Raw genomic sequence first — 56,561 nt, 5'->3', positions numbered from 1 at the left:
ACGTACCGGCGAGAGGGAGCGCCGCAGCGACCAGCTTCCCCTGCGCCGCGGCCTTGTCGAGGGACTCCCGCAGCAGATCCTCGCGGGGCTGCCGCCCGATCGACCCGACCGGCGCCGCGAACATGAGCACCTGCTGGTGCTTGTTCGCGGCGGCCCGCCAGCTGTCGGTCACCTGGAGCGGCTGGTGCGCCTGCCACCAGGCCACCGGCTGGCCCCCGTTCGCACCCGGCTGGAGCACCGCGTGCAGCTGGCCCATGGCGAGCAGCACCGACCAGCCGTGCAGCACCGGCGGCACGGACGTCAGCTCGGTCATCGGCAGGAACCTCTGCTCGATGAGCAGCGGAAGGAATTCGTCGGTGGACGAGGCGGAACCGGGGCGGACGATCGGCGTGGTCGGCTCGACGACGAGTGCGGGGTGCAACTCGCCCTCGATCAGGACGAGTCCGCTGGTCACGCCGAGCACGGCCTGTTCGGGCGCGGCCTTGTGCGGCTCGCCGGGGGCGCCGCCGCCGGGAGCGACGCCGCCGATGGACCGGACGGCGCCCCGGAGCTGTTCCTCGGTGACCTGGACGACCTGCGAGGGCAGGCAGCTGGCGTGGGCGAAGGCGAGGACGGCGGTCTCGTCGCCGACGAAGAGAACGGTGCTGGTGCGCTCCTGCGCGGAGTCGCCCTGGGTGCGGCAGGAGGTGCAGTCGTAACTGCCCGGGGTGTTCTCGTCGGCGAGCAGCCGGTCGGCTTCTTCGTCGCCGATCTCGGCGCGTACCTCGTCACTGACGTCGAGCATGCGCGGCACGGTGGCTCCCTCGGGATGCGTGCTGGGTCGGCCGGGTGGCTCCCGGCCGATGAGCCGCGGGTGTCCGGGCTCATGAAGAAGACAACGGACGTCCTGTGGTGGGAGTCACGCCCCGACAGCAACCGGTTCGCACCAACCGCCGCGCACGGTCACCAAGTGTGCGGAATGAGCCACTCACCGTCAACTCGTCGGCCAGTCAAGGAGCTTGTGCGGGTGAAGTGAATCACAGATCACCTCGGTCGTTGGTCGACAAATAGGGAAATCGGCGGATGTAGTGGGTGGCCGAAAATTGCCGCTACCTGCGGTAACTGTGAACTGGCCTGGAAAGACAGGGAGTTGGTTGATTTCGGCAGGTCACCCTCCATACATTCCTCCGCCGTGTGCAACGAGCACCGCTCGGGAACGTCCACCGCCCGGCACCGGCAGCACGAACGCCGGCACCGGTCCACGGCGGACGGGGCGGGCACGAGGAGCCGCGCTCATGCGCGGCGAGACGTGCTCCGCCTGGGGGACCCCGGGTTCGTGGAGAGGGAATTACATGTCCGAGTGTGCCGATACCACCCGCAACGCCGACCGACACGACGGCAGCCGCAAGGGCCGTACGACGGCCGCGCTCGCCGGAGCCGCGCTGCTCGCCCCGCTGGGGCTGCTCGCCGCGACCGGCAACGCCGCGGCGGCGGACAACGGGGTGTGGGACCGCATCGCCCAGTGCGAGAGCGGCGGCAACTGGCACATCAACACCGGCAACGGCTACTACGGCGGGCTCCAGTTCTCCGCCTCGACCTGGCGCGCGTACGGCGGTACCGCCTACGCCGCGACGGCCGACCAGGCCTCCAGGAGCGCACAGATCACCGTTGCCACCAAGGTCCAGCAGGCTCAGGGCTGGGGCGCCTGGCCCGTCTGCTCGGCCCGCGCCGAAGCCTCCGGCGCGGCTCCCGCGGCCGAGCGCACCGGTTCCTCCGGCACGGCCGGCTCGAAGGGCGTGACGACGAAGTCCGCCCCGGCCCGGTCCGCCCCGGCCGGGTCCGCCCCGGCCCGGTCCGCAACGGCGCAGGCCGCGGAGCGGTCCACCGGCCGCGGCGCTGGCTCCGGTGACCGTGACTACGTCGTCCGCGAGGGCGACACGCTGAGCGCGATCGCCGCCCGGCACGGGACCACCTGGCAGCGGATCTACGCCGCCAACAAGAAGGTCATCGGCGGCGACCCGAACCTGATCGTGCCCGGTCAGCGCCTGGCACTCTGAGCGCAGAGCGCCCCGCGGACAGCCGCTGCCCACCCGGGGCAGCGGCTGTCCCGCGTCCTGGGTATGTGGTGAATCGGTGAAATTCCCATGCGGCGTCAGTTGTCCGGGTACCGCGACGGATTGCGCGGGGAATGCTCTCTCCGGCGTACCCCGATCCCCCGCCGGGGGCCTTTCCGCCGGGCAATTCGAAGCGGCCCGGTGACGGGCGTGAATTCCGTTCGATTGCCCCGACGGGCCGCGCGGAAACCCCCGTACGTGTGATGCCCGATGTGGCCCGACTGATGTCACTGCGCAGGAAACGCGGCCTGCGAAGCTGTGACAGAAGTGTGACCCAGGTCTGATGTTCCGCTTACCTTGCTAGCTTGGTGGCATGGCACAGATTCCCACTCCGCCGGCGGAGCCCCAGGACAGTCCGGACGGGTATGTCGGCCTGGACGCCGTAGAGGCCGAGCGGCTGGCTCGGCGACGGGGGTGGTCGACGGTACGGTCGCTGCCGCCGGGCGCGATCATCACCATGGAGTACCGGGCGGGGCGGCTCAACTTCGAGGTGCGCGAGGGCGTGGTGGCCCGCGCCTGGAAGGGTTGAACGCCCCTCACGTACGGCACGGGACAGCGCAAAGGCCCCGCTCCCGCAGGGGGAGACGGGGCCTTTGCCGTGACCGGGAGACGCGGGGCGGGTGTGTGCGTACCGGACCCCGCCGCCGGACCCGCCGTCAGCCGCCCGTGAGCGGGCGGGCCGGCTGGGAAGTGCCGCGTGGGAGACGGTGGTCGGTGTGCGGCGGGCGGCGGCTGCCCGCCGGGGTGACCGGGCTGCGCTCCGCACGCGTCGTGTGCGGCCCCGGGGCCAGATGCACCAGGCCCCGGGAGGCGCGGGTCGAGGCGACCGGCTCGCGCGCCGGGGACGGCTGCTCGGCCGGCTGGGCGCTGCGCGGCTTGAGCACCACCGGGGTGACCGGGACGGCCGGTTCGGCCGCGGGGCGGCTGAGGCGGGCCCGCCAGCGGTCGCGCAGGTCGAAGAGCCAGCCCTCGGTCCTGGCGATCAGTGGCTCGAACCAGGGCATGGCGAGCAGGATCAGCAGGCCCGCGGCCCAGCCCAGCAGTACGTCGCTCAGCCAGTGTGTACCGAGGTAGACCGTGGTCATGCCGACACCGAGCGAGGTGACGGCGGACCCGGCCGACAGCCAGCGGCGGGCCCGCGGGGTGGAGGCCAGATACGCCAGGATTCCCCAGGTCACCACCGCGTTGGCGGTGTGTCCGCTGGGAAATATATCGCCGCCCCGCATCATCTCGTTCGAGCCGATCACGGTCGCGTAGTGCGGACCGAGGCGCCCCATGCCGTACTTGGCGGCGCCGACCGTGATGTTCAGCAGCAGCAGCGAGGCGGCGAGGGTCAGCAGCGGGCGCAGGGTGTGCTGCCGCCAGGAGCGCCAGCCGAGCCAGGCCGCGACCATCACGGCGGTGGGGCCGCGCTGGCCGAGCACCACGTAGTAGTCGAGGAAGGCGTGGATCTGCGGCCACTGCTGGTACGGCCGGAAGAACATGACCTGCCAGTCGAGCCGGACCAGCCAGGACGTGATCACCACGGCCCACACGATCGCGAGGTAGAAAGCCAGGGTCGCGGTGAACAGAACGACCCGGTGCCGGCTCATCCTCGGCACATCGATGTGGGCCGGCCGTTCCGGCTCACGGTCGAGTCTGGCGAACACCCGGTCCAGACGCCGCGTGAGGTTTCGTTCGGTACGCACCCAATCGACGTTACAGCGAGTGAGCTGTGGTCCCCGTCGAAACTGCGGCTTTGTGATGACGATGTGATGTGGCAAACCTCTCAAGGACGGCTCGAATTCCGGATATTCCGCAATCCGGTGACGCGACTGCCTTCAATTCCTTTGATCATGCCGGGTGTTGTTTATATGGCGCTTATGAATGCGTTAACCCGGCCCTGGTACGGAATTCTCCGCGGCGTCACCGTCCGTAGAAGTGGATCATGGTGGACCGGAGCCGTTCAGCCAAAACGCTCCGTAGACCGCCGAGCCGACCGCCAGTACGGCCGTGACCAGCACGGATCGCGGGATGCGCGGTCGGGCGAGGGCGCGGGCGAGCGGCAGCAGCAGCGGGAAGGCCGGCAGCAGCAGCCGGGGCTTGGAGCCGAAGTAGCTCGACGCGCACAGCGCCAGCGCGAGAACGACACCCGTGTACACCAGCAGCTCGACGGGCTGGCGTTGCCGGACGCCGGTGACGTAGAGCCACAGCAGCAGGACGACCCCGAGGATCAGGCCGGCACCGGCGAGCGCGGACGGAAATGACGTGAACTTGTCGACCACGAAACGCGCGAAGGCATAGCCGCCGTCGAACCCGTTGCGCCAGCCGGCCTGGACGTCCAGATAGCCGAGCGGACCCTTGCCGGTGCGGTGTCCGACCCAGAGGACGTAACCGGCGGCCCCGAGCGGAGCGAGCAGCATGCCGAGGACGCGGCGCCGGGCGGGGGCCTGCGCGCCACGCGCACCGCGCTCGCGTACGAACGACAGCACGCCCGCGACCCACACCGCCGCGACCACGGCCGCCCCCACCGGCCGGGTCAGCCCGGCCAGGGCCGCGAGCGCACCGGCGCAGACCCAGCGCCCGGTCAGCAGCGCGTACAGCGACCAGGCCGCCAGTGCCGTGAACAACGACTCGCTGTACGCCATCGACTGCACGATCCCCACGGGCAGCACGGCCCACAGCAGCACCGCACAGATCCCGACCCGGCGGCCGTGGACCCGCTCCGCGACCGCGAAGATCCCGCAGGCCGCCGCGAGCGAGGCGAGCAGGCTGACGACGAATCCGGCGTCCGCGTACGACAGCGGTGTGAGCGCGTGCGCCAGCCGCTCCAGCCACGGCAGCAGCGGGAAGAACGCCAGATCGGAGTGCACGTCGCCGTTCGGCAGCCGCACCTCGTAGCCGTAGCCCAGCTCGGCGACCCGGGTGTACCAGAGGGCGTCCCAGCGTGCCGTCAGCAAGGTGTACGCGCTCTTGCCGCGCGCCGCGCTCCACACCGCCAGCACCACCAGCCCCAGGGCCCGCACCGCGGCATAGCCCAGCAGGGCCGGGGCCGCCCGGCGCAGCAGAGGGGCGCGGGGCGGGGCCGCGCACGCTTCAAGATCGGTCACGGGCTCGATTATCGACCGGACACGGAACCGGACCTTTCCCCGGGGCGTGGTCAAGAGAGAGCGAAGTGGCGTACGCCACACGGGTTCGGCCGGGCGTGTGAGAGGTCCGCCACGCGCCCCCGTGGCGGACTCGCGTACGCTGACGAGTCACCCGCGTGGGTTCGAGCGGGCCGGGGACACCGCTCCTCTCCGGCCGTACGACAGGGAAGTCCCCACCCCGTCGACCCGCCGCACGCGAGGGGCCATCTGGGAGGTACGCGCATGTCCGGGACGACCACGGCCGCCACACGGCCGCGCCGTCGGGCGGCCGGAGTCGCTGCCAACCGCTGGGTCGTCCTCGTCGTCCTCTGCGTCAGCCTGCTGCTCGTCGCCCTCGACGCGACCGTGCTGCATGTGGCGGTCCCCGCCGTCACCGAGGACCTCAGGCCCGGCGCCATGGAACTGCTCTGGATCGTCGACGTCTATCCGCTGGTCTGCGCCTCGCTGCTGATCCTCTTCGGCACCCTCGGGGACCGGGTCGGCCGCAGACGTGTCCTGCTGCTCGGCTACGGCCTCTTCGGCGTCGCCTCCGGCGTGGCCGCCTTCGCGCCGAGTGCCGAGATCCTCATCCTGGCCCGCGCACTGCTCGGCGTCGGCGGCGCGATGATCATGCCCGCCACGCTGTCGATCCTGCGTCAGGTCTTCCCGGACCGGCGTGAGCGCGCGCTCGCCATCGGCATCTGGAGCGCGGTCGCCGCCGTCGGCGCGGCGGTCGGACCGCTGCTCGGCGGCTTTCTGCTGGAGCACTTCTGGTGGGGCGCGGTCTTCCTGGTCAACATCCCGCTGATGCTGGTCAGTCTGCCGGTCGGCCGGATCCTGCTGCCCGAGTCCCGGGGGAACCGGGGCGGCCCCTGGGACGTGGTCGGCGCCCTGATGGCGGCCGGCGGCCTGTTCGGTGTCGTCCTCGGTGTGAAGCGGCTGGGCGGTGGTGAGGCGTCGGCGAGCCCCTTCACCGTGCTGCCGCTGCTGGTCGGCGCGGCCCTCCTCTTCTTCTTCGTACGGCGCCAGCGGCGGTTGCCGCATCCGCTGGTGGACCTTCGGATGTTCCGCCGGCCCGCGTTCAGCACGTCGGTGGGCTGCATCGTGCTCGCGATGCTCGCGCTGGTCGGTCTGGAGCTGATCGCCGCGCAGTATCTGCAACTGGTGCTCGGGCTGTCGCCCCTGCAGACCGGCCTCAGACTGCTGCCGCTGACCATCGCGGCGATGGCGGCGGGCCTGGCGGGCGCGCGGATGCTGCGCCGCTTCGGGCCGCGCCGGATGGTGTGCACCGGCTTCCTGCTGACCGCCGTCGCGGTCCTGACCCTCACCGCGATGGGTGCCACCGACAACGCGCCGCTGCTGCTCTGCGGTTTCGTCCTGCTCGGCTTCGGCCTGGAGACCACGCTCTTCGGGGCGTACGAGTCGATGCTCAGCGAGTGCCCGGCGGACCAGGCCGGCGGTGCGGCGGCGATCGGCGAGACGTCGTACCAACTCGGGGCCGGGATCGGGATCGCGCTGCTCGGCAGCGTGATGAACGCGGCCTACGCGCCGGGCCTGCGCTCGGTGCCGGGCGTGCCGCAGCACACGTCGCATTCGGCCGGGCGTTCGCTCGCGGAGGCCTACGACATCGCGGGCCGGCTCGGCGGCGGCGCCGGGGCCGCGCTGCGCCGGGCCGCGCGCGACTCCTTCGTGCACGGGCTGCATCTGACGCTGCTGGTGAGTGCCGGGCTGTTGCTGCTGGGCGCGGTGATGGCACTGCGGCTGCCCCGCATCATGCACTGCCCGGAGCCCGCGGCGGCGGTGGAGCTGCCCGCACCGAGGGAAGTGGCGGAGTCCCGCATCTCGGCCTGACGTCCTGCCCGACCTACTGGACGTGTGGGACGGTGCGCCGTAACGTCGGCCGCAAAATGTGACTAGCGCTGCTAGTTTTCTTGTGCCGGAGGGTGTCTCATGTCCGCGTCACCGAAGTTGCCCGCCTTCGATCCCGCCGACCCGCTCGGGATCGACGACCTGCTGGAACCGGAGGACCTGGCCGTCCGGGACACGGTCCGCAGCTGGGCCGCCGACCGTGTGCTGCCGTACGTCGCCGACTGGTACGAGAAGGGCGAGCTGCCCGGTATCCGCGAACTCGCGCGTGAACTCGGCTCCATCGGCGCCCTCGGCATGTCCCTGACCGGATATGGCTGCGCGGGCGCGACGGCCGTGCAGTACGGCCTGGCCTGCCTGGAGCTGGAGGCGGCGGACTCGGGCATCCGGTCCCTGGTCTCCGTGCAGGGCTCGCTCGCCATGTACGCGATCCACCGGTTCGGCAGCGAGGAGCAGAAGCAGCAGTGGCTGCCGCGCATGGCGGCCGGGGAGGTGATCGGCTGCTTCGGGCTCACCGAGCCCGACATCGGATCCGACCCCGCCGCCATGCGCACCCACGCCAAGCGCGACGGCGGGGGAGACTGGGTGTTCAACGGGCGCAAGATGTGGATCACCAACGGCTCAGTCGCCGGCGTGGCCGTCGTCTGGGCGCAGACCGAGGACGGCATCCGCGGCTTCGTCGTCCCGACCGACAGCCCCGGCTTCTCCGCGCCCGAGATCAAGCACAAGTGGTCGCTGCGTGCCTCGGTCACCAGCGAACTGGTCCTGGACGACGTACGGTTGCCCGCAGACGCCGTACTCCCGGAGGTCACCGGACTGCGCGGTCCGCTCAGCTGTCTGTCCCACGCCCGCTACGGCATCGTCTGGGGCGCGATGGGCGCGGCCCGCAGCAGCTTCGAGGCGGCCCTCGACTACGCGAAGTCCCGGGAGCAGTTCGGGCGGCCCATCGGCGGCTTCCAGCTCACCCAGGCCAAGCTCGCCGACATGGCGGTCGAACTGCACAAGGGGATCCTGCTCGCCCACCATCTGGGGCGGCGGATGGACGCCGGCCGCCTGCGCCCCGAGCAGGTCAGCTTCGGCAAGCTCAACAACGTCCGCGAGGCCATCGAGATCTGCCGTACGGCGCGGACGATCCTCGGTGCCAACGGGATCTCCCTCGAATACCCCGTGATGCGGCACGCGACCAACCTGGAGTCGGTGCTCACCTACGAGGGCACCGTCGAGATGCACCAGCTCGTGCTGGGCAAGGCGCTCACCGGGCTCGACGCCTTCCGGTGAGCCCCTTCGTGAGGCAGGGCCGGTGAGCGGCCCTGCCTCAGCTCTGGTTGAAGAATCCGTCCTCGCGGCGCGCGGCCGGCTCACCGCTGACGATCTCGGTGTTGGCCGGCGTCAGCAGGAAGACCCGGGTCGCCACCCGCTCGATCGTGCCCCGCAGACCGAAGGTCAGCCCCGCCGCGAAGTCCACCACGCGCTTGGCGTCGGCGGGCTCCATCGCCGTGAGGTTCATGATCACCGGGACGCCCTCCCGGAACAGCTCGCCGATGGCGCGGGCGTCCCGGAAGCTGTCCGGGGTGACCGTGCCGATCCGGCGGCCACTCTCCTCGGCCGTGTCCGTGGCCACCTTCACCCGGGGGTCCGTGACCCAGGCGTCCCCGGACTCCGTGCCCTCGGAGTACTCGTCGTCGTAATAACGCTCGTCATCGTTGTCGTCGACGAGGCCGAGCCACGCACTCGCCTTGCGTACCGATCCCATGGACGCCTCCTCTCACAGCGGTGTTTCTGCTTTCCGCATCCCTATGGTCATCCATGATGCGGACGGCGCGCCAAGTGGATAGACGCCGCGCGGGGGGTTTGTGACGGTACTGGTGCACAGGCGATCCGTCGAGAGCCCTTGTGTCTCAAGGGTCACGACTCGTATGGCTGCTGACTGAGAGTGAAATATGATCGTCGGCGGCGGATGGGTGATCGGCGCCGCGTACGGGTGAACCCCCAAACCGGATGGATGCGCAGGTGGGCAGGGACCGCACGGTCTTGACGAGGGGTCAGATCGTGACAGAACAGGAACATGACGCCACGTCGGGTGCTAGCTCTTCAGTTCCGGCGGGCTGATCCGGGACTCCACGATGGCCGAGCCCGTCGTACCCCACTTGTCGAGGATCCTGCCGTAGGTCCCGTCGGACAGAAGCCTGTTCACCGCCGCCTGGAAGGCAGGCGCCAGTTTCGTGCCCTTCTTGAAGGCGAAGCCCACGTCCAGGCGGTGGAACTTGCCCAGGAACTTCACGCCCGGCTGGTGGGCCACCGCGTAGCGCAGGCCGTTGATCGTGGACATCACGACGTCGCTGCGGCCCTGCTGCACCGAGGACCACATCGCGCTCTGGTCGGCGTACGTCTGCACCTGGTACGCCTTCCTGCCCGCGTCGGCGCACACGTGCTTGTTCTCCTCCAGCGTGGCCTCGAAGGTCGTGCCGGCGGTGGTCGCGACGTTCAGGCCGCACAACTGCTTCAGATCGGTGATCCCGGACAGCTTGCTGTCCTTGCGGGCGGCGAAGCCCTGGCCGTCGTTGATGTACGTGACGAAGTCGACGGTCCTGCGGCGTTCGTCCGTGACGCCGAAGTTGCTTGCGCCGAAGTCGTACTTGCCGCTGTCCAGGGCCGGCAGGATCGCCTCGAAGCTTGCCTGTTCCACCTTCAGCCTGATGCCGAGCACCTTGGCGACGGCCTTGGTGAAGTCGACGTCCTGGCCGGTCAGTGTCCTGCCGTCGGAGAGATAGGTGGTGCCGGGCGGGGTGCCGCCGACGCTGATCGCGACGGTGAGGCTCGTGGTGCCGGCGGGCAGCAGCCGCGCGGCCGCCTCGTCCTTCCTCTCGGCCGAGACGACATCCGTGGTGGGCACCTCGTCGGACCCGGCCGCGACCCCGGACGCGTCCGTCCCGCCCGGGCCGGTCGAGCCGGAGCCGCAGGCGGTGAGGAACAGGGTGGCCGACGTGATCATGGCAAAGGGAAGCATAAGACGCGAACGCATCGGACAGCGGTCTCCTGTGAGCGGCGAGGCACGAAAGCGCGAGGGGAGGGGTGCGCGTGTGAAGGCGTACGGAAAGGGGTGGAGCAAAGAGAGGGAGAACGCGAATACGCCTGCTCCAGAAGCAGGCGTGCGCAGGGGGTCAGCTCAACAGGAACAGGACCACACGCGACCGAAGTCGATGTGGGAGCGGGTGACCAGCCACTGCTGTGGATGCATGGGGCAAGTGGAACAGGCATCCGGTTCCGCGTCAACTGACTTGAGACGTACGGCTCACAGTATGGACAGCCTTGACAGTGCGGGGAAATGCCCACGTACTCTCGGGGGACGGCCCTGCTGAGGGGCTCGGCCGTGTCCGCGCCGCGCCGCGCGCCCCGTGTGAAGGCACCACTTTCCGACGATTCCACGCGTCACGGAGCCTTCGCATGTCATCCGACACCCTCGCCAAAGCCCCCACCGCGCCCGGGACACCCCGGCCCGCGGACGTCCCGCGGATCGTCCCGCGGCGCCGGTACGGGCAGTGGGCCGCCGCAGTTGCCGTCCTCGTCCTGCTCGCCCTCGCGGTCACCTCCGTCGTCCGCAACCAGGCGTTCCAATGGGGCGTCGTAGCCGACTACTTCACCACGGACTCCATCCTGCGCGGACTGTGGCTCACGCTGTGGCTGACCGCCGTGGTCATGGTCCTCGGCTTCGCCCTCGGCACCCTGCTCGCCGCCTTCCGCCTGTCCGCCAACCCCGTGCTGCGGGCGGTGAGCTGGGGCTACGTCTGGCTGTTCCGCTCGATCCCGATCCTGGTGCAGCTGCTGCTGTGGTTCAACATCGGTGCGCTGTATCCGCAGGTGTTCGGCGTGAGGACCGTCAACCTGCTCACCCCGGTCGCCGTCGCGATCGTCGGGCTCACCCTGCACGAGGCCGCCTTCGCCGCCGAGGTCGTACGGGCCGGCATCCTCTCCGTGGAACGCGGGCAGATCGAGGCCGCCCAGGCGCTCGGCCTGAGTCGCCGGCGCCGCTGGTGGCGGATCGTCCTGCCGCAGGCGATGCGCTCCATCGTGCCGCCCGCCGGCAACATGCTGATCGGCACCCTCAAGGGCACCTCGATCGTCAGCATCATCGCCGTCAACGACCTGTTGTTCTCCGCCCAGCTGGTCTACCACCGCACCTATCAGGTCATCCCGCTGCTGATGGTCGCGACCCTCTGGTACGCCGTCGTCACCTCGCTGCTCGGCCTCGGCCAGGCCTGCGTCGAGAAGTACTACGCACGCGGCACGGAGAGCACCCGATGAGGCCGCAGCTGGTGATCGTGGGAGCCGGGCCGCGGGGGACCGGACTCCTGGAGCGGATCGCCGCCAACGCGCCCGAGCTGTACGCCGGCACGGGCCTGGACATCCATCTGGTCGACCCCCACCCGCCGGGCGGCGGGCGCATCTGGCGCCAGGCGCAGTCGCCGCTGCTGTGGATGAACTCGCGGGCCGAGGACGTCACCATGTTCACCGACGAGACCGTGACCATGGACGGCCCGGTGCGCAAGGGCCCCACCCTGCACGAATGGGCCGGACTGCACGGCGCCACCTTCGCCGACCGCCGGCTCCAGGGCCGCTATCTGCGCTGGGTGTACGAGCGCGCGCTGGCCGACCTGCCCGAGGGCGTCACCGTGCACCACCATCCCCGGCGCGCCCTGCGGATCAGCGGTCCGCGCGAGGGCCGTCAGCAGGTGTGGCTGGAAGGCCACCCACGTCCTCTCCTGGCCGACCTGGTGATCCTGGCCCTCGGCCATCTCGACGCCGAACTCCACGCGGACCAGGCGGAGTTGGCCGCCCATGCCCACGAGCACGGCCTGGTGCACCTGCCGCCCGACTTCACCGCCGACACCGACCTGTCCCCGCTGCGGCCCGGCGAACCGGTGCTCGTGCGCGGCTTCGGGCTGGCCTTCGTCGACCTGATGGTGCTGCTCACCGAGGGGCGCGGCGGGCGGTACGAGGGGGACGCCTACGTTCCCTCGGGGCGTGAGCCGGTACTGTACGTCGGCTCGCGGCGCGGGGTGCCGTACCACTCGAAGATCGGCTACGACTGGACCGGTGACCGGCCCCCGTTGCCCCGCTTCTTCGGGCCCGCCGAGGTCGAGGAGCTGCTGGCCCGGCCGGCCGGCTTCGACTTCCGGCGCGATGTGTGGCCGCTGGTGGAGAAGGAGCTGGGCTTCGCCCACTACCACCGGCTGTTCACGGCCCACCCGGAGCGTACGGCGATGGCCCTGGCCGACTTCGAGGAGAAGTACGCGGCCGCCGCCGGCCCCGCCGAGACCCGGGCGCTGGTCACCGCCGCCGTACCCGACCCGGCCGACCGGCTCGACCTCACCGCGCTCGACCACCCGCTGCAGGGGATGCGCTACGCGTCGCACGAGGCGTTCCAGGACGGGCTGCGCGCCTATGTCGAGGACGACCTGAACCGGCGTCATGACCATTCGTACAGCGCCGACCTGGGGGTCTTCCTCGGGCTGCTGTCCGTCTACGGGCAGATCGTGCGGCTCGGGGGCGCCGGGTCCTGGTGGCACGGGTTCTTCAGCTACCTGGCGTCCGGGCCGCCCGGGCCCCGGCTGCGGCAGATGCTCGCGCTGTCCCGGGCCGGTCTGCTCAGGTTCGTCGGGGCCGACATGAGCGTCACCGCCGAGGACGGGGTGTTCCGGGCCACCAGCCCCACCGTGCCGGGCTTCCGCGTCGAGGCGAGGGCGCTGGTGGAGGCCCGGCTGCCCGCGCCCACCGTCGGGCGGGCCCGCGACGACCTGCTGCGCGACCTGCACGCCGACGGTGCCGCCGAGACCCCCGAGGGGCTGCTCCGGGTCGACCCGGGCGACGGCCGCGTCCTCGACGGAGCCGGGCGCCCGCATCCCCGGCGCTTCGCGCTCGGCCCGTACACCGACGCCCGTACCCCGGGCGCCTTCACCCGGCCGCACACCGGCGGGCCCGCGTTCCGGCAGAACGACGCGACCGCCCGGTCGGTGCTGGGCTTCCTGCGAAGCCTGGCCGGCCGGGCCGCCGCCTGACCCGACTTCCGAGACCAGTAAGGGAATCGTCTATGAGTGTCATGGTCGACATCCGGTCCGTGCACAAGAGCTTCGGCTCGCTCGACGTCCTCAGAGGCATCGATCTGACGGTGCACGCCGGTGAGGTCACCGTCGTGCTCGGGCCCTCCGGCTCCGGCAAGTCGACGCTGCTGCGCACCATCAACCACCTGGAGAAGGTGGACCGGGGCGAGATCAGCGTGGACGGCGCGCTGCTGGGATACCGGCGCGCCGGGGACAAGCTGTACGAGCTGCCCGAGCGCGAGGTGCTCCGGCAGCGCACCCGGATCGGGTTCGTCTTCCAGAACTTCAACCTCTTTCCCCACCTCACGGTCCTCGACAACGTCGTCGAGGCCCCGGTGTCCGCGCTGAGACGGCCCCGGAAGGAAGCGGCGGCGGACGCGCGCCGGCTGCTGGAGCGGGTCGGGCTGGGGGACAGGGCCGAGGCCTATCCACGGCAGTTGTCGGGCGGGCAGCAGCAACGGGTGGCCATCGCACGGGCGCTCGCGCTGGAGCCCAAGCTGCTGTTGTTCGACGAGCCGACCTCGGCCCTCGATCCGGAGCTGGTCGGTGAAGTCCTCGATGTCATACGGGACTTGGCCGACCGGGGCACGACGATGATCGTCGTCACGCACGAGATCGCGTTCGCGCGGGAGGTCGCCGACACGGTGGTGTTCATGGCCGACGGAAGGATCGTCGAACAGGGGCCGCCGGGCGAGGTGCTGGACCGGCCGAGGCACGAGCGGACACGGGCGTTTCTCTCGAAGGTGCTGTGAGGGTGGGCGCGGTGGTGAGGTGCGGTGGGTCCGGTCGCGGCGGTCTCGTATGCGACGGCCTCGTATGCGGCGGTCTCGTATGCGGTGCGTCCGTCGACGGCGGGTTCGCCGGCGGTGTGCTCGGCGCCGCTGGGGCGTGTTGTCGTGGTTGCTCGCCGTCGTGGCGGGACGGGGTCCGGTGAGCGCGCGGTACGCCCGGGGGCTGCTGCATCTCGCCGCCGGTATCGACCAGGCGGGCTCCTTCGACGCCGACTCCTATCTCGAGCTGGCCCTGCTCGCCGAGCGCGGCGGGCTGGACTTCGTGACGTTGGACGACTGCTGCGGCCGGCTCGGGCCCGACGCGCTCGATGTGCTGTGCCGGGTGGCGCCCGCGACCAGGCGGCTCGGCCTCGTCCCGACGGTCACCGCCACCCCCACCGAGTCCTTCCGGGCGCGGGCGGCCATGGCGACGCTGGACTGGGTCAGCCGTGGCCGGGCCGGCTGGCGGATCGACGTGTCCGCCGAGGTGTGGGACGGCTGGGCACCGCCGCAGGGCCATCCCGTCCGCGTGGTCGACGCCACCGAGGAACACGGCCGTACCGTCGCCGCCCGCTACGCGGACGTGGCTCTGGTGCGCGCTGTCACCGCGGAGCGGGCCGCCGCGGTCCGTGACGAACTGCGCGCGCGGGCGGCCGAGTCGGGGCGCGGGCCGGATGCGCTGCGGGTCCTGGCGAGCCTGCTGATCGACCTCGGCGCCGGGGAGTACGCGGCCGAGCCCGGACACGGCGGGGGAGGGCCACGGCCGACCGCGCGGGGCCCGCTGTACCGGGGTGGCCCGGTCGACCTCGCGGAGCTGCTCGCAGCCTGGCACGCCGACGGCGCCGCCGACGGCTTCCATCTCGTGCCCGTCGAACCGCGCCGTGACCTGGAGCGGCTCGTCAACGGCACGGTGGCACTGCTTCAGCACCGTGGCCTGTTCCGCACCTTCTATCCGGGCAGCACCCTGCACGACCATCTCGGCCTGGCCCGGCCCGCCCACCAGTACGCCGTGACCGGGGGAACGTCATGACCGTACGGTGGCGGCAGGTGCATCTGGCGGTGCGGGTACCGGCCGCCGCCGACACCACCGGCGTCGACTTCTCCGGTTTCGAGCGCCTTGCCCGTGTCGCCGAGCGCGGGCTGTTCGACTTCCTGCTGTTCGACGCGGGCCCGGTGGGCCGGCCGGAGCCGATCGCCCTGCTGAACGCTCTCGCCGGGGTCACCGCCCGGGTGGGACTGGCCGCAGCCGTGGGCGGCACGGGCGGTGAGCCGTACGAACTCGCCCGCAGGCTGGCCACCCTGGACCACCTGAGCGCGGGCCGGGCGGGGTGGCTGGAGGGGGCCTGGACGGCTGCCGGGGTGCCGGACGGGGCCGGGCTGCCCCGCTGCCCGCAGGGGCGGCCCGTGGTGATCCGGGCCGGGGAGGGCGAGCGGGCCCTGGCGGCGGCGGTGGCGTCGGCCGACGTGATGGTCGTGCCGCACCGGCCCCTGGCGGCGTCCCGCGCCCGGTACGCCGACGTCAAGCGGCGGCTCGTGGCGTACGGCCGCGCGCCCGAGGAACTGAAGGTCCTGGCCGGGGTGAGCGTGGGACTCGGGGGCACCGCCGGTGAGGCGTCTTTCGTGGGTACCCCTGAGGCCGTCGCCGACGCTCTGCACTCCTATGTCCGCGAGGGAGCCGTCGACGGGTACGTGCTCGCCGCCCATGAGGTGGAGGAGTTCGTGGACCGAGTGGTGCCGTTGCTCCAGGAACGCGGTGCGTTCCGTGTGGAATACGCGGGCACCACGCTTCGCTCGCATCTCGGGGTACCCCACCCGGAAGGGGTCTTTTGATGAGTGACGGGTTGCCGACCGGCGAAAGGGATGGATGGTATGGCTGACGCCCACGACGCGTGGAAGCAGTGGCACGAGCGGCGCGTGGAGGACGTCTCGGCGCCCTACGGGCCGCTCGCGCTGACCGCCACACACTGGGTCGAGGACTTTCCGGAGGGTCGACTTCCGGACATTCCCGGGAGCTGGGTGGCGCACGACGACGGGATTGTGCTCACCGCCACCGGCGCCGACGGGCTGACCGTGGACGGCCGGCCCTTCTCCGGTGGCGTCCACCTCGCCGCCGACCTCGGGCCGCAGGCCGAGTCCCGGGTCGCGTTCGGTGGGAAGCGGTTGGTGGTGCTGGTCCGTGAAGGGGTCTGGGGAGTGCGGATCTTCGATCCCGCGTCCGCGGGCCGGCGCGCCTTCGGCGGCATCGACGCCACCCCCTACGATCCGCGCTGGTCGGTGCCGGGGCGGTTCACACCGTACGACGGCACGCGCACCGTGCGGGTCGGCAACGCCGACGGGCGGGAGCGGGGGCTCGCCCTCGCCGGTGAACTCGCCTTCATCCTGGCCGGGCGCGAGCTGACGCTTCAGGTCGCGCGGCAGGGCGACGGGGCGCTGTGGGCGGTGTTCGCCGACGCCACCAGCGGTGACACCAGCTTCCGGTTCCGGTTCCTGCACCCGGCCGCGCCGGACGGCGAGGGCCGTACGACCGTCGACTTCAACCACGCCCAACTTCCGCCCTGCGCCTTCGCCGACCACTTCATCTGCCCCTTCCCGCCGCCCGGCAACACGCTGGACCTGGCCGTCGAGGCGGGTGAGCGCGGGGTGAGATGACGTCAGGGCAGTGATGGGCAAAGGGGATTCCAAGTCGACCTAAAGTCCGACGGCCGAAAGGCACTCTTGTGGCAACCGGTCGTTCGGCCGAATACTCCCCCTCAGCGCTTGTCAGGGGCATGCGTGGCACGGGATCCGGTCGCGTCCCTGACTGCGCCTCACGGGCCCCACCCCACGCGGGCCCCCGACTTCCCTTGGAGGGAACGAAACGTGAGGATCAAGCGCACCACTCCCCGCAGCGGCACTGTCAGACGGACCCGGCTGATCGCCGTGGCCACCGGCTTCCTCGCCGCGGCTGCGTTCGCCGCCCCCACCGCGAACGCGAGCGACGCCCACACGTTCAGCGCGACCCAGCTCACCAAGGCGAGCGACTCCGTCCGGCAGGCCGACGTACCCGGTACCGCCTGGGCGGTGGACAGCAAGACCGGGCGTGTCGTGGTCACCGCCGACAGCACCGTGTCCCAGGCCGGGATCGCCAGGATCAAGCGGCAGGCCGGTGCCGAGGCGGGCGCGCTCACCATCAAGCACACGCCGGGCAAGTTCAACAAGCTGATCAGCGGCGGTGACGCCATCTACGGCGGCCAGTACCGCTGCTCGCTCGGCTTCAACGTGCACAGCGGCAGCACCTACTACTTCCTCACCGCCGGTCACTGCGGTCAGGTGGCCTCCACCTGGTACAGCAACTCCGGTCACAGCACGGTGCTCGGCACCAACGTCGGCTACAGCTTCCCGGGCAATGACTTCGCGCTGGTGCGGTACACCAACTCCTCGATCGCGCACCCGAGTTCGGTGGGCAGTCAGTCCATCACGAGCGCGGCCACACCGTCCGTGGGGACGACCGTCTACCGGCGCGGTTCCACCACCGGTACGCACAGCGGGCGGGTCACGGCGCTGAACGCCACCGTCAACTACGGCAGCGGGGACATCGTCTCCGGGCTGATCCAGACCACGGTCTGCGCCGAGGGCGGCGACAGCGGTGGTCCGCTGTACGGCGGGTCCGTGGCGTACGGGCTGACCTCCGGTGGCAGTGGCGACTGCACCTCCGGTGGTACGACGTTCTTCCAGCCGGTCACCGAGGCGTTGAGCTACTACGGGGTGACGCTGCCGTAGCGGTTTCGGATGTCGGTTTTCCCGGGCCCCCGTACGCCTCGTGCGTGCGGGGGCTTCGTACGGCGCGTTGCGTCTGGTTTCGGCCAGCGGTTGTCGTCACGCTCCGGCGTGGGCCGCGTGCACCTGGTGTTTGCAATGTGAATTTCCAGGCGTGACCGTGGTCGGTCAAGAGTGTGGGGGTGCGCAAGCCCTCTCTGCGCGCGTCCTGAAGTCAACCTTGTGTACTCCCTGTGACCTTGGGAAGAGTGGGCGCTCGTCAACCAGCCTTCCGGCCCGTCGAGTCCCCACGACGCGCGGGCCATCCCCCCACAGGAGGACGTGAGTTGAAGCACCGACGCATATCCGGGCGACGGGCCGCCGTGGCCGGCGCGGGCATCGCCGCACTGATCGTCGCGGGTCTCACCTTGCAGAATGCGAACGCCAGCGAGCCGGTGAAGTCCGCTCCGCAGGCGCGGGTCCTGTCCGCTCCGGCGGCTGGAAATCTCGCCTCTACGCTGCTGAGCCGGCTCGGCTCCGGCGCGGCAGGCAGCTACTACGACGCTCGGGCCAGGAGCCTTGTCGTCAACGTGCTCGATCGGAGTGCTGCCCGGACCGTCGAGGCGGCCGGCGCCAGGGCGAGACTCGTCGCCCACTCGCTCGCCCAGCTCGACGGCGCGCGTTCCACGCTCAAGAAGGACGCGACCATCGCCGGGACGTCGTGGGCGACCGACCCCGTCAGCAACAAGGTCGTCGTCACCGCCGACAGGACCGTCTCCCGCGCCGAGTGGGCCAAGCTGGGCAAGGTCGTGCAGGGGCTCGGCGGCAGGGCGGAGCTGACGCGGTCGAAGGGGGAGTTCAAGCCCTTCATCGCCGGCGGTGACGCGATCAGCGGCTCGGGCGGGCGCTGCTCGCTCGGCTTCAACGTGGTCAAGGGCGGACAGCCGTACTTCCTGACCGCAGGGCACTGCACCTCGGCCATCTCCACCTGGTCGGACTCCAGCGGCAAGGAGATCGGGCAGAACGCCGAGTCGCACTTCCCGGGCACCGACTTCGGGCTCGTGAAGTACACGGCGGATGCGGATCATCCGAGCGAGGTCGACCTCTACGACGGGTCCACGCAGAAGATCACCGGGGCCGCGGAGGCGACTGTGGGGATGAAGGTGACCCGCAGCGGGTCGACCACCCATGTGCACGACGGGACGGTCACCGGGCTGAACGCCACCGTGAACTACCAGGAGGGGACCGTCAGCGGGCTCATCCAGACCGATGTGTGCGCCGAGCCCGGTGACAGCGGCGGGTCGCTGTTCTCCGGGAGCGACGCCATCGGGCTGACCTCCGGTGGCAGTGGTGACTGCACCTCCGGCGGGGAGACGTTCTTCCAGCCCGTCACCGCCGCGCTGTCCGCCACCGGGGCGCAGATCGGCTGAGTTTCTCCGTGGCGCCGGCCCCGTCCTCGCGTGTGCGGGGGCGGGGTTTCGCGTGATCACGATGCCCGCCCGGGCCCGAGCTTCCAGGGGCAGGGGCGCCGTCGACGGGCGGGTGTTTGCGCAGGTGAGGGGCGACCGAATGGATGTCGTACAGATGTTCGGGAATGGAGGTATGGTGGGGGTGGAAGTAGGGAACTGATGTTCGAGTGCGGGAGGTGCGTGTGCCGGGCTTCGCGCATCTGCACACCGTCTCCGGGTTCTCCCTGAGGTATGGGGCATCCCATCCGGAGCGGCTGGCCGAGCGCGCCTCGGAGCGGGGCATGGATGTGCTTGCCCTCACGGATCGTGACACCGTCGCGGGGGCGGTGCGCTTCGCCAAGGCCTGTGCGCGGGTGGGGGTGCGTCCGGTCTTCGGGGTGAATCTCGCCGTGCAGGAGGCCGACGCCCCGCTGCGGGAGCGCCGGCGGGCGCCGGTGCGGGGCGGGGCCTTTGTCGATGAGGCGGCCCCCCGTGTGACCTTTCTTGCGCGTGACGGTGCCCGGGGATGGGGTGAGCTGTGCCGGCTCGTCACCGCTGCGCATGCGGGGACGGCCGCTGCGCCGCTGCTGACCTGGCACGACAACCACGGGGACGGACTCGTGGCGCTGCTCGGACCCGGGTCCGACGTGGGGCGGGCTCTTGCCGCGGGGCGTCCCGACCGGGCCGCCAGGCTGCTTGTTCCCTGGCGTGAGATCCATGGGGACGCCCTGCGGCTGGAGGCTGTCTGGCATGGGTGTGCGGGGACGGGGGACGGTTCTTTGCGGCTTGCCGCCCGGACGGTCGGCTTCGCCGCCGAGCAGGGGGTGCGGCCGGTGCTGACCAATGCCGTTCGGTACGCCGATCCCGGGCTGGGGCCCGTCGCCGATGTGCTGGATGCCGCCCGGCGGCTTGTTCCGATCGATCCGAGGAAGGGCCTGGACTCCGGGGAAGCCTGGCTCAAGGGCGCGGGGGACATGCTGCGGGCCGCCGAGCGAGTGGTGGAGGCCGCCGGGTATCGGCGGGACACCGCTCATCGGCTGCTGGAGCAGACCGTGGAGACCGCCGCCGAGTGCCTGGTCGACCCCGAGGACGATCTCGGCATCGGGACGGTTCATTTTCCCGAGGCCCATCTCGTGGGTGCCGGACGGCGGACCGCTCAGCGGGCCCTTGCCTCACGGGCCGTGGCGGGGATGGTGCGGCTCGGGTACGGCGGGCGGCGTGCGTACTGGGAGCGGATGCACCAGGAGCTGGACATCATCGACCATCACGGGTTCGCCTCCTATTTCCTGACGGTTTCCCAAGTCGTCGATGACGTACGGAAGATGGGGATCCGGGTGGCCGCCCGAGGGTCGGGGGCCGGATCTCTCGTCAACCATCTGCTGGGGATCGCGCATGCCGATCCCGTCGAGCACGGGCTGCTGATGGAGCGCTTCCTGTCCAGGGAGCGTGTGGTGCTGCCCGACATCGACATCGATGTGGAGTCCGCCCGGCGGATCGAGGTGTACCGGGCGATCATCGGGCGGTTCGGCGAGGAGCGGGTTGCCACCGTTGCCATGCCGGAGACCTATCGGGTGCGGCATGCCATCCGGGACGCGGGTGCCGCCCTGTCGATGGATCCGGCCGAGATCGACCGGGTCGCCAAGTCCTTTCCGCACATTCGGGCCCGGGATGCGCGAGCCGCCCTGGAGGAACTGCCCGAGCTGCGGCAACTGGCAGGGGAGAAGGAGCGGTTCGGGCGGCTGTGGGACTTGGTCGAGGCGCTGGACGCCCTGCCGCGCGGGGTCGCCATGCATCCGTGCGGGGTGCTGTTGTCCGACGCCTCGCTTCTTGCCCGTACGCCGGTGGTCCCGACCAGCGGCGAGGGACTGCCGATGTCGCAGTTCGACAAGGAGGACGTGGAGGACCTCGGGCTGCTCAAGCTCGATGTGCTGGGGGTGCGGATGCAGTCGGCCATGGCGCACGCCGTCGCCGAGGTGGCACGGGCGACCGGCGAGCGGATCGATCTGGATGCGGTGCCGGCGGGGGATCCGCAGACGTACCGGTTGATTCGTTCGGCCGAGACGCTGGGGTGCTTCCAGATCGAGTCGCCCGGCCAGCGGGATCTGGTGGGGCGGCTGCAGCCGAGCACCTTTCATGATCTCGTCGTGGACATCTCGCTGTTCCGGCCCGGGCCCGTCGCCGCCGACATGGTACGGCCGTTCATCGAGGCGCGGCACGGGCGGGCGCCGGTGCGCTATCCCCATCCGGATCTGGAAGGGCCGTTGAAGGGGACGTACGGCGTCGTCGTCTTCCATGAGCAGATCATCGACATCGTCGCCATCATGACCGGGTGCGGGCGGGGCGAGGCCGACCGGGTGCGGCGGGGGCTGTCGGATCCGGAGTCGCAGGGGCGGATCAGGGTGTGGTTCGCGCAGCAGGCCGCGACCCGGGGATACGGGGCGGAGACGATCCGGCGGACCTGGGAGATCGTGGAGGCCTTCGGGTCGTACGGGTTCTGCAAGGCGCATGCCGTCGCCTTCGCCGTGCCGACCTATCAGTCGGCCTGGCTGAAGGCCCATCATCCGGCCGCCTTCTACGCCGGGCTGCTCACGCATGACCCGGGGATGTATCCCAAGCGGCTGCTGCTGGCCGATGCGCGGCGGCGCGGGGTGCCGATCCTGCCGTTGGACGTGAACGTGTCCGGGGTAGCCCATCGGATCGAACTGGTGTCTGATTCGGATGGGTGGGGGCTGCGGCTTGCCCTGTCCGATGTGCACGGCATCAGCGAGGCCGAGGCGAAGAGGATCGAGGACGGGCAGCCGTATGCCTCGCTGCTCGACTTCTGGGAGCGGGCCCGGCCGAGCCGGCCGCTTGCCCAACGGCTCGCCCAGGTGGGTGCGTTGGATTCCTTCGGCGCCAACCGGCGTGACCTGCAACTGCACTTGACCGAGCTGCACCGGGGCGCCCGGAGCGGCGGCGGGGGCCAGCTTCCGTTGACGGGCGGACGCGAGACCGCTCCGGCCGGGCTGCCCGACCTCACCTCGGCCGAGCGGCTCAGCGCCGAGCTGGGCGTGCTGTCCATGGACGCCTCGCGCAATCTGATGGACGACCACCGGGAGTTCCTCGAGGAACTGGGCGTGGTCTCCGCGCGCCGGCTGCGTGAGGTACGGCACGGGGAGACCGTGCTGGTCGCGGGCGCCAAGGCGGCCACCCAGACCCCGCCGATCCGCTCCGGCAAGCGGGTCATCTTCTCCACGCTGGACGACGGCACGGGCCTGGTCGACCTCGCCTTCTTCGACGACTCGCACGACGCCTGCGCCCACACCGTCTTCCACTCCTGGCTGCTGCTGGTGCGCGGAGTGGTGCAGAGACGTGGTCCGCGCAGCCTGAGTGTGGTGGGCTCCGCCGCCTGGAACCTCGCCGAACTGGCCGAACTGCGTGCCGAGGGCGGTCTGGACGTGGTGGCCGCGCGGCTCGCGGAGCCGGTGGCCGAGGGGGCGGGTGACGACGCCACGGGTGGGCGGCGGATCCATATGCCCACCGGATACGCGATGCACCCGTGGGCCGATCTGCGGCCCGCGGGGCAGGAGGCCTCACAAGGGCCTGCGGCCGTAAGGAAGTTGTGGCACCAGAGTCCGGGGAGTGCGGGATGACCATCCTCTGCGTACGTTTCCAGCTGCCGCCGATGTACGAGGCGGCCCTGCCGGGACTGCTCGGACTGCTGGAGGACTTCACCCCCGTGGTCGAGGCGCTGCCCCCGGACGGGGTGCTGGCCGATCTGCGCGGTGCCGAGCGGTACTTCGGACGCAGCGCCGTCGAACTGGCCTCGGTGATCCGGGTACGGGCCCTCGCACGGTACGGCGTCGACTGTGTGATCGGCGCCGGCCCGGGGCCGATGCTGGCCCGTATGGCGCTGCGCGACGCCCGGCCCGGGGTGACCTGCACCGTGCCCGAAGACCCGGACGGCATCGCGGAGTTCCTCGCCGGGCGGCCGGTGTCCGCGCTGCCCGGCGTAGGCGCGGCGACCGCCCGCACCCTGGGCGAGTACGGCCTGGACACCCTGGGGCTGGTCGCCGCCGCGCCGCTGTCCACGCTCCAGCGGCTGATCGGCGCGAGGGCGGGCCGTGAGCTGCGGGAGAGGGCCGGCGGCATCGATCGTGGCCGGGTGGTGCCGAATGCCGTGTCGCGCTCCCTGGCGGCCGAACGCCCCTTTGGCCTCGACGAGTTGAACCCCGACCGGCATCGCAGGGCGTTGTTGTCGGCCTCCGAGGAGCTGGGCGCCCGGCTGCGCGCGGTGGAGAAGGTCTGCCGCACCCTCACGCTCACCGTGCGCTACGCCGACTCCTCCTCGACCACCCGCAGCCGCACGCTGAAGGAGCCGACCGCGCACTCGTCGGCCCTGACGAAGGTCGCCTACGGCATGTACGAGGCGCTCGGCCTCCAGCGTGCCCGGGTCCGCGCGATCGCCCTGCGCGCCGAGGGACTGGCCCCCGCCGACCAGGCCTCCTACCAGCTCACCTTCGACCCCGTGGACGAGAAGGCCCGCCGCATCGAGGAGGTCGCGGACCGCGCGCGGGCGAAGTTCGGCCCCAGGGCGGTGATCCCGGGGGCGCTGGCGGCCTGACTCCGTCCGGTCATGCGTCCATGCGCCGGTCGGCCCATGGCGGGACGATGCGGGTGCCGTCGGCCGGCTCGGCCTCCGGGCCGATGGGGGTGGCGCCCCGGGAGATCGCCGTGTGACCGGTCGGCTTCTCCACCGTCAACGCCGCACCGGGGTCGATGATCACCGTGTCGCCCGCGCCGATGCGTTCGGTCCGGCCGTCGAGGGTGATCAGCAGTTCGCCCATGGACCGATGGAAGATCTCCTCGCGGTCGACGGTGCGGGCCGGTGCCCCGGTGCCCGCCGGGATCTCCCCGCGCCCGACGCGGATCGCTCCCGAGGGCCCGATCGGGCCGCCTGGTGACATCGCGTCAGGTTTCAGTGGCGCTCTACTAGCACTGGAAGTTTTTACTGGCGCGTAACTTCACACTTGCACTACTCGCCCGTAACTTGACGAGTGAACAGCATCCTCGTGATCCGGATCACAGGGTAAGGCCGTCGCACCTCCCTTGAGCCGCAAGGAGATCACCCGATGCTGCCCTGGAAGCGAGTTCTCAGACCCCTGGCCGCGCTCCTGCTCACCGCCGCCGTCGCCGCCGTTCCCGCCGCCACCGCGCACGCTGCCGACAGCGCCCCGAGCAGCGGTTGGAACGACTATGCCTGCAAGCCTTCCGCCGCCCATCCCCGCCCGGTCGTCCTGGTGCACGGCACCCTGGGCAACTCGGTCGACAACTGGCTCTCCCTCGCCCCCTATCTGGAGACCCGCGGATACTGCGTCTTCTCCCTCGACTACGGCCAACTGCCCGGCGTCCCCGTCTTCTACGGCCTCGGCCCCATCGACAAGTCGGCCGAGCAGCTGTCCGCCTTCGTCGACAAGGTGCTCACCGCGACCGGTGCCGCCAAGGCCGACCTCGTCGGCCACTCCCAGGGCGGCATGATGCCCCGCTACTACCTGAGGTTCCTCGGCGGCGCCGCCAAGGTGAACGCCCTCGTCGGGCTCGCCCCCGACAACCACGGCGCCACCCTCAGCGGCCTCACCAACCTGCTGCCGTACTTCCCCGGCGCCGCGGACCTGATCAAGGCCACCACCCCCGGCCTCGCCGACCAGATCCCCGGCTCCGACTTCCTCGCCAAGCTCAACGCGGGCGGCGACACCGTCCCCGGAGTGCACTACACGGTCATCGCCACCAAGTACGACGAGGTGGCCACGCCCTGGCAGAGTCAGTACCTGAGCGGCTCGGACGTCCACAACGTCCTGCTCCAGGACCTGTGCCCGCTCGACCTCTCCGAACACGTCGCGATCGGCCTGTTCGACCGCATCGCCTTCCACGAGGTGGCCAACGCGCTCGACCCGGCCCGTGCGAGCGCCACCAGCTGCGCGTCGGCCCTCAGCTGACGCGCGCCGGGGCCCGTCCGGCCTGAGCCGCCGGACAGGCCCCGGAACCCTCAACGGCGGCCGGTCGAGCGCCGCCGTACCGACAGGAACAGCGTGGCCGAGCCCAGCGCCAGCGCGCCCGCGCCGCCGAGTGCCAGGTAGGTGGTGCCGGTGGATGCGCCGGTCTCCGCCAGGTTCTGCGAAGTGCCGGCGGCCTCGGGCGCGTTGGGCGTGCCGGGCACGGGGGAGGAAGCGGTGGGCTGCCGGGCCGGTGAGCCGGTCGCGTCGCCGCCGTGGCCGTGGTGGCTCATCGTCGACCTGCCGGCACCGGCCGCGATCTGCTGGTCGGTGGGTGCGGAGGCGGCCGGGGCGGGGGCGGCTTTCGTGCTTCCCGCGCCTGCGGTGCCCCCTGCGCCTGCCGTGCCTGCCGTGCTTCCTGTGGTGCCGCCGAAGTCGACGTCCGAGCAGGAGTAGAACGCTTCCGGGCTGTCCGAGCGCTGCCAGATCGCATACAGCAACTGCTTGCCCGTGCGCTGCGCAAGCGTGCCCGAGAAGGTGTAGAACCCGCCCGAGGCGACCGGGTCGGTGGCCGTCGCCACGGGGTGCGCCAGATCCAGCTCGGACCAGGCCAGTGGCTTCGCCGGGTCGTAGCCGGGCTTGGTCAGGTAGACCGTGAAGGTGCCCTTGTGCTGGGCGGTGACCCGGTACTTGAAGGTGTACGACCCGCTGCGCACGCTCGTCGCCGGCCAGTCGGCGCGGGCCAGGTCGAGGCCCTTGAACTCCTCGTCGTTCGCGCTGCACAGCTTGCCGTCCGGGATCAACTGCTGGTGGCGGCCGGCCGCGTCGCCGATCCGGATGCCGTTCCAGTCGTACAGAGCCTGCGTGCCGCCGGCCGCCACGGCCGCCTTGCACGCGGCCGACCGGGGGTTCTCCGGCCCCTCCGCGTAGCACTGCGAGACCCGGCTGACCGGGTCGCCCATCGAACCGTGCGCGGACGCGGGAGCGGCGGCCAGCGCGGTCAGGGCGAGCGGCGGCAGACCGAGCAAGGCGACGGCGGCGGCCCTACGGCGGGCACGAGCGGGCATGCGGAACTCCTCGGAAGACGGCTTCGGCAGGCTGGATCCCGTGGGGGGGCGATCCGAAGCTAGCCCCAAGAAACCCTGAAATCGCCTGCTGAGGGCGGGTGGAGGGGATCCTTATGGTCCCGTTAAGGCCGGACTAACCGGGGGCTCAGGAAGAGGGGAGGGGACGCGGCGGCGGGAGCAGCCACACCGCGATCGGAACTGCTGGAACGATGGCGTGCCGGCCGAACCGCGGTGGCAGCGGCGCTGCATGACGTCCATGGGGCCATGGGTTTCCGTGGTACGGCTCGCAGCGGACCGCAGCGCTCATGGTGCCGCTTCGCCTGATGGAGACGTGGGCTCACGGACAGGACGTCTTCGACGCACTGGGCGTCTCACGCCGTCCCACGGCTCGGCTCCGGCATGTGGCGACGTTGGGAGTCACGGATGCGCAGAGCCGGCTCGATATCGCTCGCGTCTTCCTCTGAAGGGCGGCCGCGGGGGCGTCGAGGACGGCACAGGAGGGCGAGACCGGCGCCGCTGGTCCCCTCTGTCCCACGCCCCGCGAGGCCCAGCACCCGTGCCAGGGGCCGACGGAGATTCAGTCCCGTGACGTTCACGCCCTGGACATCCGCGACGACCTGCATGGATGCCGCCCGGTGCGATCGTGGGCCCGGGACCGCCGAGCGCGTTCGACAGCACACGGGCGCGCGATCCAGGTCGGTCCGGCGCCGGCTCCGAAGGGCTTGAGCGATGGCGAGGAACCCATGAACCCGAGCGACGTCGACCCTACCGAACAGACCGCTGTCGAACCCGACGCCGATGCCGTGGCCGGGGTCAGGCCACTGCTCGACGCCCCCCAGACGGCCGCGGCGGGGGTGGCCATGTGGATCTTCGTGGTCGGCCCGCCGATCTCCCTGATCGCCGTCGTGCCGTTCGTGTGGGGACGAGGGCTGTCCGCGCTGGACGCCGGCATGGCGGCCGTCGCCTACCTGGTGTCCGGCTTCGGCCTCACGGTGGGTTATCACCGCCTCTTCACGCACCGCTCGTTCAAGGCACGGCGGGGTCTGCGGATCGCCCTGGCCGTCGCGGGTTCGCTGGGGGTCGAGGGCTCGCCGGTCCAGTGGGTGGCGAACCACCGGCGCCACCACGCCTTCGCCGACCGCGAGGGCGACCCGCACTCGCCCTGGCGCTACGGGACCGACACACGCGCGCTGCTCAGGGGACTTCTGCACGCGCACATCGGGTGGATGCTCAAGCGCGAACTGAGCAACCGGGCCAGGTTCGCGCCCGACATCGCCGCCGATCCCGACCTGCGGCTCATCGGTCAGCTCTTCGGGCCACTGGTTGCCATGTCGCTCCTGGCCCCGGCACTGGTCGGCGGGTTCGTCACCGGCACCTGGACCGGAGCGCTGACCGGGTTCTTCTGGGCCGGCGTGATCCGGATGGCGCTGCTGCACCATGTCACCTGGTCGGTGAACTCCATCTGCCACGTCGCCGGCAGGCGCCCCTTCGCCGGCCGGGACAGGGCCACCAACTTCTGGCCGCTCGCACTGGTGTCCTTCGGTGAGAGCTGGCACAACTCACATCACGCCGATCCCACGGGCGCGCGCCACGGCGTGCTGCCGGGGCAGCTCGACCCGTCGGCCCGCCTCATCTGGGTGTTCGAGAAGCTCCGCTGGGTTCACGACGTACGCTGGCCGAGCGCGGAGCGTCTCAGCGCTCGGCTGCTGCCCGAGCCGGGTGCCCCGCACGGGTCCACGGGCTGACGGCGCTCGGACAACGCGTCGCCGCGGTTCCCGCGCCGACGGGACACCGTACGAGCCCGCCCCACCTTGCCGAGGAAGTGCTCGGACCGTGCTCGGGCAGATAGCGTGCGGTCATGATCGAAGAGGATCCGGAGCGGGTGCGCCCCGCTGTCGCCGACGACGTGCCGGTGGTGAAGGCCGTGACGGACGCGGCCTACCGCCCCTACATCGAGCGCATCGGTGTGGTGCCCGCGCCCATGGAGGCGGACCACATGGCAAACGTGGCCGCGGGCAGGGTGTTCGTCACCGGCGAGCCCGTCGGCGGGCTGGTCGTGATCGAGGCGCGCGCCGACCATCTCTTCCTGGACAGCATCGCCGTCCGTCCCGACGCCCATGGCACGGGCGTCGGACGGCGGTTGCTGCGGTTCGTCGAGGCACGCGCGCGTCAGCTGGGCCTCGGCGAGATCAGGCTCTACACGAACGCGATGATGTGGGAGAACCAGAAGATCTATCCCAAGTACGGTTACGAGGCCGTGCAACGGCGCGTCGACGGCCCCTACGACCGGATCCACTACCGCAAACGGCTGGACTGACACCGCGCCGGCCCGAGAGGCGGACCCTGCGGGTCAGCCGTCGGGCCACCAGGTGCGCGCGATGTCCTTGCGTACCTCCGGACGCCCTGCGGGGCGCTCCTGATCCTCTTCACGGATCCGGCGGCTGTCCGTCTTCTTCAGGGGCTTGCGCACGGTTGTGCGGCGCATGGCTGCCTCCTTCCGTGCCTACCGGAATCCGTGTCCCACGGAGGTAGACGCTTGGGGGGAGAGTTCCTCATCGGAGCCGGATTGTCAGTGGCGGCTGTCACTCTTCGGGTATGACGCACACGGACGACCACACGGACCCGCCGGCTGCCGGCGAGATCGACTGGGACGTCGAGGCCGCCGGTTTCGACGACGAGCCGGACCACGGCCTGCGCGACCTCGAGGTCCGCGCGGCGTGGGCGGCCAGACTGCGGAGCTGGCTGCCCGAGCAGCCCGCCGACGTCCTCGACCTCGGCTGCGGCACCGGCAGCCTCTCACTGCTCGCGGCCGAACAGGGACACCGGGTCACGGCCGTCGACGCGTCCCGGGCGATGGCCGACCGGGCCCGCGCCAAGCTCGCCGGTCGGGCCGCGGCGGTCCTGTGGGGGGACGCCTCGGCCCCGCCGGTGGGCGAGCGGAGCTTCGACGTCGTCCTGGTACGGCATGTGCTGTGGACGCTGCCCGCGCCGGACCGGGTGCTGCGGCACTGGCGGGAGCTGCTGCGGCCCCGCGGGCGGTTCGTGCTGGTCGAGGGGGTCTGGGGGACCCTCGACCCCGTCGGCATACCCGCCGACCGCCTCACCACCCTGCTCGCGCCGCTGAGCGCGGACATCCGCGTGGAGCGGCTCTCCGGCGACCCGCTGCTGTGGGGCAGAGCCGTGCGGGACGAGCGGTACGCGGTGGTGGCGGACATGGGTGACCTCAAGGACTGAAGGGGTCAGGTCAGAAGCTTCGCGAAGCCGCCGGTGCGGGCCAGCTGCTCCAGTTCGTCCAGTGCGGCCACGGCGGCGGCGGCGGCCGCGGGGTCCGTCCACGCCAGCCCGCCGGCGGCGAACTCGTCCTCGTCCAGCCGTCGTACGTCCCTGCCGTCGGCGGAGCGCCACAGGTCCAGATCGAGGTCCTCCACGACCAGTTCGGCGCCGGTGCGCACCGCCGGGCGGGTGATGTCGCAGTACCAGCCCTTCACCGTGCCGTCCCCGGCGCGGACCTCCTTCACCGCGTACCAGCGGTCCCGCCAGTAGTACTCGGTGAAGACGTCACCCGGCTCGAAGCGGACGAAGCCGAAGTCCCGGACGCCGGCGCCCGCCCACGGCGCGCGGACGGCGATGCGGGTGCCGTCGTCGTGGAGCAGTTCGGCCGGGTAACGGATCTTCGTACGCCCGGCCTTGACCAGCACGACCTCCAACCGGGCGGTCGGCTCAGCCGAGTTCGCGGACATAACGGACCTCCGTCGCGCAGATTTCGTAACCCAGGGACCTGTTGATCGCGAGCATCGGACCGTTGCCGGAGTCGTTGCCCGTGAGCGCCTGTGTGCAGCCGGCGGCGCGGGCGCGGTGCAGCGCGTAGGTCTTGGCAAGCCTGGCCAGACCGCGTCCGCGGTAGGCGCGGGCGGTACCGGTCATGGCCGTGGCGTACCGGGAACCGCCGTCGGTGAACGCCACGCTGAATGCTGCGGGCCGGCCGTCGGCCACCACGACGGTGGTCAGGTCGCGGTCGAGCAGCGGGTGCTGCCAGGTCTCCTCGACCCAGGCCTCGTAGTCGGTGAACTCGTGGTCCACGTCGCTCGGTTCGTCGGCATGTGTCTCCGCGTCCAGCTGGAACAACGGGCGCGGGTCGGCCAGGAAGTCGGCGGCCGTGCGCACGTCGACGCCTGCCGGGGGAGCGGGCAGCGGCGGCAGAGCGGCCTCGGCCAGGTCCAGGCGCAGGAAGTGCGCGGTCCGCCCGGCCCGGTAGCCGCGCCGTTCGGCGAAGGCCCGGTTGGCCGGCTCGTCCAGGAGCCAGGCGAACAGCTTCGTCGCCCCGTGTGCGGACAGGTGCTCCTCGGCCGCGCGGACCAGCCGCCCGCCCGCGCCGCGCCCGGTACGCTCCGGGTGCACATAGATGTTGAGCAGCCCCTGGCCCGGCTCCGGGCTGTCATGCGCGAGCGAGACCTGGGCGGTGCCGATCGTCTCGCCGTCCTCCTCCGCGACCAGGGACCTGAACCGGGCCTCGGGGGAAGTGCGGGTGACGTGGTGGAGGATGGCGTCCGGGGTCCACAGGATGTAGGGCAGGGCGAGATGCCGCACCCGTGCGAAGGACTCGACGTCGGACCGGTCGCCGGGGCGCAGGTCGCGCACGATGACTGTCATGAGCAGGGACGGTAGGCGCAGGCGGGCCCGGGGTGCCTCTCATTTTCCGGCGGGTGCGGGAGAATCGGGCCGTGAGCCTGAAGATCCGCATCAATGACAGCGCGCCCCCGTACGAGCAGGTCCGGGCGCAGATTTCCGAGCAGGCGCGCTCCGGGGCGCTGCCGGTGGGACACCGGCTGCCGACCGTGCGGGGGCTGGCCGAGTCCCTCGGACTCGCGGTGAACACGGTGGCCAAGGCGTACCGGGCGCTGGAGGCCGACGGGGTGATCGAGACACGGGGGCGCAACGGCACGTTCGTCGCTGCCGCCGGCTCGGCCGCGGAGCGGGAGGCAGCAGCCGCCGCGCAGGCCTATGCCGATCGGGTGCGGCGGTTGGGGCTGGCCGAGGGGGAGGCGCTGGCCGCCGTGCGGGACGCGCTGCGGGCGGCCTACGGGCAGTAGCGGCTCTCCGGGTGGTCACCGGTGCTTCGCCGGCTCCGGTACCCGTGTCACCGTCCGGCCCGCCCGCTGTGCCGCCCTCCCGAACGTCACCGCGTCCTCCACCGCCGCCCCGCCGGGATCGTTGTTGAAGTAGGCGTACACGTCATACGCGTCGGCCCAGGTCGTGGCGATGCGGTCCACCCAGGTCTCCAGGGACCGTGTGCCGTAGCGCGGCCAGGGGGTGGCCCGGCCCTCGTGGAAGCGGACGTAGCCCCAGTCGGTGGTGCGCCACAGCGGGGTGACCGGGCGGGCCAGGACGTCGGCCCAGCACAGGGCCGCGCCCCGGGCCGACAGCACCGCGCGCACCTCGGATGTCCACCAGGAGTCGTGGCGCGGCTCGACCGCGACCCTCGTACCGGACGGGAAGCAGGCCAGACAGGCGTCCAGCAGGGCCGGATCGGCGCGCAGGGTCGGAGGGAGCTGGAGCAGGACCGGGCCCAGGCGGTCGCCGAGGCCCGCGGCATGGGACATCAGGCGCCCGACCGGTTCGGCAGGCTCCTTCAGGCGCTTGATGTGGGTCAGATAGCGGCTGGCCTTGACCGCGACGACGAAGTCCTCCGGGACGCGCTCCCGCCACGCTTCGAAGTTCTCGCGGGACGGCAGGCGGTAGAACGCGTTGTTGATCTCCACCGTCGCGAAGAGGCGCGTGTACTCCTCCAGCCACAGCCGTGCCGGGACCCCGGCCGGATAGACGCGGTCCCGCCAGTCCTTGTACTGCCACCCGGAGGTGCCGACGAACAAGGTCACAGCACCATCAAAGCACTACAGGTACAGCCCCGCGTCCGCTCCGTCCCGGGCCCCCGGCACCGAGGTCGGGGCCGTACCCCGGCGCAGCGCGTACAGCTCGGCCAGCGTGGCGCCCTCACGGCCGACGGCGTCCTCCCGGATCTCGGCCTCGCTGCCGAGCCAGTCCTTCGCCTCCTGGCGGCTCAGCGGCCCCACCTCGATCCGGGCGAGGCAGCGGCCCGGTCGGACCACGGCCGGGTGCAGACGCTCCAGGTCCTCGTTGGTGGTGACGCCGACCAGCACGTTGCGGCCCTGGCCGAGCAGGCCGTCGGTGAGGTTCAGCAGCCGGGACAGGGCCTGGCCCGCCGTGTGCTTGGCCTCGCCGCGGATCAGCTCGTCGCAGTCCTCGAGGAGCAGCAGGCGCCAGCGGCCCTTGCCCGCGCTGTCCTCCTCACCGATCGCGATGTCCATCAGATAGCCGACGTCGGAGAAGAGGCGCTCGGGGTCCAGGACGCAGTCGACCTGGCACCAGTCCCGCCAGGAGCGGGCCAGCGTGCGCAGCGCGGAGGTCTTGCCGGTACCGGGCGGGCCGTGCAACAGCAGGAGACGGCCGGCGATGTCCTGCGGGGTCGTCTTCATCAGACGGTCCATCGCGCCCGCCACCGGCGCGGAGTAGTTGGACCGGACCTCGTCCCAGGTGCCCGCGGAGATCTGGCGGGTGGTGCGGTGCGGGCCGCGCCGCGGGGAGACGTACCAGAAGCCCATCGTCACGTTCTCGGGCTGTGGCTCGGGCTCGTCGGCCGCGCCGTCCGTGGCCTGGTCGAGGATCCGCTTCGCCAGTTCGGCGCTGGTCGCGGTGACCGTGACGTCGGCGCCCCGGTTCCAGCGGGAGACCAGCAGCGTCCAGCCGTCGCCCTCGGCGAGGGTCGCGCTGCGGTCGTCGTCGCGGGCGGCGCGCAGCACCCGGGCGCCGTCGGGCAGCAGGGTGGCGCCGGAGCGGACGCGGTCGATGTTCACCGCGTGGGAGTACGGCTGCTCGCCCGTCGCGAAGCGGCCGAGGAACAGCGCGTCGACGACGTCGGACGGCGAGTCGGAGTCGTCGACGTGGAGCCGGATCGGCAGAGCGTCGTGTGGGTTCGCAGACATGCCGCCATGATCGGGCACGGATGCGCTCCGCGCACGGCATTTCGCTCCGGTGGACGAGCGGTTCGCACATCCGCGGGCCGGCTACGGCCGGTCCCGGCCACGCGGCGCGGCCGCACGGCGATACGGTCCCACGCCCCTCGGGACGCAGTCCTGTGGGTGTGGCAAAAGACCTGCCGGACCCGCCGCCTCCGCCCTTACTGTTGTCCTTGATGGGACGTCATGGGTGGGAATCGGATACTCGGCGGTGGCGGCTCACCGCCCTGCTCGGTGTCGGCGCGGTCGCGCTGGCCCTGGTGGTGACCCTGCTCGGTACGCTGTCCGGCGGTCCCGGCACCGCCGGCACCACCCGCGACGGCGACAAGGTGCACGGCACCCCCGCGAACCCCGGCGCGAAGCCGGAACCGTACGTCGGCTGGGGCTTCACGCACACCCAGTACAGCGCCGACGAGGGCGCCTCCGCGGCCACCGCGCGCGTGGCGCGGTTGCTCGCGCAGAACCGCGGGCTGGCGCAGAACCAGCACATCATGGGCTGGGGCGCCGACAATCCCGAACCGGTCCAGGGGCACTACGACTTCGGCGCCCTGGACCGCCGTGTCGACTTCATGCGCGCCTCCGGCGGCACCTCGGTGATCACCCTGTGCTGCGCCCCGGACTGGATGAAGGGCGGCAGGGCCGGGGCCGGCAACACGAACTGGAGCCAGGCCGCCCTGGAGACCGCCCCCACCCCCGACCACTACCAGGACTTCGCCGACCTCGCCGCGACCGTCGCCCGGCGCTACCCGGACGTGCAGCACTTCATCGTCTGGAACGAGTTCAAGGGCTTCTGGAACGACGCCGGGTCCCGCTGGGACTACGAGGGTTACACCAAGCTGTACAACCTCGTGTACGCGGCACTGAAGAAGGTCGACAAGGACATCATGGTCGGCGGGCCCTACCTGGTCATGGACAGCGTCGACCCACGCGACCAGCACGTCTCCGGCACGCTCAAGGGCCCCTGGGGCGCCATGGACCAGCGGGTGCTGGACGCGTTCTCCTACTGGAACGCGCACAAGGCGGGAGCCGACTTCACCGTGGTCGACGGCTCCAGCTACACCAATGACGACGACCTGCTGCCCGACGAGTTCGCGGCCACCGACAAGTTGACGGCCGTCAGCCGGTGGATCCGGCAGCAGACCCACGACCTGCCCCTGTGGTGGGCCGAGTACTACGTCGAGCCCGGCGACGGCAGCGGCAACCGCACCGGCTGGAGCGAACCGCACCGTGTCGCCGTCCAGGCCACGGGCATGATCGCCATGGTCAGGGGCGGAGCCGACTCCGGCTTCTACTGGAACCCGCAGGAGAAGACCGGCACCGACTGCGCCGGCTGTCTGTGGACGCCGACCGACAGTGCCGACGGCGGCCGGGAGCTGCCCATGTACGACCTGGTGTCCCGGTTCGCGAAGGCGTTCGCGCCGGGGACGAGGTACGAGACGGTGTCCGTGGCCCCGGACGACCGGGCGGATGTCCGGGTCCTGGCGAGCGGCAGAACCGTTCTGGTGGTCAACACGCAGAACCGGACGATCAGCGCACAGGTCGACGGCAAGCGGTTCGACATGGGGCCGTACGAGGTGAAGTGGCTCGCTCGCTGAGCCACCCCACCCCCTCGTACCGCCGACCTCACTTCATTGTCAGGAACCGCTGCACCAGCGAGGCCAGCACCACCGCCAGCAGCGGCAGTGCGAACCAGAACGTGCCCTGCAGCAGGCGCAGTTGACGCACCCCGGGCCGCAGGGCGACCCGGGCGACCTCCCGGGCGGCCAGCAGCAGGACCAGGACGGCGGCGGCCAGCGCGCCGACCACCGACCACGGAGTCCAGGTCACCTGCGGCCCGATCGGCCCGGGGTGCGGCTGCGGCACCGCGCCCGCCGGCCGCTTGCGCAACGCGTACACGGTGACGTCGTCGTTGACGTAGGCCTTCGTCAGCTCCTTCCGGCCGTCCAGATTCTCGATCAGCCGCTTCTCCCAGACCGGGGAGTAGCCCGCGTCCAGCTGCAGATAGGTCACCTGACTGCGGTTGATCATCAGATACGAGTTCGGGCCGGCGTCCTTGAGCGCCTTGACCAGGCCCGACACCAGCACCGGGTCGACCGGCGCCAGGGTCGGCACATAGTTCACCCGCTCCATGTCCTTCGCGCCCCACGGCATCGCCGGGGTCACGTCGTTGACCGTGTCCTGGGTCGGCCACAGCAGCCGCAGCGTCGGCCTGTCGTGGGCGTACACCCAGTTCATCGCCGCGACCTCGCCGGGCCGGGTCCGCTCGAACGTCTCGTTGCCCCAGCGGGCCACCAGGAAGCCGCCCATCAGCAGCAGCCCCGCGAGCAGTGCGGCCACCGGGGCGAGGCTCAGCCGGTCCTTCTCGCGTTCCTTCGCGGTGGCGCCGGCGCGCGGGAAGAGGGCGAGGGCGCCGAGCAGGGCCGCGCCCGGCACCGCGAACATGAAGACGCGCAGCGCCATCTCACCGCCGTACGACTGCATGCCGAAGCCCAGGAACGGCACGAAGGTCAGCACCAGCAGCGAGCGTTCGCGGTAGTGGTTCGAGCGCCGGCGCCACCAGCCCCAGCAGGCGAACGCCAGCACCGAGCCGGCCAGCAGCACACGGACGTACAGCACCAGCTTGTGCGTGGAACTGCCGCCCTGGATCCGGCCGGAGACGGACGTCGAGACATTGCTGCCGATGCCACCGACCCCGCCGAACAGGTCGTTGAAGTGCCCGGACCAGTACGGCTCGGCCATGAACCCGACCCACACCGCGACCACGACGGCGAACAGCAGGGGCAGGCCGCGCAGTTCGGACCGGCCGAGCAGGACGAGGACCGTGAGCACACCGAGCATGACGAACGGGGTGAGCTGGTGCGCGGGCACGCTCGCCGCGTACAGGCCGATCAACACCAGCAGCAGGACGGACCGCTGCCGCCGGTCGGCCGGAGCCACCTCGGCCTCGCCCGGACGCAGCCGCGACCAGACCACCCGCGGCGGGCGGAACCAGACCAGCAGGATCGCCACGAACATCAGGTACAGCAGGTAGGTGAAGCCCTGTGGTGAGAAGTAGTCCTGGCCGACCCAGCCGCACAGCACGAACAGCCAGACGCCGGTCCACTTCGCCCGCCAGCTCGCCCGCAGTGAGCGGGTGAGCAGGAACATCGGTGCCAGGTAGGCGAGTTGGATGGCCGTCGGCCACCAGCGGATGACCTCGGTGAAGTCGGTGAGCCCGCAGGCCCGGCCGACGAACGCGGCCACCGCGAAGAAACCGGGCCAGCTCCAGCGGGCGTCCAGGTCCGGTACGGCGGAGCCGGTGCGGTCGATGTAGTCGAGAAAGCCCAGATGCTGCCAGGCCGTCGGGAACCGCGGCTCGGTCTCGATCACGGCGGGCAGCGCGTGCAGGGACACCACGGTCGCGAGCAGGGTGAGCAGCAGCAGCGCCCGGTGCTCGCGGCGCAGCCACAGCAGCGCGGCGAAGACCGTGACCAGCAGCCCGGCCCCGGCCAGGGTCGGCAACGGCAGTACGGAGACCAGGCCGAGCCCGCCCATCCGGTCCAGGTCGGCCTCGCCGAGCCGCAGCGCGGGCACCCAGTACAGCAGCAGCGCGGCGATCAGCAGACAGCCGAGGACGACGCCGGAACGGGTGGGCAGCAGCCGTTGGCGCAGCGGCACAGGGGCCGGCGGCTCCTCGGCCGGGGCCTCGTTCGGCACGGCGGGCTCCGGGGCGGCCTGCGCCCAGGGCGCGTCGGCCCGTACGAAGGACGCGTCCAGCTCCTGCGCCGCGAACGGCGCGTCGACCTCGGCCGCCGCCTCCCGCAGCAGTGCCGCCTCGGCCGGGCCGAGGGAGGCCTCGCCGCCCGGTTCCCGTTCTTCGACGGGGAGGCCGCGTGGCGGCAGCGGCGTACCGGCGGGCGGAGTGCCGGGTCCCGGGCGGACGTCCGGGCGGCGCTCCACATGGTCGAAGTCGACGTGGATGCCGAGAGCGAGGGTGTCGGAGTCCAGCGCCCAGGCCGGGCTGCGCCGACGAGGCGTCACAGCGGCGGCCGGAACCTCACGGGCCCCCAGGTCGGCGAGGTCCCCGTCGGGTGCCGCCGTGTCGGGCACGGCGTCGGGCGCGGTCCGCAGCGTCCTCCACAGCCGCGGCGCGGCGATCGCGGCGATCACCGCGAGACTGCCGGCCTCGGCGACGCCCGCGCCGGTCAGCCCCGTCCGCGGCAGCAGCAGCAGGGTCAGGCCCAGCACCAGTGCGCACAACAGGCCCTGGAACAGGGCGAGTCCGGCGGTGCGGCTGCGCGCGCGCAGTACCGCGAAGTACGTCTCGATCACGACCCGCAGCACCGAACCGACCGCCAGCCAGCGCAGCAGCGGCGTCGCCGCCTGCGCATAGCCCGCGCCGAACACACCCAGGATCCAGGGCGCGCCGATGATCAGCAGGGCCGCGATCGGCAGCATGATCCGGGCCATCCGGCGCAGCGCGGCGCGGGTGTGGGCGGCCAGGCGTCCGGGGTCGTGCGAGCCCTCGACCGTGAGGGACGCGCCCATGTTGATGGCGAGGAGGTCGGTCGTACCGCCGATGGTGGTGGCGATGTAGAAGTACGCGTTCTCTGCGGAGCTGACCTGCGCGGCGACGATCACCGGAACGAGGTAGATCACCGCGAGCGAGAACAGCGAGCCGGTGTAGTCCCCGGCCAGGAACCTGCCGACCTGCTTCAGCGTGGGCGGCTGCGCGCGGCCCTCGGTCGCCCTGACGTGCCGGGGCACCAGCCGCCGGAACACCAGCCAGCCCAGCGGCACCACCGAGGTGGCGATCGCGGCCACCCAGGAGACGAAGACACCGGCGGTCGGGACGGCGACGGCGAGGGCGACGAGCAGGGCGAGCTTCACGGCCGAGAACACGGTGTTGCCGACCGGTACCCAGGTCGCGCTGCGCAGCCCGGTCAGCACACCGTCCTGCAGGGTGAGCAGGTTCCAGGCGACGACGGCCACGACGAAGCCGAGACCGTTGAGGGTGCCGTGCAGGAAGCGGTAGGACGGTCCCCAGGTGTTCAGGGTCAGCAGGAAGACCGCTGCCGCGAGCGCCACCAGCAGGGAACTGCCCGCGTAGGTACGGAAGACGAGTGTGCCGGTGCGTTTGCCGGACACCGGGATGAAACGGGCCAGGGCGCCGGTCAGGGTGACCGCGGTCAGTCCGGCGAGGAACTTCATCGCGGCGATGGCGGCCGAGCCCTGCCCGACCGCCGACTCGGAGTAGTAGCGGGCCGCGGCCAGCCAGAAGCCGAGCCCCAGGACGGCGGAGATGCCGGTGTTGAGCATCAGCGCGTAGGCGTTGCGGAACAGGGGGCTGCCGCCGGAGGACCGGCCCGTCCCGGGCAGCCGCAGGCGGCGCCCGGACCTGCCGGGCGCCGCGGTGTCGGTCGTCGTGGCCTCGGTGGTGGTGGTCGTGTCAGACACGGGAACGGCTGGCCTTCCGGCGGACCTGGTGAAGCTGACGGGCTCTGCGGACGAGGGCGTACCCCTTGGTGAGGGCGCGGTCCCCGGCGAAGGTACGGGCGACGGCACGGCCCTGGAGCAGCCGCTCGAACTCCTCGGCACCCGTGGTACGCCGGACCGTGACCCGCTCGAGCGCGTACGGCCCCTGGCGGCGGCGGGCGAGGGCGTTGCCGACGGCGAGCGCCTGGGCGTAGCCGCTCGCCCGCACGGCCCGGCGGACCCGGCGGCTGGAGTAGCCGTACGGGTAGGCGAACGACGCGGGCCGGGCCCCGAGTTCGTCGTCCAGGATCTCGGTGCAGCGGTCCAGCTCGCCGTGCAGCGCGTCGTCGCCGAGCTGGTCGAGCTGCGGGTGGGTGTGGCTGTGCCCGCCGATCTCGACCCCGGCGGCGGCCAGGTCGCGCACCTGTGGCCAGTCGAGCATGGCGTCCAGGCCGCCTCCGGTGTCGTAGCTGCCCCTGATCCAGCCGGTGGAGACGAACAGCGTGGCCGGGAAGCCGTGCTTGGCGAGCACGGGCAGGGCGTGCCGGTGCACGCCCTCGTAGCCGTCGTCGAAGGTGATCAGCACCGGCCGGGCGGGCAGTGGGCGGCCACCGCGCCAGCGCTGCGCCAGTTCGGCGGTGCTGAGCGGGGTCAGGCCCAGGTCGCCGATGAGCGCCATCTGCTCGGCGAACGCCTCAGGCGCGACGGACAGGGCACGGGTGGCGTCGTTGGGGGCGGCGGCGACGGAGTGGTACATGAGTATGGGCACGGCAGCGTCATTCATGGCCGACCTCCTCAACTCCAAGGGCCCCACGCGCCTGAGCCTGCCCTGCGGCGACAGTCCCGGCCTCCTCGGCCGGGGCGGCCCCTGCCTCCTTGACCGGGAAGGCCCCCGTCTCCTCGGGTTGTTGTGCGGTGGTTCCCCCGGTTCGAGACGGTGTCGTGCTCTCCTCGATCCGGGTCACCGAGAACGCGGCGCCGCCCCGGCGTGCTCGTACGGTGCCCACCGCGTAGCCGCCCGCCGCGGTGAGTACCCCGGCGACGATGGCGGCCGCGCGGCCCGCGCCGCCCGGGCGGGCCAGCAGGGCGTCCCGCAGGCCACGGGCGACTCCGGCCGGCAACACCCTTGTGGTGTACCGGCGTTCGGACTCCAGGCCCTTGCCGGCGCCGACGCTGCGGGCGACCAGCGCCTTGGACAGGCCCTCGGCGTAGGCGCGGGTGCGGAAGTAGGCGAAGTGCTCGCGGGGCGCGGGCACCCGGTGGTGGATGACCGCGCGGTCGTCGATGAGCAGGACCGCGTCGGGGCGGGCGCGGGTGAGGCGGATGCACAGCTCCGTCTCCTCGCAGCCCAGTGGACGCCGGTCGCCGTCGCGGCCGATACCGGTCGCGAAGCCGCCCGCCGCGTCGAACGCCGTACGCCGGAACGAGGCGTTTCCGCCGAGGACGTTGCGGACCCGGACCCGGCCCGGCGGCAGCCCCTTGTAGGTGCAGCCCACCACCCAGTCGAACTCCTCCGGGAACCAGGCCGGCCGCCGGCCCGACGCCCAGACGGGCACCGTACGCCCGCCGACCGCCATGACGCGCGGGTCGGCGTACCCCTCGGCGAAGCGGCGCAGCCAGTCGCGTTCGGCCACGGCGTCGTCGTCCAGGAAGGCGATCACGTCGCCGTGGGAGGCGGCGATGCCGGTGTTGCGCCCTGCGGACAGTCCGCGCGGGCCCGCGTTGGGCAGCACCCGGACGTCCTCGGCCGCCCTGTACTCACGGGCCAGCCGGTCCTTGAGGGCCGGGTTGTGGTCCACGACCAGGAGTGTCTCCAGCGCCGGATACGACTGCGCGCGCACCGAGGAGACCGCCGCGAGGATGTCCTCCCAGCGGTCCTCGGTGTACACGCAGATCACGGCGGAGATGCCGGGATCTCTCAAGACAGCTCTCCCCGGACCGCGTCGAGCATCGGCGAGTGGTGTTCCTGGCGGCGCAGTTCACGCCGGTTGGAACGTTCCCCGAGGATGACCTTGAGCACCCGGATACCGTCCCGTACGGCGCGCAGATTGCTGGTGCCGTGGATGCGGAGGTACTCGTGGCTCGGGATCTCCTGGACCTTCAGACCCGCCTTGACCACTCTGATGTTCATCAGCGTCTCGACCTCGAAGCCGGTGCAGTCGAGGTCGATCTTGTCGAGGCAGTGCCGCCAGAAGGCGTTGTAGCCGTAGCACAGGTCGGTGTAGCGCGCTCCGAATTTGCGGTTGACCACGGCGCACAGCGCCCGGTTGCCCAGCTTGCGGATGAAGGTCATGTCGTCGGTGCCGCCGCCGTTGGCGAAGCGCGAGCCCTTGGCGAAGTCGGCGCCGGAGACGAGCGCGGAGACGTACGACACGATCTCCCCGCCGTCGGCCGAGCCGTCCGCGTCGACCATCACGATGATGTCGCCGCCGCACGCCTCGAACCCGGTGATCAGGGCATCCCCTTTGCCCTTGCCCCGCTGTTCGACGACCTTGACACCGGGCCACAGGGACCGGGCCACCTCGACCGTGTCGTCCGTGGAATTGCCGTCCACCAGAACGACTTCGTGTATCCAGTCCGGAAGGGTCTTGAAGACGTAGGGCAGATTCTCCGCCTCATTCATGGCAGGAATCACCACGCTCACCGGCGGAGTGATCGCAAGATGAGAGGAGATCGGCCGGTAGTGTGCGGCGATCGACGGATCTTGCCCCGAACTCAGCGGGCGCAGAACAGAACTCATGGATCTCTTTTCCCTCTCGTCCGGTGGACCGCCCACCCCCGGGCGGCCCCGTTGTGTATCCGGTTCGAAAGGGGGGTTCTCATCTTCGGCACGGTGAATTGATCTCCGTGCACACCGATGAGCTGGCAAAGCTGGCCGGTCTGCCCGGGAAAAACGGCAGCCGGTCGCGCGGCACGACTCGGGGACAATTGCGGTCACCGAGCACGGCACCCCCCTACCGCGCCCCGCGCCGGTGACGCCGCGGCCCTGAGCCCTCCCCTGGAGCCGTGTGCCGACGTGCCGGTGCGGGTGAGATGTACGACGGTATTGACGATTGAACCCGAAAGGCAAGACCTGAGAGGCTGCCTCACATTTTTGTTGGTTTGGCCGTTACGCAACTTTGGCCTGCGTTGTTCACTCTTGTGTTCGTTTCCTCGAACTGGCTTTTTCTTTTACGAGGACCGATACGAGCAGCAGCAGGCTGAGCGTGGTCACGGCGATCACTCCGCCGCGGACCGACCAGCGGTGCACGGCCAGCATGCCTTGGGCAATCAGCATGTCCAGGACGACGGCACCCGCAAGTGCGGCGAGCGTGCGGCCGAACGGATCCAGCCCGCGCAGTGCCGCGGCGAGCGCCCCGGCCGGCGCGGCGAGCAGGAAGAACAGCGTGCACGGGCCACGCAGCGGTGAGGTGGAGTCGAGCAGGGCGAGCAGGGCGCCGGTTGCCGCGACGGCCGTCGCGGCCCCCGCGAGCAGTGGAGACAGGGCCCCCCTCGGCCCCGGCCGTGCCCCGTCGGTGTCCTGCGTACTGCCGCCCGATGAACGTGACTTGATGCGTAAGGTCTGCATTGGCGACCGTGCCCCCCGATTTGACCCCGACGCGCCGGATGTCGGGCTTCAATGTGGCGCAGGCCGGGGCGGGGCGTCAAGACGACGACCCGGGGCGAGTTGACCGGCTGTCAACACGTTTGACATGAGCACGCAAGACGCGTGTCGGTGAAATTCTCCGGTTGATCTGGTTCAGGCTTCAAAAAGTCTTGGCATGGACACTTCCGGTCAACGCGCGTAGGAGTTACCACAGTTGTAGGCAGAGATCCTGCTATAGGGAGGGACCATGAGTCGTTTCAGACTTACCGGATATGTGACCTCACTCCTCCTCGCCGTCGGCCTCGGAATCGGCGGAGCCGCCACGGCACAGGCCTCGACAGCAGCAACGGGCGGTTATGTGGCGCTCGGTGACTCCTACTCCTCCGGAGTGGGAGCCGGCAGCTACATCAGCTCGAGCGGTAGCTGCGACCGCAGCACCAACGCGTACCCGTACCTGTGGAACGCCGCCCACTCCCCGTCGTCGTTCGCCTTCAACGCCTGCTCGGGCGCCACCACGGACGACGTGATCAGCAACCAGCTCGGCTCGCTCAGCTCCAGCACCTCGCTGGTGTCCCTCACCATCGGCGGCAACGACGCCGGATTCTCCGACGTCATGACGACCTGTGTGCTGCAGTCCGACAGCGACTGCATCAGCCGGATCAACACCGCCAAGGCGTACGTCGACTCCACGCTCCCCGGCAAGCTCGACAACGTCTACAACGCGATCAGCGCCAAGGCCCCGGGCGCCCGGGTGGTCGTGCTCAGCTACCCCCGCTTCTACCTGCTCGGCCAGACCTGCCTCGGGCTCTCCGACACCAAGCGGTCCGCGATCAACGGCGCGGCCGACTACATGGACGCGGCCATCCAGCAGCGCGCCGCGGCCCACGGCTTCGTCTTCGCCGACATCCGCTCCGCCTTCTCCACCCACGAGATCTGCTCCGGCGACTCGTGGCTGCACAGCGTGAACTGGCTCGACATCAGCGAGTCGTACCACCCCACCGCGGCCGGCCACTCCGGCGGCTACCTGCCCGTGTTCACGAACAACGCGTAACCCGTACGGGCTCGCCCGTCAGGGTGAACTTCCCGGCGAGCCCGACGCCGAAGCGGAGGCCCCGCCCGACGGGGTCTCCGTCGGCGTCGTACAGGTCACCGAGAACGGCACCGGATCCGACGCCGTCCGCACCGGGGCGCGCACCTCGACGCTGATCGCGTTCCCGACCGTCGCGCTGCCGGTGCTTCCCGGGTAGGCGCTCACGGTCACCCGTACCCGCTGCGTCCGGGCGTCATCGGCCGCGAACGACAGCGTCTGCCAGCCGGGGTCCGCCACCGACCCGTGCGTGAGCACCCACCGGTACTCCACCTGCGCCGGTACCCGCCCCACCGTGAACGTCGCCGTGAACGCGGGCGCCCGCGCACTCGGCGGCGGACAGGGCCCGGAGTACGCCGTGTTTGCTCCGGTCAGGGTGACCTGCACCGACTGGGCGGGCCGGGTCGAGGACGACGTACTGCTCTGTGAGGCCGACGGGCTTCCGGTGCCCGAGTCGGTGGCGTCGCGGGGCGGGTGGGAGGACGTCTTCGCGGTGCTCGGACCGCCCCCCGCCTGGTCGTTCCCGCTGGTGCGGTGCATCAGCGCGTACGTCAGCCCCGCCAGCGCGAGCACGAGCGCGAGCAGGCCCGCCACCAGCGCCACCACGGCCCCGCGCCCGCGCCCGGGAGGGTCGGAGCGGGTGGAGGCGGGATCGGACGCAGGGCCGGCGGGCTGCGGCAGCGGCGGCGTGGCGGACGGTGGTCGGGGCGACCACGGCTCCTGGCCCGCGACCTGCGCGGCGTACGCGGACCGCCACGGCTGAGTGTCCGCGCGGGGCGCGCCTTCCCCGGAGGGGGCACCGCCGGCCGCGACGATCCGCAGCTCCCGCTCCGCCCGTTCGGCGTCCAGCCGCTCGGCGGGGTCCTTGCGCAGCAGCCCCTCGATGACGGGAGCGAGCGGTCCGGCCCGGCGCGCCGGCGGCAACTCCTCGTCCACCACGGCACGCAGCGTGCCGAGCGGGGTGTCGTACCGGAACGGGGAGACGCCCTCGACGGCCGCGTACAGCAGCACGCCCAGCGACCACAGGTCCGACGCGGGGCCCGGAGTCTGCCCCAACGCCCGTTCCGGAGCGAGGAATTCGGGCGAGCCGACCACCTCGCCGGTCATGGTGATCGCCGAGCTGCCCTCGACCGAGGCGATCCCGAAGTCGGTGAGCACCACCCGGCCGTCGTTCGCCAGCAGTACGTTGGCCGGCTTGACATCGCGGTGCAGCACCCCGGCGGCGTGTGCGGCCCGCAGCGCGGACAGCACCTCGGCCCCGATGTACGCGGCCCGCTGCGCCGGCATCGGGCCCTGCGCCTCCAACTGGTCGGCGAGTGACAGCCCGCGCACCAGCTCCATCACGATCCACGGGCGGCCTCCTTCCAGCGCCACGTCGTACACCGTGACCACGTTGCGGTTCGTGACCCGGGCCGCCGCCCACGCCTCCCGCTCCAGGCGTGCGTACATCCGCTCGACGTCGAAGGCGGGCAGCCCGGCCGGGGCGCGCACCTCCTTGACGGCCACCTCCCGGTGCAGGACCTCGTCGCGGGCCCGCCAGACGGTGCCCATGCCCCCCTCGCCCAGCGGGGACAGCAGACGGTAGCGGCCCGCGATCACACGGTCGCGGCCCGGTTCTCCGGACACGGGCGCCCCCAGGCATGTCGCGTGATTCCTCCACAAACGTAGCTCAGCCGAGGGCGGATGCGGCCCCCCTGAGCACCAATCCGGCCCCCAGGGCCAGGACGGTGAGCGCGGACGCGAGCGGCAGGGCCCGGCGCACCAGCGTGGCCAGCGGGTGTGCGCTCCAGCGCGGGCGCCGCGTCAGCACCCGGGTCGCCCCCGAACCCAGCCGGACCACGGCGAAGCCGGCCGCGGTGAGCGTCAGCGCGAGCCCGGCGCCGTACGCCACCACGAGCAGCAGCCCGAACCAGGCCTTGCCCAGCGCCGACGCACCGACGAGCACGACCACGGCGGACGGACTCGGCACGAGCCCGCCGGCGAAGCCGAGCAGGACGGTGCCACGGAGCGTGGGCGCGGTGGGGTGGGTGTGGGTGTGCCCGCCATGGGTGTGCGTCAGGGCGTGTTCGTGCGTGTGGTGGTGCTTGTGGTCGTGGGTGTGGTCGTGCGTGTGGTCGTGCGTGTGGTCGTGCCGAGAGGAGTGCGGGTGAGCGCGGGGCCGGTTGCGCCATGCCCGCCGTACGAGGTTCGCGCCCGCCGCCAGGACCAGGGCGCCGCTCGCCAGGCCCAGCCAGGCGATCACCGACGGCGTGGCGGCGGAGCCGGCGGTGACGAGCAGGCCCAGGGCGACGACGCCGAGGGTGTGGGTGACGGTGACGGACGCCGCCAGCGGCAGGACGTCACGGAGCCGGGCCCGCCCGCCGCGCGCCACCGCCGTGGCCGCCATCAGGGTCTTGCCGTGCCCCGGCGCGAGGGCGTGCAGGGCACCGAGGACGACCGCGACGAGCAGCGCGAGGGCGGCGAAGCCGAGGGTGAGATCGTGGCGGGCCACCAGGCCGTTCAGGTCCTGCGTCCAGCGGTCGGCGCCGCGGGGCAGCAGGGCGGCGGCCGGGCCGTCCTGACGCTCCCGGGCGAGGGCGAGGCCGCCGGGACGCACGTGCAGGGACGCGGTGGAGGTGTCGGCCGGTGAGGACAGCAAGTCCTTGGGGTAGGTGGTGAGTTCGTGCGAGACGGATGTCGTCGGCACGTCCGACCCGGTGAGCGTCGTACGGTCCCCGCGTGCGGTGATCTCCCGCCAGCCGGGACCGGACCAGTTCGTCGCGGCCCGGAAGCCGAGGGCGACCGAGGCGGCCCGGGGGAGAGGAGCGGTCCAGCGGCACTCCACGCGCACGGTGTGCAGACCTGCCTGGCCCGGGCGCAGGGCCGCCGTGGCGTCCCGCACGGTGAGAGGGACCCGGCGCCCGGCCACGGTCACCTCGCTGCCCCGGGCGGCCCGCTCGCAGCGCTGCCGGGCCCAGCGCGTCATGCCCAGCCGCTCGATGTCCGGTTCGGCCTGGGTCGCCGGTATCTCGGCCAGGTCCTCGGCATGGTCGATCCGCAGCTGCCCCGGCGCGACGACCAGGCCGTCGTACCGGTTGACCGTGAAGTTGCCGAGGGGATGCGCGCTCGCGCCGGTGGCGGCCAGGAGCACGAGGGCGCACACGGCGCCGAGGACGAACGGCAGCCGCAGCCTCACTTCGCGGCCTCCAGCGCCGTACGGGCCTGGGCCGCGCCCAGGGGGGAGAAGCCGGGGTTCAGCTCGAGGGCCGAGGCCAGCGAGGCGCGGCCGGCCGCGCGGTGGCCGGTGGCCAGCTCGATCATGCCGCGGTGGTAGCGGAAGACGGCGTTGCGGTAGCCGGTTGCCGTGGCCTGCCGGGCGTACGAAAGGGCCTCCTGGTCACAGCCGTTGACGTGCAGGGCCCAGGCGAGCGCGTCAGCGGTGTGCACGGTGTGCCGGCGGGCCCATTCGGCGCGGGCCGCGCGCAGGGCCGCCGCCCTGTCGCCGTGGTCGGCGGCGGCCAGCGCGGTGTCCAGGTCGGCGTTCACACCGTTGGCCCGGGCCAGCGCGGTCCAGGCGTTCACCAGGTCGTACTGCCGCCGCGCCCTGGCCCGGTCGCCGGCCGCGCCCCGGGCCTCGTACAGCTCGCCCAGTTCGACGAGCGGGCCCGGCAGCGGACAGCGGGACACCACCGCCTCCATGCCCCTGATCGCCGCGGCGCGCTCACCGCTCGCGGCCTGCGCCCGGGCCCGGCCCTCCAGCGCGGGAAGATATGTGTCGTCGGCGGCGAGGGCACGGGCGTAGTAGGTGAGGGCGGTCTTGTAGTCGCCCTGGTTCCAGGCGAGTTGGCCGAGCTGGGTGGCCACGTAGGCGACGTCGCCGGGCGAGGTGGCGCCGGACAGCGCCTGCTGGAGGACCCGGCGGGCGGTGGCCACGTCTCCGCGCAGCTCGTGCACGTACGCGTACCGCGTGAAGACCGGGACGCCCGGCTTGCGGGCGTCCGCGGTCTCGGCGGCCTGCGACGCCTCGGCGTACCGGCCGAGTTCGACCAGGGCGTCGATACGGGAGGACAGCGCGCGCTCGCTGTACGGGTTCTGCCGCAGGGCCTGGTCCGCGTAGGTCAGCGCGTCCGCGAAGTGGTGCCGTGCGGCGGCCAGGGCGGCGCGGCCGGCCAGGGCCTGATCGTTGTCCGGGGCCAGCGTCAGGGAGCGGCTCAGCGCCTTGTCCGCCTGGGGATACCGGGAGGGGTCCCCCTTGGTCCGGGCCTGCTCGACATAGGCGAGACCGAGTGTGGCCCAGCTGCCGGAGTCCTTGGGCTGGGTACGCAGGTGCGCCTGGATCGCGGCGATGCTCGCGTCCAGAGTGCCGTTGCCCAGGACCCCGGGGTCCACGGCACTGGATGCCGCCGGACCGGACACGGGTGCCCGGTCCGCACCGACGGCGATCGCACCACCGGTCAGGGCCATCGCCAACAACACGGCGGAGCCGCCGACTTGAAAGGACCGCCAGCGCCGACCGGCAGCGGCGACGCGCCGTACGGCGGTGACGCGTTCGTCGCGGGCGTGGGGAGCGGACTCCTCGGAGCCGGTCGCCTCGGAAGACTCGGAACCGGTTGCCTTGGAAGGCTTTGCGCCGGTGGCCTCGCAAGGCCTTGCGCCGGTGGCCGTGGGAGCCTCGGAGTCGTGGAGCGCGGGCCCGTCGGGTCCGGCGGCGGCCGAGTGCTCGTCGGTGTGGCACGGGCCGGGCACCGCGATGTCCACTCCGTTCCCGCCCTGCTCGTCGTCGTCCTGTGTACGCGGGCCCATGCCCTGCCTCCTGCTGCTGCGTCTGCTCGTCTGCTCGGCCGGTGGTGCGGGAGGCGCGGCCCGCCGTGGGGGAAGGAGATACGGGCCGCGCCGGTCTGCGGTGGGGGCGGGGATCAGTAGGGGCGCTGGATGCGACGGCGCCACCAGGCGAAGGCGGTGCCGAGCAGCAGGATCCCGGCTGCGCCCGAGGCCGCCGAGGCGGCGATCAGCACGGTGTTGTCGGAGCCGCTGGACCCGGCCGGCTGGAGGGCGTCGCCGAGCTGGCTGCGCACGTCCGTGCCGGAGGTCGTGCCCTTGGCGAGCGGGCCGCGAGAGCCGGAGGTCGGCTCGGCGACGTACGGGAAGTACTTCTCGAAGTTCTGGTCGTTCTTGTCGACCCCATCGCCCAAGTCGTTCTTGGAGCCGACGAGTTCACCTTCCATCACCTGGAGTGCCTCGTCCACCACGTCGTCGCCGAGCCGGCGCCCGTTCGGAAACCCGGCGTTGTCGCCGTCCAGGACGCCGAGCCGCTTGGGGTGCATGCTCGGCTTGATCGAGGTGTTCAGACGCAGCTGCTCCGAAGGCCGCACGCCCGGCGGCTGGTTGAGGCCCTTGACGCCCTTCAGGAACACGTCGACGAGGTCGTTGCGCGGCTCGCTCGGCGCCTTGATCTTGTAGATCTGCTCGATGAGCCTGGGCAGCTCGGGGTTGGTGACGTTCTTCAGGAACTGTGCGTCGTACGCGGGCTGCGAGGCGTTGAACCTGTCCTTGTCCTTCTGCGGGTTCACGACCTCGTTGACCAGCGGGTTGCCCAGGCGGGAGACCTGGGTGTAATAGCCCTGCGCGTTACGGCGCTGGGTCGTGGACCAGACACCGACCACCGGCTGGCCGGCCGACTCGCGGATCAGGGCGGTGGGCACCTGCAGGGCGATGGTGTTGACGTTGTAGCCCTTGAGGGTGTCGTTGCCGACCTCGCTGAGGTTGCCGCCGTACAGCAGGTCGAAGACGCGCAGGTCGGCGAAGAACGGGTCGTCCGCCTGCCCGGCGAAGGTCGTGCCGCCGCCCGCCGTCCGGTGGACGGCCTGCGAGCGAAGCTTGGCGTAGTCGGGCATGGAGGCCTTGCCGACGTCCGACGGCGCCACCGGCACGTCGTGCGCGAGCTTGGTCCGGTACACCACCCGCTCGTGCTTCAGCCGGATCAGCTCGATGTCGTAGGTCTGCGTGATGTTGAGGTTCGGGTCGTCGAGGCTCTTCACGACGCCGGTGTTGTAGAGGAACGTCCTGCCGTTCTTCGTGTGCGTCTTGAACGTGTAGCGGAAGAGCAGGTCGTCCTGCGCGTCGCCGTTGTTGTCGATGTGCAGGTCGTACTGGGCGTCGTCGGCGAACGTGTAGAAGTTCGGTCCGCCCGCCGGCTCCTCGAACGGGATCCAGTCGGCCACGATCGTCGTCGTGTCGGGCTTGTCCGGGCTGACGAACGCGTACAGGTCCGTGTTGTCGTACTGCGGGGTCCCCGAGATCAGCGGTGCTTCCCGGTGCGAGGAGGCGGAGGCCGCCCCGGGGGCCAGCGCGGCGGTGCCGACGGCGGCGAGTCCGCCCGCCGTCAGCGCACCGCACAGGAGCGTGACCAGGCCCCTGCGTACCGTGCCGCTTCTGGAGAAGAGAGGTTTCATGCCGTCCGTCCTCAGTGCCGCTTGCCGTTGACGGATGCGCATTCGGAGCGGGTCCGGCGATCGGATTGGCCCACCGGAGAAAAAGTTTTGGGTGCGTTGCGACCCGCGTTTTCGGCCCTCCGGTACGTATCACCGGCGGGAGGTGGGCGTTCGTGCGGATGCGAGGAGCGCGGGGAAGGGCCGGCTGCGGGGAAGGGGCCCGTGCGCAGGCCGACGAGCTGCTGGTGCTCGTCGCGGACGGCGACCACAGGGCGTTCGAGGACCTGTACACCCTGGTGTCCGGACCGGTGTACGGACTGGTCCGGCGGGTGGTGCGCGATCCCGCCCAGTCCGAGGAGGTCGCCCAGGAGGTGCTGCTCGAGCTGTGGCGCTGCGCAGCGCGGTTCGACCCTGGCCGGGGCAGCGCGCTGTCCTGGATTCTCACCCTCGCTCACCGCCGCGCCGTCGACCGGGTGCGCAGTGCCCGCGCGGCCGGCGAACGCGAGCAACGCGAGGCGCTGCGCGGCGGGGAGCCCGCTTTCGACCAGGTCGCCGAGGAGGTCGAGGCGGGGCTGGAGCGCGAGTGGGTGCGCCGCTGTCTGCAGCGGCTCACGGACCTGCAGCGCCAGTCGGTGACCCTCGCCTACTACGACGGCTACACCTACCGTGAGGTGGCGGAGCGGCTCTCGCTGCCGCTCGGCACCGTCAAGACGCGGATGCGCGACGGACTCACCCGGCTGCGCCAGTGCCTGGGAGGCGCCGCATGAGCATCCTCGGCAGGCTGACCGGCCATGGCGACCCGCACTCCCTCGCCGCCCCCTATGTGCTCGACGCCCTCGAGCCCGGCGAGCGGCGCCGGTTCGCGAAACATCTGCGGGACTGCGAGCGCTGCGCCACCGAGGTGCGGGCCCTGGCCGAGGACGCGGTGCGCCTCGCCTGGTCCACGGCCGCCCCCGCGCCCGCCGCGCTGCGGGACCGGGTGCTGGCCGCCGTACGCGCCATCCCGCAGGAGCCCGCCCCGGACCGGGCGTCGCAGCACGCGGAGCGCGAGCGGAACCGGTCGCGGGAGCGTACGTCCCCGCTGCCGCCGCACGTCTGGGGAACCCAGCCCCCACCGGGACGCGCCCGCACGCCCCGCACACGCCCCCTGTTCGTGCCGCTCGCCACGGCCACCGCCGCGGCCGCCCTCGTCGTGGCCTCCCTGTTCGCGGTCCAGGCGCACCACGTCCAGGGCCGGCTCGACGCCGCGCAGGTGCGGGCACGTGAGATGGCCCACGTTCTGGCCGCTCCCGACGCCCGCGCCACGAACAGCAAGGACGCACAGGGCCGCGGTATCGGAGTGATCGCTTCCGCCTCGGAGCGGGAAGCCGTCGTCACCCTCAGCGGATACGGCGCCCCGCCGGACGGGCGCGTACGCCAGCTCTGGCTCATGCGCCCTCGTGCGCAACCGCGCTCCCTCGGGCTCTTCGCGGGCGACACGCCCCTGCTCGCCAAGGGGCTCGACCTCGCCTCGACGTCACTCGCCGTGACCGTCGAGTCTGATGGCGGCTCAGCGCAGCCCACCGGCCAGCCCATTGTCCAACTCACCCTGAAATCGGTCGGATTCGGAGAGTAGTCAAAGCGGCATGGTCAACCTCCTTGCAGGGAAGGTGAATCCTGTGGGCGCGATACACGCGTGCCGCCTTGGGGCGATAGGGTTACTCTGCCCGGGCCGGGTGGACTCGTACGGGTGGGGAGTGACATGGATCAGATAACAGTGCGCAGCAGGGCCAGGGTCCCTGCGATCACCTGCGGGAGCAGCGCGACCAGTTCGCGCCTGGACCGCCATCTGTCGGTGCTGGCGGGTCCCGCCATACCGCAGCAGAAGACGATCGAGGCGACCTCGCTGATGCTCGAGCTGACGGCGCGTGACACCGTGCACCAGCGCAGCGACCGGGGTAAGCGGGTCAGCCGCGTCTCCCTGTTCGCGCCGCTGCGTCGGCTGCGCCGCTCGCTCTTCGGCGGGCAGGGGCGCGGGCACTGAGCGGGCAGAGCCGCCGCTGATGGAGCGGGCGGCCCCCTGGAACCCGTCCGGGGTGCCCGTGCTCAGGCCGCCACGCCGTCCCGGCGCATCGCTGCGATCTCCTCGTCCGTCATCCCCACGGCACGCAGCAGCGCCCCGGTGTGCTGTCCGAGCGCGGGCACGTCCCCCATCCGCGCCTCGTCCCCGCCCGGCAGCGTGATGGGAGGCAGCAGCGCCTTCAACGGTCCGACCGGCGAACCCACCTGACGCCACCGCTCCCGGGCCGCCAGCTGTGGATGCGCCGCCAGCTCGTGCAGATCCCTCAGCCGCGCGCAGGCGATGCCCGCGTCCTCCAGCCGGTCCAGTGCCTCCTCGGTGTCCAGTGCGCCGAGCGCCCGCGCCACCAGTTCGTCCGTCTTCTCCCGGTTCGCGACACGTGAGGCGTTCGTCGCGTACTCCGGATCCATCCCCAGTTCCGGGCGCCCCAGGACCTGTTCGGCCAGTCGCCGCCACTCCCGGTCGTTCTGTACGGACAGCAGTACCCGTCCGCCGTCCGCCGTGGGATAGGCGTCGTACGGCGCGATGACGGCGTGTGCGAGTCCGGTGCGCGCAGGGGGTTCGCCTCCGTGCATCGCATGGTGCAGGGGATGCCCCAGCCACTCGGCGAGCGCCTCCAGCATGGAGACCTCCACCGGCCCGCCCCGCCCGGTCGTGCCGCGTCGTACGAGGGCTGCCAGCACGCCCGAGAACGCGTACATGGCCGCCGCGATGTCCGCCGCCGGGATGCCTGCCTTCACCGGCTGCTCCGGTGTCCCCGTCACCGACACGAGCCCCGCCTCGCACTGCACGAGCATGTCGTACGCCCGTTTGCCGGCGTACGGCCCGAAGGCGCCGTATCCGGAGATGTCCACGGCGATCAGCCGGGGGTGTGCCGCACACAGCGTGGCCGCGTCCAGCCCGAGGCGGGCGGCCGCCCCGTGCGCGAGGTTCTGCACGAACACGTCCGCGTCCGCGACAAGCCGCCGTACGGCGGCCAGAGCACGCGGGTCCTTCAGGTCCAGCGCGAGGGACTCCTTGCCGCGGTTGCACCACACGAAGTGCGAGGCGAGACCGCGGGCCGCGGTGTCGTAGCCGCGCGCGAAATCGCCGCCGTCGACCCGCTCCACCTTGATGACCCGGGCGCCCAGGTCGGCGAGCTGCCGGGTTGCGAAGGGCGCGGCCACGGCCTGTTCGACGGCGACGACGGTGATGCCCGCAAGGGGCAGAGGCTGCTGGTCCATGGGCTGGATCATGCCTCTGAGCGGCGGCTCTGTCAGTAGTGCGGGTTCACTCGCCGCGGCTGTTGATGCACCGGAACCCGTGGCTGCCGCCGGGATCCGCTTCAGGCGTGCTGTGGCACGAAGCTGGAACTGCGGGGTCGGCCGCCGGCAGGCTGCTTTCCCGGCAGGGCCGTCCCGGACCGGCCGCAGGGGCTGTGTGCCGACGAGCCGGGGCGCCTCGCAGACACGCCGAGAGCACGCCCGGCCGGAGGCCGCCCTGCGGAGCGGAGAGCGGTCAGAGCAGGGCGAACTGGCCCTCCGGGCCCTCCTCGTGGTGGTCCAGGACCGAGGCGGGGCGGCGGGACGCGTCGGGGACCGGGAGGACGCCCGCCGCCCGCAGCTCGCCGGCGGTGACCGGCGCCGTCACCTTCGACTCGGCCCGCTTCGGCCGCAGTTCGGCCAGCAGCACCAGCACCGTGATCAGCTCCAGCAGCTCCGACGTCCACGGCTGCGGCCAGGCCGCCGGGCGGATCGCCGCGAGGGTGCCCGGCTCGGCCGGGGCCGTACGGGCCGCGAACCAGGACTCCAGCACCCGGACCCCGGCCACCTCGTACTCCCAGGCCGCCGGCGGCACGGGGGAGATGCGGCCCTCGCCCAGCAGGAGGGCCTCGTCCTCGAGGTCGTGTTCGAGGGTGACGGGGCGGCCCGGCAGGGGCGCGCGGACGTAGGGGCGGCGGCCGCCCGGCAGCCTGGGACGCTCGCCGTCGCGGCGCATCAGCCACAACATGCGGCGCCCGGACTCCACGCCCCGCTCCCACGCCTCGGCGTCCCCGGTCAGCGGGACGGTGAGGTCGGGGCGGACCGCCACCAGGATCCAGGCGAGCACGTCGGCCGGTTCGGGGCGGGTGCCCAGGCGGTCGGCGAGGTGGTCCAGCAGCCCGGGGGCGAGATTCGGTTCCGTGCCGCCCGGGCGGCGGAACAGCGGGCGGATGCGGGGCGTGCGCAGCGTGGGCAGCAGCGAGGTCGCCAGCAGGGGAGCGGTCTCGTCGCCCGTCTCGACGACGAACACCTGCCGTGCGTCCGCCACCCGCCACAGCTCCGGGCGGGCCGTGTCGAGCAGCCGGTGGTCCGGGATCAGCCACTGTTCGTCGAAGGGTGCCGCCAGCACCCGTACCGGCTCCGCACAGGGGCCCTCGGCGCGGGCCAGCCGCTCGGTGCCGGTCGGCTGACCGGGCAGCTGGCCCACCGCCGAGTCGAGGGTGCGGGCCCGGGTCGGCTCGAACAGGGCCCGGCGGTCCGGGCCTTCGGCCGCCAGCAGCGCCTGCCAGCGGGCCTTGAGGGAGGCGGGATCGGGCGCCGTCGGCCAGGCGCGGCCGGGGCGCAGCGGTGCGACGGACCACGGCATGAGGTCCGCCAGCAGCGGAGCGTCGTCGTACGTCACGCAGGGCATGGTACGGGCTCGCCCCGCGCGCCGGGTCAGGTGGCTTCCAGGGTCACCGAGAAGGAGAACCGGTCCCCCCGGTAGTGGATCACCGCCACGTCCAGCACCTGCCCCTCGGTGTCGTACGTCACGCCCGTGTAGTGCAGGATCGGGCTGAGCAGCGGGACTTGGAGGAGGCGGGCGGTCTCCGGGTCGGCGAGCCGTGCCTCCACCGTGTCCGTGATGCGGCTGATGTCCGCGCCCACCACGTCCCGCAGCACCTTCGTCATCGGCCAGCGGATCAGGTCCTCCAGGTCGATACGCGCGGCAAGGTCGGGGCGGACGTGGTTGACGGCGTGGTTGGTCGGCTCGCCGGTCTTCTCGTCGCTGCGCAGCCGGTGGTACGTCGCCACCTCGGTGAGGCCCGGGAAGTACTCGGCGAGCTGGGGCGGCACGGGCACCGTGCCGTGGTCCAGCAACTCGGTCGTCATGCCGGACTGCTGGGCCACGATCGCGTCGACCGAGCCGAGCAGCCGCACCGGGGCGCCCCGGCGGACGTCGGGCTCGATGAACGTGCCGCGCCGCCGGTGCCGGCTGATCAGCCCCTCGTCCTCCAGCTCCTTCAGCGCCTGCCGCATGGTCAGCACGCTCACCCCGTAGTGCTCCGCCAGCTGCTCCTCGGTGGGCAGCCGCAGCGGATCCTCGGGCGAGCGGCCGAGTATCGAGGCGCGCAGCGACTGCGACACCTGGTACCAGAGCGGCAGCTTGCGGTTCAGGACGATCGAGTCAGGGGCGAAGGAGGTCACTCGGCTATCCGTACCGGTCGACGAACATCAGGCGCAACCGAGGTGTCATGCGCGGAAGTGGGGCTCGAGGCCCCGCCACACGTCGTCGTAGCGCGGCTGGAGGTGGTCGGCACCGGCCGCCTGCGGGGTGAGGGCCACCGGCCAGCGGGTCTCGAACATGAACGCCAGGCCGTCGTCGATCTTCTGCGGCTTCAGCTCGGCCGCGCTCGCCCGGTCGAAGGTCTCCCGGTCCGGGCCGTGCGCCGACATCATGTTGTGCAGCGAGCCGCCGCCCGGCACGAAGCCGCCCTCCCCGGCCGTCTTCGCGTCGTACGCGCCCTCGACCAGGCCCATGTACTCGCTCATCACGTTCCGGTGGAAGTACGGCGGCCGGAAGGTGTCCTCGCCCACCAGCCAGCGCGGAGCGAAGACGACGAAGTCGACGCCGGCCAGGCCGGGGGTGTCCGACGGGGAGGTCAGGACCGTGAAGATGGACGGATCCGGGTGGTCGTAGGAAATGGACCCCAGCACATTGAAACGGCGCAGATCGTAGACGTACGGCACATGGCTGCCGTGCCAGGCGACCACGTCGAGCGGGGAGTGGTCGTAGACGGCCGTCCAGAGGTTGCCGCAGAACTTGTTCACCACCTCCACCGGGCCCGCCACCTCCTCGTACGCGGCGACCGGCGCCCTGAAGTCCCGGGCGTTGGCGAGCCCGTTGGCGCCGATGGGACCGAGGTCGGGCAGGCGGAACGGCGCCCCGTAGTTCTCGCACACATAGCCGCGAGCGGACTCGTCGAGAAGCTCCACACGCAAGCGCACCCCACGTGGGATCAGCGCCACCTGGGCGGGCTCCACATGGAGGCGCCCGAACTCGGTGTGCAGCAGCAGCTCGCCGCGCTCCGGCACGATCAGCAGCTCCCCGTCCGCGTCCGAGAAGACCCGCTCCATCGAGGCGTTGGCGTGGTACAGGTGCACGGCCATGCCGGTGCGCTGGGTCGCGTCGCCGTTGCCGCCGAGCGTCCACAGGCCGGCCAGGAAGTCGGTCCCGACGGGCGGCTCGGGCAACGGGTTCCAGCGCAGGCGGTTGGGGTCGGGTACGGATTCGGTGAAGGGGGCCGTACGGATCGTGCCGTTGTCGGTGCGGGTGAAGGCGGGATGCGCGGCCGACGGGCGGATGCGGTAGAGCCAGGAGCGGCGGTTGTGCGCGCGCGGCTCGGTGAAGGCCGCACCGCTCAGCTGCTCCGCGTACAGGCCGAGCGGCGCGCGCTGCGGCGAGTTGCGGCCCTCCGGCAGGGCGCCCGGCACCGCCTCCGAGGCGTGCTCGTTGCCGAACCCGGTCAGATACGTCAGTCCCGCGGCGGTCTT

General features: G+C 71.8%; 49 protein-coding genes and 1 pseudogene (2 of these 50 only partly in view). 25 read left to right on the top strand and 25 right to left on the bottom strand.

The features are described from left to right. Positions 1-793 carry the 5' portion of a hypothetical protein gene (locus tag GQF42_RS11550; RefSeq protein ID WP_158919543.1) on the bottom strand. 2 nt of this gene lie to the left of the window's left edge, so the window shows 793 of its 795 coding nt (coding positions 1-793); its start codon is at positions 791-793; its stop codon straddles the left edge of the window (only 1 of its three bases is visible, at position 1). Positions 794-1,331: 538 nt separating this feature from the next. Here GQF42_RS11550 and GQF42_RS11545 point away from each other — a divergent pair. Together GQF42_RS11545 and GQF42_RS11540 are read left to right on the top strand one after the other, a co-directional pair. Beyond that, positions 1,332-2,036, top strand: coding sequence for a LysM peptidoglycan-binding domain-containing protein (locus GQF42_RS11545; RefSeq protein WP_158919542.1), 705 nt, complete (start codon positions 1,332-1,334; stop codon positions 2,034-2,036). A 370-nt stretch (positions 2,037-2,406) separates the two neighbouring features. After that, entirely contained in the window at positions 2,407-2,622 is a 216-nt protein-coding gene (locus tag GQF42_RS11540; protein ID WP_158919541.1) for an I78 family peptidase inhibitor, read from the top strand. 127 nt (positions 2,623-2,749) lie between these two features. Here the strand turns inward: GQF42_RS11540 and GQF42_RS11535 are convergent, their stop codons facing one another. Next, on the bottom strand, positions 2,750-3,781 hold the full coding sequence (locus GQF42_RS11535) for a phosphatase PAP2 family protein (protein WP_158919540.1): 1,032 nt from the start codon (positions 3,779-3,781) through the stop codon (positions 2,750-2,752). A gap of 237 nt (positions 3,782-4,018) precedes the next feature. Then, on the bottom strand, positions 4,019-5,182 hold the full coding sequence (locus GQF42_RS11530; RefSeq protein WP_158919539.1) for a glycosyltransferase family 39 protein: 1,164 nt from the start codon (positions 5,180-5,182) through the stop codon (positions 4,019-4,021). A gap of 261 nt (positions 5,183-5,443) precedes the next feature. On the opposite strand from GQF42_RS11530, the gene GQF42_RS11520 reads away from it, so the two are divergent. Both GQF42_RS11520 and GQF42_RS11515 read left to right on the top strand, forming a co-directional pair. Then, entirely contained in the window at positions 5,444-7,051 is a 1,608-nt protein-coding gene (locus tag GQF42_RS11520) for an MFS transporter (protein WP_158919537.1), read from the top strand. Between the two features lie 99 nt (positions 7,052-7,150). Beyond that, positions 7,151-8,344, top strand: coding sequence for an acyl-CoA dehydrogenase family protein (locus GQF42_RS11515; protein WP_158919536.1), 1,194 nt, complete (start codon positions 7,151-7,153; stop codon positions 8,342-8,344). A gap of 37 nt (positions 8,345-8,381) precedes the next feature. On the opposite strand, the gene GQF42_RS11510 is transcribed toward GQF42_RS11515, so the two are convergent. Next, complete coding sequence (locus tag GQF42_RS11510; protein ID WP_158919535.1) at positions 8,382-8,819, bottom strand: cell division protein SepF; 438 nt, start codon at positions 8,817-8,819, stop codon at positions 8,382-8,384. Positions 8,820-9,149: 330 nt separating this feature from the next. Next, a complete protein-coding gene (locus GQF42_RS11505) occupies positions 9,150-10,088 on the bottom strand; it encodes an ABC transporter substrate-binding protein (RefSeq protein WP_199272649.1) in 939 nt (312 codons plus the stop codon). A gap of 422 nt (positions 10,089-10,510) precedes the next feature. On the opposite strand from GQF42_RS11505, the gene GQF42_RS11500 reads away from it, so the two are divergent. The 10 genes from GQF42_RS11500 (at position 10,511) to GQF42_RS11455 (ending at position 23,720) form a co-directional block, all read left to right on the top strand. Next, positions 10,511-11,368 (top strand): amino acid ABC transporter permease, encoded by an 858-nt coding sequence (locus tag GQF42_RS11500; RefSeq protein WP_158919534.1) that lies wholly within the window; start codon positions 10,511-10,513, stop codon positions 11,366-11,368. Continuing rightward, positions 11,365-13,122 (top strand): FAD/NAD(P)-binding protein, encoded by a 1,758-nt coding sequence (locus GQF42_RS11495; RefSeq protein WP_158919533.1) that lies wholly within the window; start codon positions 11,365-11,367, stop codon positions 13,120-13,122. Before GQF42_RS11500 ends, GQF42_RS11495 begins: the two co-directional genes overlap by 4 nt. A gap of 32 nt (positions 13,123-13,154) precedes the next feature. Continuing rightward, entirely contained in the window at positions 13,155-13,916 is a 762-nt protein-coding gene (locus GQF42_RS11490; protein ID WP_158919532.1) for an amino acid ABC transporter ATP-binding protein, read from the top strand. Positions 13,917-14,094: 178 nt separating this feature from the next. Next, a complete protein-coding gene (locus GQF42_RS11485) occupies positions 14,095-14,964 on the top strand; it encodes an LLM class flavin-dependent oxidoreductase (protein WP_233273326.1) in 870 nt (289 codons plus the stop codon). After that, entirely contained in the window at positions 14,961-15,764 is an 804-nt protein-coding gene (locus GQF42_RS11480) for an LLM class flavin-dependent oxidoreductase (RefSeq protein WP_158919530.1), read from the top strand. The genes GQF42_RS11485 and GQF42_RS11480 overlap by 4 nt, the downstream gene beginning before the upstream one ends. Before the next feature lie 39 nt (positions 15,765-15,803). After that, positions 15,804-16,583 carry a DUF1684 domain-containing protein gene (locus tag GQF42_RS11475; protein WP_158919529.1) on the top strand — a complete coding sequence of 260 codons (780 nt, stop codon included), beginning with the start codon at positions 15,804-15,806 and terminating at the stop codon, positions 16,581-16,583. 210 nt (positions 16,584-16,793) lie between these two features. Continuing rightward, a complete protein-coding gene (locus GQF42_RS11470; protein ID WP_158919528.1) occupies positions 16,794-17,693 on the top strand; it encodes a S1 family peptidase in 900 nt (299 codons plus the stop codon). Between the two features lie 323 nt (positions 17,694-18,016). After that, positions 18,017-19,099: a S1 family peptidase gene (locus tag GQF42_RS11465; protein ID WP_158919527.1), complete on the top strand. Its 1,083-nt coding sequence runs from the start codon at positions 18,017-18,019 to the stop codon at positions 19,097-19,099. A 221-nt stretch (positions 19,100-19,320) separates the two neighbouring features. Beyond that, on the top strand, positions 19,321-22,749 hold the full coding sequence (locus GQF42_RS11460) for a DNA polymerase III subunit alpha (protein WP_158930034.1): 3,429 nt from the start codon (positions 19,321-19,323) through the stop codon (positions 22,747-22,749). Then, positions 22,746-23,720: a DNA polymerase Y family protein gene (locus tag GQF42_RS11455; protein WP_158919526.1), complete on the top strand. Its 975-nt coding sequence runs from the start codon at positions 22,746-22,748 to the stop codon at positions 23,718-23,720. The genes GQF42_RS11460 and GQF42_RS11455 overlap by 4 nt, the downstream gene beginning before the upstream one ends. Positions 23,721-23,730: 10 nt before the next feature. Here the strand turns inward: GQF42_RS11455 and GQF42_RS11450 are convergent, their stop codons facing one another. Next, positions 23,731-24,063 carry a cupin domain-containing protein gene (locus tag GQF42_RS11450; protein WP_233273325.1) on the bottom strand — a complete coding sequence of 111 codons (333 nt, stop codon included), beginning with the start codon at positions 24,061-24,063 and terminating at the stop codon, positions 23,731-23,733. Positions 24,064-24,228: 165 nt separating this feature from the next. Here GQF42_RS11450 and GQF42_RS11445 point away from each other — a divergent pair, with 165 nt between their 5' ends. Next, positions 24,229-25,092, top strand: a complete 864-nt coding sequence (locus GQF42_RS11445; protein ID WP_158919525.1) for an esterase/lipase family protein — start codon at positions 24,229-24,231, stop codon at positions 25,090-25,092. A 50-nt stretch (positions 25,093-25,142) separates the two neighbouring features. On the opposite strand, the gene GQF42_RS11440 is transcribed toward GQF42_RS11445, so the two are convergent. Further along, positions 25,143-26,156, bottom strand: coding sequence for a lytic polysaccharide monooxygenase auxiliary activity family 9 protein (locus GQF42_RS11440; RefSeq protein ID WP_158919524.1), 1,014 nt, complete (start codon positions 26,154-26,156; stop codon positions 25,143-25,145). 162 nt (positions 26,157-26,318) lie between these two features. Here GQF42_RS11440 and GQF42_RS45830 point away from each other — a divergent pair. The 3 genes and pseudogenes from GQF42_RS45830 to GQF42_RS11430 form a co-directional block, all read left to right on the top strand. Next, positions 26,319-26,575, top strand: a pseudogene (locus GQF42_RS45830) (maleylpyruvate isomerase N-terminal domain-containing protein); the annotation flags it as partial. Positions 26,576-26,899: 324 nt separating this feature from the next. Beyond that, positions 26,900-27,901 (top strand): acyl-CoA desaturase, encoded by a 1,002-nt coding sequence (locus GQF42_RS11435; RefSeq protein ID WP_158919523.1) that lies wholly within the window; start codon positions 26,900-26,902, stop codon positions 27,899-27,901. 113 nt (positions 27,902-28,014) lie between these two features. Next, entirely contained in the window at positions 28,015-28,473 is a 459-nt protein-coding gene (locus GQF42_RS11430; protein ID WP_158919522.1) for a GNAT family N-acetyltransferase, read from the top strand. A gap of 33 nt (positions 28,474-28,506) precedes the next feature. On the opposite strand, the gene GQF42_RS46925 is transcribed toward GQF42_RS11430, so the two are convergent. Continuing rightward, positions 28,507-28,641 carry a hypothetical protein gene (locus tag GQF42_RS46925; RefSeq protein WP_158919521.1) on the bottom strand — a complete coding sequence of 45 codons (135 nt, stop codon included), beginning with the start codon at positions 28,639-28,641 and terminating at the stop codon, positions 28,507-28,509. A gap of 110 nt (positions 28,642-28,751) precedes the next feature. On the opposite strand from GQF42_RS46925, the gene GQF42_RS11420 reads away from it, so the two are divergent. Then, positions 28,752-29,390, top strand: a complete 639-nt coding sequence (locus GQF42_RS11420; RefSeq protein ID WP_158919520.1) for a class I SAM-dependent methyltransferase — start codon at positions 28,752-28,754, stop codon at positions 29,388-29,390. A gap of 5 nt (positions 29,391-29,395) precedes the next feature. On the opposite strand, the gene GQF42_RS11415 is transcribed toward GQF42_RS11420, so the two are convergent. Both GQF42_RS11415 and GQF42_RS11410 read right to left on the bottom strand, forming a co-directional pair. Continuing rightward, on the bottom strand, positions 29,396-29,896 hold the full coding sequence (locus GQF42_RS11415) for a DUF402 domain-containing protein (RefSeq protein WP_158919519.1): 501 nt from the start codon (positions 29,894-29,896) through the stop codon (positions 29,396-29,398). Beyond that, entirely contained in the window at positions 29,877-30,806 is a 930-nt protein-coding gene (locus GQF42_RS11410; protein ID WP_158919518.1) for a GNAT family N-acetyltransferase, read from the bottom strand. The genes GQF42_RS11415 and GQF42_RS11410 overlap by 20 nt, the downstream gene beginning before the upstream one ends. Positions 30,807-30,877: 71 nt before the next feature. Between GQF42_RS11410 and GQF42_RS11405 the strand changes: the two genes are divergently transcribed. Then, complete coding sequence (locus GQF42_RS11405; protein ID WP_199272648.1) at positions 30,878-31,246, top strand: GntR family transcriptional regulator; 369 nt, start codon at positions 30,878-30,880, stop codon at positions 31,244-31,246. 15 nt (positions 31,247-31,261) lie between these two features. Here GQF42_RS11405 and GQF42_RS11400 read toward each other — a convergent pair whose 3' ends face one another. Together GQF42_RS11400 and GQF42_RS11395 are read right to left on the bottom strand one after the other, a co-directional pair. Continuing rightward, positions 31,262-32,032, bottom strand: coding sequence for a DUF72 domain-containing protein (locus tag GQF42_RS11400; RefSeq protein ID WP_158919516.1), 771 nt, complete (start codon positions 32,030-32,032; stop codon positions 31,262-31,264). Positions 32,033-32,047: 15 nt separating this feature from the next. Then, a complete protein-coding gene (locus GQF42_RS11395; RefSeq protein ID WP_158919515.1) occupies positions 32,048-33,157 on the bottom strand; it encodes a DUF5925 domain-containing protein in 1,110 nt (369 codons plus the stop codon). A 209-nt stretch (positions 33,158-33,366) separates the two neighbouring features. On the opposite strand from GQF42_RS11395, the gene GQF42_RS11390 reads away from it, so the two are divergent. Continuing rightward, entirely contained in the window at positions 33,367-34,785 is a 1,419-nt protein-coding gene (locus tag GQF42_RS11390) for a GH39 family glycosyl hydrolase (protein WP_158919514.1), read from the top strand. 28 nt (positions 34,786-34,813) lie between these two features. Here the strand turns inward: GQF42_RS11390 and GQF42_RS11385 are convergent, their stop codons facing one another. The 5 genes from GQF42_RS11385 to GQF42_RS11365 form a co-directional block, all read right to left on the bottom strand. Then, positions 34,814-38,626 (bottom strand): lipopolysaccharide biosynthesis protein, encoded by a 3,813-nt coding sequence (locus GQF42_RS11385; RefSeq protein ID WP_158919513.1) that lies wholly within the window; start codon positions 38,624-38,626, stop codon positions 34,814-34,816. After that, positions 38,619-39,428 carry a polysaccharide deacetylase family protein gene (locus GQF42_RS11380; protein ID WP_199272647.1) on the bottom strand — a complete coding sequence of 270 codons (810 nt, stop codon included), beginning with the start codon at positions 39,426-39,428 and terminating at the stop codon, positions 38,619-38,621. Before GQF42_RS11380 ends, GQF42_RS11385 begins: the two co-directional genes overlap by 8 nt. Beyond that, a complete protein-coding gene (locus GQF42_RS11375; RefSeq protein WP_158919512.1) occupies positions 39,421-40,566 on the bottom strand; it encodes a glycosyltransferase family 2 protein in 1,146 nt (381 codons plus the stop codon). The genes GQF42_RS11380 and GQF42_RS11375 overlap by 8 nt, the downstream gene beginning before the upstream one ends. Continuing rightward, positions 40,563-41,384 (bottom strand): glycosyltransferase family 2 protein, encoded by an 822-nt coding sequence (locus GQF42_RS11370; protein ID WP_158919511.1) that lies wholly within the window; start codon positions 41,382-41,384, stop codon positions 40,563-40,565. Before GQF42_RS11370 ends, GQF42_RS11375 begins: the two co-directional genes overlap by 4 nt. 393 nt (positions 41,385-41,777) lie before the next feature. Next, the gene (locus GQF42_RS11365) at positions 41,778-42,212 is read right to left on the bottom strand and encodes a hypothetical protein (RefSeq protein WP_233273324.1); all 435 of its coding nucleotides are present in this window, start codon (positions 42,210-42,212) and stop codon (positions 41,778-41,780) included. Positions 42,213-42,477: 265 nt separating this feature from the next. Between GQF42_RS11365 and GQF42_RS11360 the strand changes: the two genes are divergently transcribed. Beyond that, positions 42,478-43,281, top strand: coding sequence for an SGNH/GDSL hydrolase family protein (locus GQF42_RS11360; protein ID WP_158919510.1), 804 nt, complete (start codon positions 42,478-42,480; stop codon positions 43,279-43,281). Between the two features lie 18 nt (positions 43,282-43,299). On the opposite strand, the gene GQF42_RS11355 is transcribed toward GQF42_RS11360, so the two are convergent. From GQF42_RS11355 to GQF42_RS11340, 4 genes are all read right to left on the bottom strand, one after another. Beyond that, positions 43,300-44,943 (bottom strand): serine/threonine-protein kinase, encoded by a 1,644-nt coding sequence (locus GQF42_RS11355; RefSeq protein ID WP_158919509.1) that lies wholly within the window; start codon positions 44,941-44,943, stop codon positions 43,300-43,302. Positions 44,944-44,986: 43 nt separating this feature from the next. Then, positions 44,987-46,492, bottom strand: coding sequence for a nickel transporter (locus GQF42_RS11350; protein ID WP_158919508.1), 1,506 nt, complete (start codon positions 46,490-46,492; stop codon positions 44,987-44,989). Next, a complete protein-coding gene (locus GQF42_RS11345; RefSeq protein ID WP_233273323.1) occupies positions 46,489-48,099 on the bottom strand; it encodes a tetratricopeptide repeat protein in 1,611 nt (536 codons plus the stop codon). Before GQF42_RS11345 ends, GQF42_RS11350 begins: the two co-directional genes overlap by 4 nt. 113 nt (positions 48,100-48,212) lie before the next feature. Beyond that, entirely contained in the window at positions 48,213-49,748 is a 1,536-nt protein-coding gene (locus GQF42_RS11340) for a DUF4331 domain-containing protein (protein WP_158919507.1), read from the bottom strand. Positions 49,749-49,906: 158 nt separating this feature from the next. On the opposite strand from GQF42_RS11340, the gene GQF42_RS11335 reads away from it, so the two are divergent. From GQF42_RS11335 to GQF42_RS11325, 3 genes are all read left to right on the top strand, one after another. Continuing rightward, the gene (locus GQF42_RS11335; RefSeq protein WP_158930026.1) at positions 49,907-50,494 is read left to right on the top strand and encodes a sigma-70 family RNA polymerase sigma factor; all 588 of its coding nucleotides are present in this window, start codon (positions 49,907-49,909) and stop codon (positions 50,492-50,494) included. Further along, the gene (locus GQF42_RS11330) at positions 50,491-51,342 is read left to right on the top strand and encodes an anti-sigma factor (protein WP_158919506.1); all 852 of its coding nucleotides are present in this window, start codon (positions 50,491-50,493) and stop codon (positions 51,340-51,342) included. The genes GQF42_RS11335 and GQF42_RS11330 overlap by 4 nt, the downstream gene beginning before the upstream one ends. Before the next feature lie 126 nt (positions 51,343-51,468). Continuing rightward, entirely contained in the window at positions 51,469-51,750 is a 282-nt protein-coding gene (locus tag GQF42_RS11325; protein WP_158919505.1) for a hypothetical protein, read from the top strand. Positions 51,751-51,812: 62 nt separating this feature from the next. Here the strand turns inward: GQF42_RS11325 and GQF42_RS11320 are convergent, their stop codons facing one another. The 4 genes from GQF42_RS11320 to hmgA form a co-directional block, all read right to left on the bottom strand. Beyond that, positions 51,813-53,009 carry a CaiB/BaiF CoA transferase family protein gene (locus tag GQF42_RS11320; RefSeq protein ID WP_158919504.1) on the bottom strand — a complete coding sequence of 399 codons (1,197 nt, stop codon included), beginning with the start codon at positions 53,007-53,009 and terminating at the stop codon, positions 51,813-51,815. Between the two features lie 274 nt (positions 53,010-53,283). Next, positions 53,284-54,438, bottom strand: coding sequence for a type ISP restriction/modification enzyme (locus GQF42_RS11315; RefSeq protein WP_199272645.1), 1,155 nt, complete (start codon positions 54,436-54,438; stop codon positions 53,284-53,286). Positions 54,439-54,464: 26 nt separating this feature from the next. Continuing rightward, the gene (locus GQF42_RS11310) at positions 54,465-55,214 is read right to left on the bottom strand and encodes a GntR family transcriptional regulator (RefSeq protein WP_158919502.1); all 750 of its coding nucleotides are present in this window, start codon (positions 55,212-55,214) and stop codon (positions 54,465-54,467) included. Positions 55,215-55,259: 45 nt separating this feature from the next. Continuing rightward, positions 55,260-56,561, bottom strand: the 3' portion of a protein-coding gene (gene hmgA, locus GQF42_RS11305; RefSeq protein ID WP_158919501.1) for a homogentisate 1,2-dioxygenase. It continues 54 nt past the right edge of the window; the window shows 1,302 of its 1,356 coding nt (coding positions 55-1,356); the start codon falls outside the window, past its right edge; its stop codon occupies positions 55,260-55,262.

This window comes from Streptomyces broussonetiae, assembly GCF_009796285.1.
GTDB lineage: Bacteria > Actinomycetota > Actinomycetes > Streptomycetales > Streptomycetaceae > Streptomyces > Streptomyces broussonetiae.
The sequence above is the reverse complement of the archived record's forward strand: the minus strand, read 5'-3'. Positions and strand labels throughout refer to the sequence as shown.

Bases quoted from the DNA above. Each gene is read 5' to 3' on its own strand.
- GQF42_RS11445 (WP_158919525.1), top strand. From the start codon at position 24,229: ATGCTGCCCTGGAAGCGAGTTCTCAGACCCCTGGCCGCGCTCCTGCTC.
- GQF42_RS11515 (WP_158919536.1), top strand. From the start codon at position 7,151: ATGTCCGCGTCACCGAAGTTGCCCGCCTTCGATCCCGCCGACCCGCTC.
- GQF42_RS11500 (WP_158919534.1), top strand. From the start codon at position 10,511: ATGTCATCCGACACCCTCGCCAAAGCCCCCACCGCGCCCGGGACACCC.
- GQF42_RS11340 (WP_158919507.1), bottom strand. From the start codon at position 49,748: ATGAAACCTCTCTTCTCCAGAAGCGGCACGGTACGCAGGGGCCTGGTC.
- GQF42_RS11545 (WP_158919542.1), top strand. From the start codon at position 1,332: ATGTCCGAGTGTGCCGATACCACCCGCAACGCCGACCGACACGACGGC.
- GQF42_RS11450 (WP_233273325.1), bottom strand. From the start codon at position 24,063: ATGTCACCAGGCGGCCCGATCGGGCCCTCGGGAGCGATCCGCGTCGGG.
- GQF42_RS11365 (WP_233273324.1), bottom strand. From the start codon at position 42,212: ATGCAGACCTTACGCATCAAGTCACGTTCATCGGGCGGCAGTACGCAG.
- GQF42_RS11330 (WP_158919506.1), top strand. From the start codon at position 50,491: ATGAGCATCCTCGGCAGGCTGACCGGCCATGGCGACCCGCACTCCCTC.
- GQF42_RS11520 (WP_158919537.1), top strand. From the start codon at position 5,444: ATGTCCGGGACGACCACGGCCGCCACACGGCCGCGCCGTCGGGCGGCC.
- GQF42_RS11380 (WP_199272647.1), bottom strand. From the start codon at position 39,428: ATGAATGACGCTGCCGTGCCCATACTCATGTACCACTCCGTCGCCGCC.
- GQF42_RS11370 (WP_158919511.1), bottom strand. From the start codon at position 41,384: ATGAGTTCTGTTCTGCGCCCGCTGAGTTCGGGGCAAGATCCGTCGATC.
- GQF42_RS11315 (WP_199272645.1), bottom strand. From the start codon at position 54,438: ATGCCCTGCGTGACGTACGACGACGCTCCGCTGCTGGCGGACCTCATG.
- GQF42_RS11420 (WP_158919520.1), top strand. From the start codon at position 28,752: ATGACGCACACGGACGACCACACGGACCCGCCGGCTGCCGGCGAGATC.
- GQF42_RS11455 (WP_158919526.1), top strand. From the start codon at position 22,746: ATGACCATCCTCTGCGTACGTTTCCAGCTGCCGCCGATGTACGAGGCG.
- GQF42_RS11540 (WP_158919541.1), top strand. From the start codon at position 2,407: ATGGCACAGATTCCCACTCCGCCGGCGGAGCCCCAGGACAGTCCGGAC.
- GQF42_RS11345 (WP_233273323.1), bottom strand. From the start codon at position 48,099: ATGGGCCCGCGTACACAGGACGACGACGAGCAGGGCGGGAACGGAGTG.
- GQF42_RS11435 (WP_158919523.1), top strand. From the start codon at position 26,900: ATGAACCCGAGCGACGTCGACCCTACCGAACAGACCGCTGTCGAACCC.
- GQF42_RS11360 (WP_158919510.1), top strand. From the start codon at position 42,478: ATGAGTCGTTTCAGACTTACCGGATATGTGACCTCACTCCTCCTCGCC.
- GQF42_RS11325 (WP_158919505.1), top strand. From the start codon at position 51,469: ATGGATCAGATAACAGTGCGCAGCAGGGCCAGGGTCCCTGCGATCACC.
- GQF42_RS11490 (WP_158919532.1), top strand. From the start codon at position 13,155: ATGAGTGTCATGGTCGACATCCGGTCCGTGCACAAGAGCTTCGGCTCG.
- GQF42_RS11320 (WP_158919504.1), bottom strand. From the start codon at position 53,009: ATGGACCAGCAGCCTCTGCCCCTTGCGGGCATCACCGTCGTCGCCGTC.
- GQF42_RS11395 (WP_158919515.1), bottom strand. From the start codon at position 33,157: ATGTCTGCGAACCCACACGACGCTCTGCCGATCCGGCTCCACGTCGAC.
- GQF42_RS11505 (WP_199272649.1), bottom strand. From the start codon at position 10,088: ATGCGTTCGCGTCTTATGCTTCCCTTTGCCATGATCACGTCGGCCACC.
- GQF42_RS11475 (WP_158919529.1), top strand. From the start codon at position 15,804: ATGGCTGACGCCCACGACGCGTGGAAGCAGTGGCACGAGCGGCGCGTG.
- GQF42_RS11410 (WP_158919518.1), bottom strand. From the start codon at position 30,806: ATGACAGTCATCGTGCGCGACCTGCGCCCCGGCGACCGGTCCGACGTC.
- GQF42_RS11430 (WP_158919522.1), top strand. From the start codon at position 28,015: ATGATCGAAGAGGATCCGGAGCGGGTGCGCCCCGCTGTCGCCGACGAC.
- GQF42_RS11495 (WP_158919533.1), top strand. From the start codon at position 11,365: ATGAGGCCGCAGCTGGTGATCGTGGGAGCCGGGCCGCGGGGGACCGGA.
- GQF42_RS11440 (WP_158919524.1), bottom strand. From the start codon at position 26,156: ATGCCCGCTCGTGCCCGCCGTAGGGCCGCCGCCGTCGCCTTGCTCGGT.
- GQF42_RS46925 (WP_158919521.1), bottom strand. From the start codon at position 28,641: ATGCGCCGCACAACCGTGCGCAAGCCCCTGAAGAAGACGGACAGCCGC.
- GQF42_RS11480 (WP_158919530.1), top strand. From the start codon at position 14,961: ATGACCGTACGGTGGCGGCAGGTGCATCTGGCGGTGCGGGTACCGGCC.
- GQF42_RS11390 (WP_158919514.1), top strand. From the start codon at position 33,367: ATGGGACGTCATGGGTGGGAATCGGATACTCGGCGGTGGCGGCTCACC.
- GQF42_RS11415 (WP_158919519.1), bottom strand. From the start codon at position 29,896: ATGTCCGCGAACTCGGCTGAGCCGACCGCCCGGTTGGAGGTCGTGCTG.
- GQF42_RS11510 (WP_158919535.1), bottom strand. From the start codon at position 8,819: ATGGGATCGGTACGCAAGGCGAGTGCGTGGCTCGGCCTCGTCGACGAC.
- GQF42_RS11335 (WP_158930026.1), top strand. From the start codon at position 49,907: ATGCGAGGAGCGCGGGGAAGGGCCGGCTGCGGGGAAGGGGCCCGTGCG.